The sequence below is a fragment of the Streptomyces sp. NPDC056480 genome, from assembly GCF_042795405.1.
GTDB lineage: Bacteria > Actinomycetota > Actinomycetes > Streptomycetales > Streptomycetaceae > Streptomyces.
Map to the genome: position 1 here is coordinate 1 of NZ_JBHTSA010000010.1, position 57,671 is coordinate 57,671.

The 57,671-nt window shown below is 72.8% G+C and carries 47 protein-coding genes, 1 tRNA gene and 1 pseudogene (1 of these 49 running past the window's edge); 18 read left to right on the top strand and 31 right to left on the bottom strand.

Going from position 1 to position 57,671, the window contains the following annotated elements; all coding sequences use genetic code 11:
- Window positions 1–125: 125 nt before the first annotated feature.
- From ACFQ79_RS07370 to ACFQ79_RS07430, 13 genes are all read right to left on the bottom strand, one after another.
- Window positions 126–3,944, bottom strand: a complete 3,819-nt coding sequence (locus tag ACFQ79_RS07370) for a multifunctional oxoglutarate decarboxylase/oxoglutarate dehydrogenase thiamine pyrophosphate-binding subunit/dihydrolipoyllysine-residue succinyltransferase subunit (protein ID WP_383579984.1) — start codon at window positions 3,942–3,944, stop codon at window positions 126–128.
- Between the two features lie 290 nt (window positions 3,945–4,234).
- Window positions 4,235–5,326, bottom strand: coding sequence for an ATP-binding protein (locus tag ACFQ79_RS07375; RefSeq protein ID WP_383580074.1), 1,092 nt, complete (start codon window positions 5,324–5,326; stop codon window positions 4,235–4,237).
- Window positions 5,327–5,355: 29 nt separating this feature from the next.
- On the bottom strand, window positions 5,356–6,093 hold the full coding sequence (locus ACFQ79_RS07380) for a response regulator transcription factor (protein ID WP_030207163.1): 738 nt from the start codon (window positions 6,091–6,093) through the stop codon (window positions 5,356–5,358).
- A 71-nt stretch (window positions 6,094–6,164) separates the two neighbouring features.
- The gene (locus ACFQ79_RS07385) at window positions 6,165–6,836 is read right to left on the bottom strand and encodes a spermidine synthase (RefSeq protein ID WP_383579985.1); all 672 of its coding nucleotides are present in this window, start codon (window positions 6,834–6,836) and stop codon (window positions 6,165–6,167) included.
- A 142-nt stretch (window positions 6,837–6,978) separates the two neighbouring features.
- Window positions 6,979–7,467 carry a pyridoxamine 5'-phosphate oxidase family protein gene (locus tag ACFQ79_RS07390; RefSeq protein WP_383579986.1) on the bottom strand — a complete coding sequence of 163 codons (489 nt, stop codon included), beginning with the start codon at window positions 7,465–7,467 and terminating at the stop codon, window positions 6,979–6,981.
- A gap of 115 nt (window positions 7,468–7,582) precedes the next feature.
- On the bottom strand, window positions 7,583–9,019 hold the full coding sequence (locus tag ACFQ79_RS07395) for an MFS transporter (protein ID WP_383579987.1): 1,437 nt from the start codon (window positions 9,017–9,019) through the stop codon (window positions 7,583–7,585).
- Between the two features lie 435 nt (window positions 9,020–9,454).
- Entirely contained in the window at window positions 9,455–10,066 is a 612-nt protein-coding gene (locus ACFQ79_RS07400) for a hypothetical protein (RefSeq protein ID WP_383579988.1), read from the bottom strand.
- Complete coding sequence (locus tag ACFQ79_RS07405) at window positions 10,063–11,391, bottom strand: hypothetical protein (protein ID WP_383579989.1); 1,329 nt, start codon at window positions 11,389–11,391, stop codon at window positions 10,063–10,065. The genes ACFQ79_RS07400 and ACFQ79_RS07405 overlap by 4 nt, the downstream gene beginning before the upstream one ends.
- Window positions 11,388–12,185: an ABC transporter ATP-binding protein gene (locus ACFQ79_RS07410; protein WP_383579990.1), complete on the bottom strand. Its 798-nt coding sequence runs from the start codon at window positions 12,183–12,185 to the stop codon at window positions 11,388–11,390. The genes ACFQ79_RS07405 and ACFQ79_RS07410 overlap by 4 nt, the downstream gene beginning before the upstream one ends.
- Window positions 12,182–13,273, bottom strand: coding sequence for a zf-HC2 domain-containing protein (locus tag ACFQ79_RS07415; protein ID WP_383579991.1), 1,092 nt, complete (start codon window positions 13,271–13,273; stop codon window positions 12,182–12,184). Before ACFQ79_RS07415 ends, ACFQ79_RS07410 begins: the two co-directional genes overlap by 4 nt.
- Window positions 13,270–13,905, bottom strand: a complete 636-nt coding sequence (locus ACFQ79_RS07420) for an RNA polymerase sigma factor (protein ID WP_383579992.1) — start codon at window positions 13,903–13,905, stop codon at window positions 13,270–13,272. The genes ACFQ79_RS07415 and ACFQ79_RS07420 overlap by 4 nt, the downstream gene beginning before the upstream one ends.
- Before the next feature lie 127 nt (window positions 13,906–14,032).
- A complete protein-coding gene (locus tag ACFQ79_RS07425; protein WP_383579993.1) occupies window positions 14,033–14,641 on the bottom strand; it encodes a hypothetical protein in 609 nt (202 codons plus the stop codon).
- A gap of 159 nt (window positions 14,642–14,800) precedes the next feature.
- Window positions 14,801–15,454: a GNAT family N-acetyltransferase gene (locus tag ACFQ79_RS07430; protein WP_383579994.1), complete on the bottom strand. Its 654-nt coding sequence runs from the start codon at window positions 15,452–15,454 to the stop codon at window positions 14,801–14,803.
- 130 nt (window positions 15,455–15,584) lie between these two features.
- Here ACFQ79_RS07430 and lon point away from each other — a divergent pair, with 130 nt between their 5' ends.
- Both lon and ACFQ79_RS07440 read left to right on the top strand, forming a co-directional pair.
- The gene (gene lon, locus ACFQ79_RS07435; protein WP_383579995.1) at window positions 15,585–17,999 is read left to right on the top strand and encodes an endopeptidase La; all 2,415 of its coding nucleotides are present in this window, start codon (window positions 15,585–15,587) and stop codon (window positions 17,997–17,999) included.
- A 144-nt stretch (window positions 18,000–18,143) separates the two neighbouring features.
- On the top strand, window positions 18,144–18,749 hold the full coding sequence (locus tag ACFQ79_RS07440) for a DUF4240 domain-containing protein (RefSeq protein ID WP_383579996.1): 606 nt from the start codon (window positions 18,144–18,146) through the stop codon (window positions 18,747–18,749).
- 45 nt (window positions 18,750–18,794) lie between these two features.
- Here ACFQ79_RS07440 and ACFQ79_RS07445 read toward each other — a convergent pair whose 3' ends face one another.
- Window positions 18,795–19,679 carry a lytic polysaccharide monooxygenase gene (locus ACFQ79_RS07445; RefSeq protein ID WP_383579997.1) on the bottom strand — a complete coding sequence of 295 codons (885 nt, stop codon included), beginning with the start codon at window positions 19,677–19,679 and terminating at the stop codon, window positions 18,795–18,797.
- A gap of 189 nt (window positions 19,680–19,868) precedes the next feature.
- On the bottom strand, window positions 19,869–20,699 hold the full coding sequence (locus ACFQ79_RS07450) for a lysozyme (RefSeq protein ID WP_383579998.1): 831 nt from the start codon (window positions 20,697–20,699) through the stop codon (window positions 19,869–19,871).
- A gap of 266 nt (window positions 20,700–20,965) precedes the next feature.
- Between ACFQ79_RS07450 and ACFQ79_RS07455 the strand changes: the two genes are divergently transcribed.
- Complete coding sequence (locus ACFQ79_RS07455) at window positions 20,966–21,475, top strand: MarR family winged helix-turn-helix transcriptional regulator (RefSeq protein WP_383579999.1); 510 nt, start codon at window positions 20,966–20,968, stop codon at window positions 21,473–21,475.
- Between the two features lie 97 nt (window positions 21,476–21,572).
- Here the strand turns inward: ACFQ79_RS07455 and ACFQ79_RS07460 are convergent, their stop codons facing one another.
- Window positions 21,573–22,364 (bottom strand): hypothetical protein, encoded by a 792-nt coding sequence (locus tag ACFQ79_RS07460; RefSeq protein ID WP_383580000.1) that lies wholly within the window; start codon window positions 22,362–22,364, stop codon window positions 21,573–21,575.
- A 372-nt stretch (window positions 22,365–22,736) separates the two neighbouring features.
- Here ACFQ79_RS07460 and ACFQ79_RS07465 point away from each other — a divergent pair, with 372 nt between their 5' ends.
- The 6 genes from ACFQ79_RS07465 (at window position 22,737) to ACFQ79_RS07490 (ending at window position 29,466) form a co-directional block, all read left to right on the top strand.
- On the top strand, window positions 22,737–25,823 hold the full coding sequence (locus ACFQ79_RS07465) for a nitrate- and nitrite sensing domain-containing protein (RefSeq protein WP_383580001.1): 3,087 nt from the start codon (window positions 22,737–22,739) through the stop codon (window positions 25,821–25,823).
- Window positions 25,820–26,311: a roadblock/LC7 domain-containing protein gene (locus tag ACFQ79_RS07470; protein ID WP_383580003.1), complete on the top strand. Its 492-nt coding sequence runs from the start codon at window positions 25,820–25,822 to the stop codon at window positions 26,309–26,311. Before ACFQ79_RS07465 ends, ACFQ79_RS07470 begins: the two co-directional genes overlap by 4 nt.
- Window positions 26,308–26,730 (top strand): DUF742 domain-containing protein, encoded by a 423-nt coding sequence (locus tag ACFQ79_RS07475; protein ID WP_266969239.1) that lies wholly within the window; start codon window positions 26,308–26,310, stop codon window positions 26,728–26,730. The genes ACFQ79_RS07470 and ACFQ79_RS07475 overlap by 4 nt, the downstream gene beginning before the upstream one ends.
- Window positions 26,711–27,460, top strand: coding sequence for an ATP/GTP-binding protein (locus tag ACFQ79_RS07480; protein WP_383580005.1), 750 nt, complete (start codon window positions 26,711–26,713; stop codon window positions 27,458–27,460). Before ACFQ79_RS07475 ends, ACFQ79_RS07480 begins: the two co-directional genes overlap by 20 nt.
- Window positions 27,461–27,498: 38 nt before the next feature.
- Window positions 27,499–28,734: a styrene monooxygenase/indole monooxygenase family protein gene (locus ACFQ79_RS07485; protein WP_383580007.1), complete on the top strand. Its 1,236-nt coding sequence runs from the start codon at window positions 27,499–27,501 to the stop codon at window positions 28,732–28,734.
- A gap of 201 nt (window positions 28,735–28,935) precedes the next feature.
- Complete coding sequence (locus ACFQ79_RS07490; RefSeq protein ID WP_383580008.1) at window positions 28,936–29,466, top strand: DUF6584 family protein; 531 nt, start codon at window positions 28,936–28,938, stop codon at window positions 29,464–29,466.
- 326 nt (window positions 29,467–29,792) lie between these two features.
- On the opposite strand, the pseudogene ACFQ79_RS07495 reads toward ACFQ79_RS07490, so the two are convergent.
- From ACFQ79_RS07495 to ACFQ79_RS07515, 5 genes and pseudogenes are all read right to left on the bottom strand, one after another.
- Window positions 29,793–30,716 (bottom strand): annotated as a pseudogene (locus ACFQ79_RS07495) (MFS transporter); the annotation flags it as partial.
- 45 nt (window positions 30,717–30,761) lie between these two features.
- Complete coding sequence (locus tag ACFQ79_RS07500) at window positions 30,762–32,213, bottom strand: NlpC/P60 family protein (protein ID WP_383580009.1); 1,452 nt, start codon at window positions 32,211–32,213, stop codon at window positions 30,762–30,764.
- 74 nt (window positions 32,214–32,287) lie between these two features.
- Complete coding sequence (locus ACFQ79_RS07505) at window positions 32,288–32,596, bottom strand: hypothetical protein (RefSeq protein WP_383580010.1); 309 nt, start codon at window positions 32,594–32,596, stop codon at window positions 32,288–32,290.
- 33 nt (window positions 32,597–32,629) lie between these two features.
- Window positions 32,630–33,352 (bottom strand): TetR/AcrR family transcriptional regulator, encoded by a 723-nt coding sequence (locus tag ACFQ79_RS07510; RefSeq protein WP_383580011.1) that lies wholly within the window; start codon window positions 33,350–33,352, stop codon window positions 32,630–32,632.
- A gap of 168 nt (window positions 33,353–33,520) precedes the next feature.
- On the bottom strand, window positions 33,521–34,483 hold the full coding sequence (locus tag ACFQ79_RS07515) for a diiron oxygenase (RefSeq protein ID WP_383580012.1): 963 nt from the start codon (window positions 34,481–34,483) through the stop codon (window positions 33,521–33,523).
- Window positions 34,484–34,675: 192 nt separating this feature from the next.
- Here ACFQ79_RS07515 and ACFQ79_RS07520 point away from each other — a divergent pair, with 192 nt between their 5' ends.
- A complete protein-coding gene (locus ACFQ79_RS07520; protein WP_383580013.1) occupies window positions 34,676–35,785 on the top strand; it encodes a ferritin-like domain-containing protein in 1,110 nt (369 codons plus the stop codon).
- A gap of 161 nt (window positions 35,786–35,946) precedes the next feature.
- Window positions 35,947–36,807, top strand: coding sequence for a hypothetical protein (locus ACFQ79_RS07525; protein WP_383580014.1), 861 nt, complete (start codon window positions 35,947–35,949; stop codon window positions 36,805–36,807).
- A gap of 214 nt (window positions 36,808–37,021) precedes the next feature.
- Here the strand turns inward: ACFQ79_RS07525 and ACFQ79_RS07530 are convergent, their stop codons facing one another.
- The 7 genes from ACFQ79_RS07530 to ligD form a co-directional block, all read right to left on the bottom strand.
- Window positions 37,022–38,497 carry a penicillin-binding transpeptidase domain-containing protein gene (locus tag ACFQ79_RS07530; protein ID WP_383580015.1) on the bottom strand — a complete coding sequence of 492 codons (1,476 nt, stop codon included), beginning with the start codon at window positions 38,495–38,497 and terminating at the stop codon, window positions 37,022–37,024.
- Window positions 38,498–38,555: 58 nt separating this feature from the next.
- Window positions 38,556–39,935, bottom strand: a complete 1,380-nt coding sequence (locus ACFQ79_RS07535; protein ID WP_383580016.1) for an FtsW/RodA/SpoVE family cell cycle protein — start codon at window positions 39,933–39,935, stop codon at window positions 38,556–38,558.
- A 136-nt stretch (window positions 39,936–40,071) separates the two neighbouring features.
- On the bottom strand, window positions 40,072–41,346 hold the full coding sequence (locus tag ACFQ79_RS07540; RefSeq protein ID WP_383580017.1) for an ATP-binding protein: 1,275 nt from the start codon (window positions 41,344–41,346) through the stop codon (window positions 40,072–40,074).
- Window positions 41,343–42,140 carry a hypothetical protein gene (locus ACFQ79_RS07545; protein ID WP_383580018.1) on the bottom strand — a complete coding sequence of 266 codons (798 nt, stop codon included), beginning with the start codon at window positions 42,138–42,140 and terminating at the stop codon, window positions 41,343–41,345. Before ACFQ79_RS07545 ends, ACFQ79_RS07540 begins: the two co-directional genes overlap by 4 nt.
- A 408-nt stretch (window positions 42,141–42,548) precedes the next feature.
- Entirely contained in the window at window positions 42,549–44,765 is a 2,217-nt protein-coding gene (locus tag ACFQ79_RS07550; protein WP_383580019.1) for a PBS lyase, read from the bottom strand.
- Window positions 44,766–44,952: 187 nt separating this feature from the next.
- Entirely contained in the window at window positions 44,953–46,368 is a 1,416-nt protein-coding gene (locus tag ACFQ79_RS07555) for a DNA ligase (protein WP_383580020.1), read from the bottom strand.
- 19 nt (window positions 46,369–46,387) lie between these two features.
- A complete protein-coding gene (gene ligD, locus ACFQ79_RS07560) occupies window positions 46,388–47,284 on the bottom strand; it encodes a non-homologous end-joining DNA ligase (RefSeq protein WP_383580021.1) in 897 nt (298 codons plus the stop codon).
- Between the two features lie 73 nt (window positions 47,285–47,357).
- Here ligD and ACFQ79_RS07565 point away from each other — a divergent pair, with 73 nt between their 5' ends.
- On the top strand, window positions 47,358–48,407 hold the full coding sequence (locus tag ACFQ79_RS07565; protein WP_383580022.1) for a Ku protein: 1,050 nt from the start codon (window positions 47,358–47,360) through the stop codon (window positions 48,405–48,407).
- 182 nt (window positions 48,408–48,589) lie between these two features.
- Here the strand turns inward: ACFQ79_RS07565 and ACFQ79_RS07570 are convergent, their stop codons facing one another.
- The 3 genes from ACFQ79_RS07570 to ACFQ79_RS07580 form a co-directional block, all read right to left on the bottom strand.
- Window positions 48,590–50,281 (bottom strand): AAA family ATPase, encoded by a 1,692-nt coding sequence (locus tag ACFQ79_RS07570; protein ID WP_383580023.1) that lies wholly within the window; start codon window positions 50,279–50,281, stop codon window positions 48,590–48,592.
- 314 nt (window positions 50,282–50,595) lie between these two features.
- The gene (locus tag ACFQ79_RS07575) at window positions 50,596–51,231 is read right to left on the bottom strand and encodes a hypothetical protein (protein WP_383580024.1); all 636 of its coding nucleotides are present in this window, start codon (window positions 51,229–51,231) and stop codon (window positions 50,596–50,598) included.
- A gap of 191 nt (window positions 51,232–51,422) precedes the next feature.
- A tRNA-Arg gene (locus ACFQ79_RS07580) sits at window positions 51,423–51,494 on the bottom strand.
- Window positions 51,495–51,654: 160 nt separating this feature from the next.
- Here ACFQ79_RS07580 and ACFQ79_RS07585 point away from each other — a divergent pair.
- The 6 genes from ACFQ79_RS07585 to thrB all read left to right on the top strand — a co-directional run.
- On the top strand, window positions 51,655–52,137 hold the full coding sequence (locus ACFQ79_RS07585; RefSeq protein ID WP_383580025.1) for a response regulator: 483 nt from the start codon (window positions 51,655–51,657) through the stop codon (window positions 52,135–52,137).
- A gap of 101 nt (window positions 52,138–52,238) precedes the next feature.
- The gene (gene nrtL / locus ACFQ79_RS07590) at window positions 52,239–53,315 is read left to right on the top strand and encodes an ArgS-related anticodon-binding protein NrtL (protein WP_383580026.1); all 1,077 of its coding nucleotides are present in this window, start codon (window positions 52,239–52,241) and stop codon (window positions 53,313–53,315) included.
- Window positions 53,316–53,327: 12 nt separating this feature from the next.
- On the top strand, window positions 53,328–54,719 hold the full coding sequence (gene lysA / locus ACFQ79_RS07595; RefSeq protein WP_383580027.1) for a diaminopimelate decarboxylase: 1,392 nt from the start codon (window positions 53,328–53,330) through the stop codon (window positions 54,717–54,719).
- Between the two features lie 143 nt (window positions 54,720–54,862).
- A complete protein-coding gene (locus tag ACFQ79_RS07600) occupies window positions 54,863–56,155 on the top strand; it encodes a homoserine dehydrogenase (protein WP_383580028.1) in 1,293 nt (430 codons plus the stop codon).
- Between the two features lie 6 nt (window positions 56,156–56,161).
- Window positions 56,162–57,232, top strand: a complete 1,071-nt coding sequence (thrC, locus tag ACFQ79_RS07605; RefSeq protein ID WP_383580029.1) for a threonine synthase — start codon at window positions 56,162–56,164, stop codon at window positions 57,230–57,232.
- Window positions 57,233–57,565: 333 nt separating this feature from the next.
- Window positions 57,566–57,671, top strand: partial view of a homoserine kinase gene (thrB, locus tag ACFQ79_RS07610; RefSeq protein ID WP_383580030.1) — the start only. Its footprint extends 812 nt past the window's final position; the window shows 106 of its 918 coding nt (coding positions 1–106); its start codon is at window positions 57,566–57,568; its stop codon lies off the right edge, out of view.

Below are 57,671 nucleotides of genomic sequence, written 5' to 3' on the forward strand. Positions count from 1 at the left end.
CCCGTCGTTAGTGGGACTTCGCGGCCAACCTCTTAACCCACCCGCACACCCTACCCCCCACCCGCCGGCGCCCCGGCACCCCCAAGCGGGGTGCCGGGCCTCCGTACGTGCTCCGAGGGCGACGATCAGGCGTCGAAGACCTCGTTGACCAGCTGCTGCTGCTCGGCCTGGTGGCGCTTGGCCGAGCCGACCGCCGGGGACGAGGAGTGCGGACGCGAGATCCGGCGCAGGCGCTCGCCCGCCGGGATGTCCGCGCCGACCGCCAGGTCCAGGTGGTCGATCAGGTTGAGGGCGATGAACGGCCACGCACCCTGGTTCGCCGGCTCCTCCTGCGCCCAGATGTACTTCGCGGCGTTCGGGTACTTGGCGATCTCGGCCTGGAGCTCGGCACCCGGCAGCGGGTACAGACGCTCGAGGCGGATGATCGCGGTCTCCGTGTCGCCGCGCTTCTGACGCTCGGCCTCCAGGTCGTAGTAGACCTTGCCGGCGCAGAAGACGACCTTGCGGACGTCGGCCGGGTTCGCCGTCGTGTCACCGATCACCGGGCGGAAGCCGCCGGTGGTGAACTCCTCCGCCTTGGACGCCGCGGCCTTCAGACGCAGCATCGACTTCGGGGTGAAGACGATGAGCGGCTTGTGGTGCGGGTTGTGGACCTGCCAGCGCAGGAGGTGGAAGTAGTTCGACGGCAGCGTCGGCATGGCGACCGTCATGTTGTCCTGGGCGCACATCTGGAGGAAGCGCTCCGGGCGGGCGGACGAGTGGTCCGGGCCCTGGCCCTCGTAGCCGTGCGGCAGGAGCAGCGTGACGCCGGAGGTCTGGCCCCACTTCTGCTCGGCCGAGGAGATGAACTCGTCGACGACGGTCTGCGCGCCGTTGACGAAGTCACCGAACTGGGCCTCCCAGATGACCAGGGCGTCCGGGCGCTCCAGCGAGTAGCCGTACTCGAAGCCCATCGCCGCGTACTCGCTGAGCAGCGAGTCGTAGACGTTGTAGTGGGCCTGGTCCTCGGCCAGGTAGAGCAGCGGGGTGTAGTCCTCGCCGGTCTCCTGGTCCACCAGGACCGCGTGGCGCTGGCCGAAGGTGCCGCGGCGGGAGTCCTGGCCGGACAGCCGGACCGGGGTGCCCTCCATGAGCAGCGAGCCGATGGCGAGGGTCTCGCCCATGCCCCAGTCGATCGTGCCGTCCTCGACGGAGGCGGCGCGGCGCTGCATCTGCGGCATCAGACGCGGGTGGACCGTGATCCGCTCCGGGATGCTGACCTGCGACTCGGCGATCCGCTTCACGACCTCGGAGGAGACCGCGGTGGTGACGCCGACCGGGAAGGCCGCCTTGGCGTCCGGGACGGTCGCCGACGCCGGGGCGTTGGTGGCCTCGCGGACCTCCGCGAACACCTTCTCCAGCTGGCCCTGGAAGTCCTGGAGCGCCTGCTCCGCCTCTTCGAGGGTGATGTCGCCGCGACCGATGAGCGACTCGGTGTACAGCTTGCGCACCGAACGCTTCTTGTCGATCAGGTTGTACATCTGCGGGTTGGTGAACTGCGGGTTGTCGCCCTCGTTGTGACCGCGGCGGCGGTAGCAGATGAGGTCGATCACGACGTCCTTGTTGAACGTCTGGCGGAACTCGAAGGCGAGCCGCGCGACGCGGACCACGGCCTCCGGGTCGTCGCCGTTCACGTGGAAGATCGGCGCCTCGATCATGCGGGCCACGTCGGTCGCGTACATCGAGGAACGCGAGGACTCCGGGGCGGCGGTGAAGCCGACCTGGTTGTTGATGACGATGTGGACCGTGCCGCCGGTGCGGTAGCCGCGCAGCTGCGACATGTTCAGGGTCTCGGCGACGACGCCCTGGCCGGCGAAGGCCGCGTCACCGTGCAGGGCGACGGGCAGGACGGTGAAGTCCGTGCCGCCCTTGTTGATGACGTCCTGCTTGGCGCGGACGATGCCTTCCAGGACCGGGTCGACCGCCTCCAGGTGCGAGGGGTTGGCGGCCAGGGAGACCTTGATCTCCTCGCCGTCGAGACCGACGAAGGTGCCCTCGGCGCCCAGGTGGTACTTGACGTCGCCGGAGCCGTGCATCGACTTCGGGTCGAGGTTGCCCTCGAACTCGCGGAAGATCTGCGCGTACGACTTGCCGACGATGTTCGCCAGGACGTTCAGCCGGCCGCGGTGGGCCATGCCGATGACGACCTCGTCGAGGCGCGACTCGGCGGCCGAGTCGATGACCGCGTCGAGCAGCGGGATGACGGACTCGCCGCCCTCCAGGGAGAACCGCTTCTGGCCGACGTACTTCGTCTGCAGGAAGGTCTCGAAGGCCTCGGCGGCGTTCAGCCGGCGCAGGATCCGCAGCTGCTCCTCGCGCTCCACGCGGGAGTGCGGGCGCTCGACGCGGTCCTGGATCCACTTGCGCTGCTTCGGGTCCTGGATGTGCATGAACTCGACGCCGGTGGTGCGGCAGTACGAGTCGCGCAGCACGCCGAGGATGTCACGGAGCTTCATCATCGACTTGCCGGCGAAGCCGCCGACCGCGAACTCCCGCTCCAGGTCCCACAGGGTGAGGCCGTGCTCGGTGATGTCCAGGTCGGGGTGCTTGCGCTGCTTGTACTCCAGCGGGTCGGTGTCGGCCATGACGTGGCCGCGGACCCGGTAGGAGTGGATGAGCTCGAAGACGCGCGCGGCCTTGGTGACGTCGTCGTCGTGCGACGCGTCGATGTCCTTGAGCCAGCGGACCGGCTCGTAGGGGATGCGCAGGGCCTTGAAGATGTCGTCGTAGAAGCCCGCCTCGCCGAGGAGGAAGTTGGCGACGACGCGCAGGAACTCGCCGGAGGCGGCGCCCTGGATGACGCGGTGGTCGTACGTCGAGGTCAGGGTCATGACCTTCGAGATGCCCAGCTTGTTCAGGGTGTCCTGCGACGTGCCCTGGAACTCGGCCGGGTAGTCCATCGAGCCGACGCCCATGATGACCGACTGTCCGGGCATCAGACGCGGGACGGAGTGGACGGTGCCGAGGCCGCCGGGGTTGGTCAGGGAGACCGTGACGCCGGTGAAGTCCTCCATCGTCAGCTTGCCCACGCGGGCCCGCTTGACGATGTCCTCGTACGCCTGCCAGAACTCGAAGAAGTTGAGCGTCTCGGCCTTCTTGATGCCCGCGACGACGAGCTGGCGGTCGCCGTTGGGCTTCACCAGGTCGATCGCGAGACCGAAGTTCACGTGCTCCGGCTTGACCAGGGTCGGCTTGCCGTCCTTCTCCGCGAAGGAGTAGTTCATCGACGGCATGGCCTTGATCGCCTGCACCATCGCGTAGCCGATCAGGTGCGTGAAGGAGATCTTCCCGCCCCGGGCGCGCTTCAGGTGGTTGTTGATCACGATCCGGTTGTCGAAGAGCAGCTTCACCGGGACGGCGCGGACGGACGTGGCCGTCGGCACCTCCAGCGAGGCGTTCATGTTCTTCGCGACCGCGGCGGCGGGGCCGCGCAGCGTGATCAGCTCGGGGCCGGCGGGGGCCTCGGCCGCGGGCTTGGCGGCGGCCGCGGCGGGCTTGGCCGGGGCGGGCGCGGCGGCGGGCTTCGCGGCGACCGGCGCGGCAGGAGCCGCGGCGGCCTTCACGGGCGCCGGAGCGGCCACGGGGGCCGGAGCCGCGACCGGAGCGGGCGCGGGGGCCGGAACGGCCGCAGGAGCGGCAGGCGAGGCCTGTGCGGGGCCCGCCTGCTGCGCCGCAGGGGCGCTCGGAGTGGTGGAAGCCGGGGCGGTCGGGGTCTCCGACGCTCCCGGCTTGTAGTCGGCGAAGAAGTCCCACCAGGCACGATCGACCGAATTCGGGTCCTGGAGGTACTGCTGGTAGATCTCGTCGACGAGCCACTCATTGGCACCGAAGGCGACTGCGGGGCTCTTGCCCTGCCCGTCCTGGTCGGTCGGGGAGCTCGGGGTACTGGGGGACTGAGACGACACGGCGGCAACCGCCCTCTTCCGCTTCACAAGGTGATGGACAGCGGAAATAAAGGCTACGCCTGTCCGGCCGAGAGGTGCAGGCGGGGAGCGCCAACGTCGCGCAAGTCACACTTGACGGGGTGTTTCGGGGCCGTGAATGGCGGGAAACAAGCGTGGTTCCGCATGTGTGAGGGTAGGGGGAAGCGCAGGCACGGCCGCCTTCGACCGCACCTCTGACCAGTCCCCGCTCACGTGCGCGGAGGTCTCCCTCGCCTACACGCAGAACGGGCTGCTCCGGTTCGAACCCTACGTCAATCTCTCGGCGGAAGGCTGCCCGGAAGAGTGACCCTGATCCGGCAGCCACGTGCTGATTCGGCCACCCCGATCCCGCCGCCGTGCAGATCCACCGCCCAGCGGGCGATCGCGAGGCCGAGTCCCGTGCCGCCGTCGCTCCCGGGGCCCTGCCGGTGCGGGGCCGTGCCCCGGTTGAACCGCTCGAAGACCCTGTGCCGCTCCGACTCCGGGATGCCGGGACCCTCGTCCTCGACCTCCAGCTCCAGGGAGTCCGGGTACGGGCCGCGCCGGGCCCGGACCGTGACGCGGCCGTGCGGCGGCGAGTGCTTCACCGCGTTGTCGATCAGGTTCGCCATGACCTGGTGCAGCCGCTCCGCGTCCGCGTGCGCCACCAGCTCGGGCGGCGACACGTCCAGATGCAGATGCACATCCGTGCGGTTGTGCAGGCCCGAGGTGGACGAGAGACCACGCTGCGAGGCGGCCAGGTTCGCTTCGCGCAGAACCCCGGACAGATACGGCCAGACCTCGAAGCGGCTCGCCCTCAGCGCCACGACACCGTTGTCAAGGCGTGACAGGTCGAGCAGCGTCTCCACCAGCCGGCCCAGCCGCTCGGTCTGCTTCAGCGCCGACCGCATCGTCTCCGGATCCGCCTCGGAGACCCCGTCCACGACGTTCTCCAGTACGGCCCTGAGCGCGGCGATCGGGGTCCGCAGCTCGTGCGACACATTGGCGACCAGCTCCTTGCGGTGCCGGTCCACCGCCTCCAGGTCGTCGGCCATGCGGTTGATCGTCGACGCCAGGTCGCCCAGCTCGTCGCGCCGGTCCGCGCCCCGCACCCGCCGGGTGAAGTCCCCGCGGGAGATCGTCCCGGCCACCGTGGTCATCTCGTCCAGCGGCGCCGTCAGGGACTGCGCCACGAACTGGGTGATCAGCAGGGTCGCGATCATCGCGAAGATCGTGATGTACCGGAACTCCGTGGAGGTGCGGATCGCCACCAGCGCGAGCCCGGAGGTCAGCAGGACCGCCCCGACCACCAGCGTGCCCAGCTTGGTCTTGATCGAGATCGCGATCCGGCGCGGCCGACGTACCCCGCCGTCCGGTCCCCGCAGCTCCCTCGGCCACCCGGGCCTCCGCCGGCTCACAGCGCCGGGGTCTCCAACGCGTAACCGACGCCATGCACCGTGCGGATCCGCTCGGCCCCGATCTTCCGGCGCAGCGCCTTGATGTGGCTGTCCACGGTCCGGGTGCCCGAGGCGTCCGCCCAGTCCCACACCTCCGCGAGCAGCTGCTCGCGGGAGAGGACCGCCCGCGGCGTGCTCGCCAGGCAGACCAGCAGGTCGAACTCGGTCGGGGTCAGGTGCACGTCCTCGGACCGCACGCGGACCCGGCGCTGCGCGTGGTCGATCTCCAGTTCGCCGAGCCGCAGGATGCCGCTGCGCGGGGTCACGGCCGCCAGCGCGGCCCGCTCCACCCGCCGGAGCAGCACGTGCACCCGGGCGGCCAGCTCCCGCATCGAGAACGGCTTGGTCATGTAGTCGTCCGCGCCCACCCCGAGGCCGACCAGCATGTCGGTCTCGTCGTCCCGGGCGGTCAGCATGAGGACCGGGACGGGGCGCTGGGCCTGGACCCGCCGGCACACCTCAAGGCCGTCGAATCCGGGCAGCATCACGTCGAGGACCATCAGGTCCGGCTGCCATGCCTCGGCCGCGTCGACGGCCGCGGGGCCGTCGGTCGCGGTCTGGACGAGAAACCCCTCGGCGCGCAGCCGAGCGGAGATCGCCTCGACGATCGTGGCGTCGTCCTCGACCACGAGCACCCGGCGCTGGGCCCCCGGAGTGGCCGCCGCACCGTGGTGAGTGGTGTGTGTCTGCTCCATTGCCCCGCCTCGCGTCGCCGATGTCGGCTCTGCAGCCTAGAGGTACCGGCGGCGTCCCGGCTATCCAGGACTTACTCGGGCCGGATGCCGAGGTGAACCACGTCGGGGACGCCCCGGGCAACGGGGATCTCTTCCGTCCGTACCCCGCTGAATCCGGCATTCCGCAAGGACCCTTCGAAATCGACGGAGGGCCGGGCGGACCAGACGGCGAGCACTCCGCCGGGGTTCAGACGGGCCGCGCAGGCCGCCAAACCCTCGGCCGCGTACAGGGATTCGTTGTCCTCGGTGACCGTCCAGTCGGGCCCGTTGTCGATGTCCAGGCAGAGGGCGTCGTAGGTGTCCGAGGAGGTGCGGAGGTGGTCCACCAGGTCCGTGTGCAGGATCACGGTCCGGGAATCGGCGAGCGCGGCCCCGGAGATCGCGGCGAGGGGCCCCTGGCGGTGCCACTCGATGATCGCCTCCTCCCGCTCGACGACCGCGATCCGGCCCCAGCGGGGATCGGCGGCGGCGTGCGCGAGGGAGAAGCCGACGCCGAGACCGCCGACGAGGACGGCCGCACCGGAGCGGGACCGCTCGGGGAGCGCGGCCTGTGCCGCGTCGATCAGGAGCCGCTCGGAGCGCCCGTCGGAGGTGTCCATCAGGAAGGTGCCGTTGGCGATGATCTCGTAGTGCTCGTCGCGACGGCGGAGGACGACCTCTCCGTACGGTCCTTCTCGGCGGTCGAGGGTGACGGTTCCTGACATGGTCGGTCGCTCCGCTCTCGGCTCGGCAGTGGGTCCCCGGCCATCCTCGCGGGACGGCGGCGGTGGGGACAAACCCGTTTCGGGGAAGGGGAGATGGGGTCGCACGGCCGTGCGAGAATCCCCACCTCCCGCCGCGCCGCGTTCAGCGCCGGTTCCCGTCCGTCCAGATGCGGCTGCTGAGGTCCGAGCCGCGGAGCACCTGCACCCGCCACGGTTCGATGCGCAGGACGTGGTACCCGGGGTCCTCGGGGCCGCCGCGCCAGTAGCCCACGGGGTCGTACCCGACGCCCGCGGGGCTTCCCTTGCGGTAGAGGTCCCACGCGTACTCCCTGCTCTCCCGGTCCTCCGCCCAGGTCGAGACGCTGTCGATGAAGACGGCGTTCTGGCGGGGGCTCCAGTACGAGTAGGTGGTGTGCGGGTTGTTGGCCAGATGCGCCACCTTGACGGGCGTCTTGTAGGCCGCGAGCCAGCCGACCGGTCTTCCGTCGACCACTTCCCAGACGGGCATCAGCACGCGGGCCCTGGGGCGCGACGCGCTGTCCACGGTGATCATGGTGGCGTAGCCGATGTCCTGGATGTAGGCATTGAACTTGTCCTCGATCTCCGAGAAGGATTCCACGCGGGTGGCCATATCGATTCCTTTCGGCATTCGTCATGCGGTGGTCGTCGTTCGTCGTGCGGTGGTCGGCATTCGGAATTCGGCGGTCGTCATCCGGAGGCCGTCATCCGGCGGTCGCCGGGAGGAGCTACCTCGACGCGTCGGCGGGCTCGGCCGTACGGGGAATGTCGGCGGGCACGGGTCCGGCGTCGGTGTCCGCCGCCCCCGCCCGGCCGCGGAGACCGAAGGCGCTGACGAGGGCGGCGACGAGGGCGGCGACGAGCGGCACGACCAGGGCGGCCCGGTAGCCGTCGAGGAGCGCCGCGGGCGAGCCGCCGTCCGTGGCCGCGATGTTCACCGCGGCGACCGTGGACAGGCCCAGAGCCGCGCCGAACTGGAAGGACGTGTACAGCAGACCGCCGGCGACGCCCTGCTCCTCCTCGGCGATGCCGTCGGTGGCGACGATGGTCAGCGGCCCGTACGCCAGGGAGAAGGCCAGACCCAGGACGATCAGGCTCGGGAACATCGCCAGGTACGTCCAGTCGGCGCCGACCGGCAGGAACAGCGCGTACGCCAGCGCGGCGAGGAGCAGACCCCCGAAGATCACCCGGGCGTTGCCGAACCTGGCCACGAGCCGGGGGGTGAGGGTGGGGGAGAGGATCGCGTCCACACCGATGACGATGAGGGCGAAACTGGTCTGCAGGGTCGACCAGCCGCGCAGCTCCTGCAGGTAGAGCACCGCGATGAACTGGAAGCCGAAGAAGCCCGCGGCGAAGAGCAGCCCCGCCACATTGGCGCGGACCAGCGAGGCGTTGCGGAAGATGCCCAGGCGCACCAGCGGCGAGGACGACCTGCGCTCGACGGCGACGAAGACCAGGAACAGCAGCAGGCTCGCCGCGACGGTGCCGATCGTCGTGGCCACCGAGACGTGCGCGGCACGCTCGACGCCGAAGACGAGGAGCAGGATGCCGCCGGTGACGCTGACCGAGCCGGCCAGGTCGACGCCCTGGCCCGTGCGGTCCGGGCGCGGCGACCTGGGGATGAGGGCGATCGCCGCGATCAGGATGACCAGGCTGAGGACGACCGGCGCGAAGAACACCCAGCGCCAGTCGACGGCGGTCAGCAGGCCACCCACGACGAGGCCGATCGAGAAGCCGCCTGCCGCGGTGCCGGAGTAGACGAGCAGGGCCTTGTTGCGCTGAGGGCCCTCTTCGAAGCTCGTGGTGATGATGGACAGACCCGCCGGGGTCATGAACGCGGCGGCGACACCGGTCACGAAGCGGGCGACGATCAGCATCCAGCCCTCGGTGGCGAACCCGCCGAGGCCGGAGAAGAGCAGGAAGACCACGAGCCAGAAGACGAACATCCGGCGGCGTCCGAACAGGTCGGCGGCCCGGCCGCCCAGCAGCATGAACCCGCCGTAGCCGAGTACGTAGGCGCTCATCACCCACTGGAGCATGCCCGTCGACATGTCCAGGTCCTCACGGATCGACGGCAGGGCGACGTTGAGCATGGCCACGTCGATGCCCTCGAGGAAGATCGCGCCGCACAGCACGAACAGCACGCCCCAGGCACGTCCGCTCATGCGGTCCGCACTGCTTCTCGACGGGGATTTCTGAAGGGACACGGAATCTCTCCTTGGGCGCGAAGGAATGGTCGCGGGGAATCGGCCGCATTCCGGCGGCGGGCACCTGGCGTTCCCTTGCAGTCCGCGTGAGAAGCCGCCCCGGAAAGGGCGCGAAACAAGGAGAAAGCCGTGCCGCGGGATTCCCCCGCTTCGATGGGGAAATCCTGCGGCACGGCGGAGAATCGGGGAAGAAGGCACTTCGAAGTCACCCGGTCACTTCACGGGTACCGACCTCACTTCACGGGTACCGACCTCGCGTTACGGGTACCGGCCTCGTGTCACAGGTACCGGCCTCGTGTCACAGGTACCGGCCTCGTGTCTCAGGTACCGGCCTCGCGGCGCGCGGTCCTCGGGATCAGGACTCGCCCGTCGCCTGCCGCGCGGTCCTCGGGATCAGGACTCGCCCGTCACCCGCCGCGCGCCCCGCCACGCGTACAGGCCCGTGCCGGCCACGAGCGTGGCGACCGCCACCGTCCACGCCCCCGCCTGGGCGCCCGGCTGCATCACCCAGGCCCACCACTGCGCCCCTCCGCCCGGGGCGGCCGGGGCCGCGAGATAGACCGTACCCACGAAGAAGGCCGACGGCAGCCAGCTCAGCCGGCCGCCGACGACAGCGGCGGCGGCCGCCGTCAGGCCCACGAGCCCCAGGGTGTTGCGTACGGCGGCGAGCGCGCCGAACTCCTCCGCGTGCCCCGGCACCGCCAGGGCGAGCAGCGTGACGGCGAGGGCGGCCGGGGCGAGCACATGGGCGAGACGGCGGGGCCACCACGCGCGTACCGCCGTACGGTCCAGCTCGTCGCTCGGTGTGTGGAGGCTGGTGCCGATCGCGGCGGCCGCGAGCAGCGGGCCGAGGACGACGACCGGCAGCCGGGCCGTGTGGTCGAAGCCGGGCAGCGACTCCAGCCACCAGGCCGCCCAGGCGGCGGCCACCGCCGTTCCGGCGAGGGCGGCCAGGGCGCCGGGCAGGGCGCGGGAGCGCAGATAGAGCAGGGCGGCAGGCCTCATGGCACCGGCACCTCGTCGGGGTGGCAGGTGTTCGCCGCCAGATAGCGGGCCAGGTAATCGCGCTGGGCGGCCGGGGACTTGGCGTGGAGCCGGTCGATGTACGGCTGGGCGGCGGTCGGATCGGGTCCGTAGCCCTCGGGCGTCGGCGCCAGCCACTCGATGACGGCGAGGTTGATGATGCTCGCCCGCTCCGCGTTCGGACCGGTGTTGTCACCCGGCCGGCACGTGTCCGAGAACAGCCAGGAGACCGCCGAGTTCAGATACAGATCCTTGCGCGGGAGCCGGCCGCGCACCGCGTCCGCCGCCACGTTGGGCAGTTCGACGTCTCCGGGGCGCGGGGCCCCGAACGGGCCGCCGACCCAGCGGACCGGGGCGCCGGGCAGCCCCTTGAGGCGGGTGTTGAGCGGGGCGAGCGCCGCCGACACCTCGGGCAGCAGGCGTTCGTCCACGGCCGTGAGGCAGATCTGCGGCGTGCCGTCGTCGCAGAGCGGGCGCGCCAGGGCCGGGTCCGGACGCCACGGGCCCTCGTCCATCGGCAGGCGCAGGATCAGCGCGGCGGCGGCGACCGCCACGGCCAGCGGGACCAGGGCGAGCGCCCGCAGCCGCGCCCGGCGGAGCCCGTACGCCAGGAGGGCGGTGAGCGCGAGCCCGGCCGTCCACGCCATCGACACCGGACCGAACCACCACACCGGCCGGTCCCAGAGGAACTGGTGCTCGGCGGCGGGGTCCAGCCAGCGGACGGTTCGGTGGCTGTACGCGCCGATGCCCAGTGCCACATAGCCGACGATGCCCAGGAGCGGGGCCGTCAGCCGCCAGCGGACCGTACGTCCGGCCGCATGGCCGAGCGCGCCCAGGGAGGCGACGGCGACCGCGTCGGCGGCGAGGAGTTCGAGGAAGGGGCGGCCGCCGGAGGCGTACGGCCAGGTCGCGAGGAGGCAGACCGCGTCGGCGAGGAGCACGCCCGCGGCCGGCCAGAGCGCGGACGGTGCGACCGCGACGAACAGGCGGCGGAGCGGGGAGCGGGGCACGGACTCCCAGAGGTCCAGCGTTCCGCGCCGCCGGTCCCGGCCGCCCTGCCAGCAGCCCGCCGCGAGCGCGAGCGGTCCGGCGAGCAGCCCGGCGGCCACGTGCAGCAGGTTCGTGGCATCGGCCCAACGTCCCTGCCAGCCCGGCGCCTTGCCGTACATCGTCACGAGCACCGTGAGGAGGACGGCGACGCCGGTCCAGGGGCCGAGCCCACGGCGCAGCTCGATGAGGACGGGCCTCGGCGCGCGGGTGGTCCGTCCGGTGGTACGCGGCGGGGGAGGGGTGAGGGTGGCGGTCACCGGAGTGCTCCCTTCGCGGCGTCCGCGGGGGCCCGGTGGGCGCGCAGGGCGGCCGTGTAGCCGCGCTCGACGGCATGCGTCGTGGAGTCGTTCCCGTCGGCGGACTCGCCGCCGAGCGCGGTGAGTTCGGCCGTCGAGCCCTGGAAGGCGAGGCGGCCCGACTCGATGAGGGCGACCTGGGTGCAGGCCGCCGCCACGTCCTCCACCAGGTGCGTGGAGACCACCACCGTCGCCTCCGTCCCCAACTCCCTCAGGAGCGCGCGGAAATCGACGCGCTGCTCCGGATCGAGGCCCGCGGTCGGCTCGTCGAGCAGCAGCAGCTCCGGTTCGTTCACGATGGCCTGGGCGATTCCGGCGCGCCTGACCATGCCGCCCGACAGCGTCTTCATCCGCGCGTCGATCCGGTCGCCGAGCCCGACCCGTGCCACCGCCTGCTCCACGGCCGCCGGGACGCGCTCGGCCGGCACCTCCTTGAGCCAGGCGACGTAGGCCACGAACTCCCGCACGGTGAAGGCCGGGTAGTAGCCGAAGTCCTGCGGCAGATAGCCGAGCCGGCGCCGGATGCCGGTGCGTTCACGATGGCTGGTCGCGTCCCCGCCGAGCAGCTCCACCCGGCCGGAGGAGGGGGCGGCGACGGTCGCGAGGACCCGGATGAGAGAGGTCTTTCCGGCGCCGTTCGGGCCGAGCAGGCCGTGGACGCCGGGACCGAGGGACAGGTCGAGCCGGTCGAGGGCGACGGTACGGCGGTGGCGGACGGTCAGTCCGCTCACCGCGACGGCGGTCGAGGCGTTCACCGGGACTCCAGGTGGTCGAAGGAACGGCGCCGCAGCGCGAGCAGGGCGGCGCAGGCCAGCGCGGCGGCGGCCCACCCCCCTTGGGCGGCGGGGCCGGAGAAGTACGGGGCGAGTGCGGTGGCCGAGGCGGCCGTGTCCGTGGGGCCGAGCAGCGGGCCCGTGACGGCGAGCAGCCATCCGCCGCCGAGCGTCGCGGCCGCCGGCCGGCAGCCCACGAACGAGCCGAGCGCGAGCGTGGCCAGGGTCAGCGCCAGGCCGGGAAGCAGCCAGGCGGCGGCTCCCGGGAAGCCGGTCACCGGCGGGAGCAGCGCGCCGCCCGCGGTCAGCAGCGGTACGCAGACGGCGAGGACGGCGGCGGTACGGGTGAGCAGCAGCCGCAGTCCGCCGGAAGGGGTGGCGGCGGTGATCTCGTACAGCGGGTCGGCGTGCCGTCCGTACGAGACGGCCACACCGGCGAGCGGCAGGACGGGCGAGAGGGCGAGCAGCAGACCACGGGCCCCCTGGACCCCGGCTCCGTAGGCGAGCCCGAAGGCCCCGCCGACGACCAGCAGGACGGCCACCACCCAGGACCCGCGGAGGGCGGGCCCGACGGCCCACCAGAGCCGGGCCCACCGGCCGAGGGGGGTGGGGGTGCGCGGGGTGGGCGCGACGGAGGCGGGCCGGGTGCCGGGAGAGGCGACGGATCCGGGTCGGCGCCCGGGAGCGTCGGCGTGTTCGGGCCGGCGCCCGAGGAAGCGCCCGAGGAAGGCGGCGGCCGCGAAACGGCGGCCGAGGGGCGCGGCGGGTGCGGTCCCGCGGCCGGGGGACCCCGGGCGTACGGCCCGGGCACTCGACGGAGCCCGGCCGGGGCCGAGGGATGCCAGCAGCTCGGCGCGGACGCTCGCGAGGACCGGGCCGGCCGTTCCGGCCCGTACGGCGGCCGAGACGCGGCCCGCGCAGCCCGCGCAGGACTCGACGTGCTTCTCCAGCGACCAGGCGTCGGTCTCGGCGGCGGACCCGTCGGCGTACCGGCGCGCGAGGGCGTCGGTGACGTGCCAGGGGAGACCGGGGCTCCCCGGGCCGTCCGCAGGGGGGCGTCGGGTCGTCATGCGGTGCCTCCCAAGGCGTGCGGGCCACCGGGGTGGGCCGCTCCGAGCGCGGCGCGCAGTTCGCGGCGGGCGCGCAGGGCGCGGGTCTTGACGGTGCCCTCGGGTATGCCGAGGAGCCGGGCGGTCTCGCGGGTCGTCAGGCCGTCGACGACGGTCGCCCGCAGGACCTCGGCGAGTTCGGGCGAGATCCGGTCGAGGGCCGCGCCCACCTCTCCGTACTCCAGTCCGGCGAGCACCCGGTCCTCGGCGGAGGACGCGGCGACGGACGGCTCCGCGGGCACGGCGGCGTGCTCGGCCGCCCGTTCCGCGACGCGTTCCGCGCGGGCCCGGGCCCGCTGCGCGTCCACCAGACGCCGGGCCGCGATCACCCAGATCCAGCCGCCGGCCTCGCCCCGGCCCCGGTGGCCGCCGGCCGAGCGCCAGACCGTGACGAAGGTGTCCTGGAGGACCTCCCGTACGGTCTCCTCGTCCGTGCAGCGCCGGGCGAGGCGGGCGTGCAGCCAGCCTGCGTGCCGGTCGTACAGCACGGCGAGCGCCTCGGAGTCCCCCCGGGCGACCGCGCGCAGCAGCGCCGAGTCGTCGTCCTCGTCGCCCCCGGAGGGGCCTCCCCCTGCGGGGCGCAACAGTCTCACGCCTTCTCTATCGCGCGCGTGCCCCGGTTCGGTTCTCGGCGCGGGTACGGGCGCGGGCGCCGGCGCGGGTGCGGTTCCCGACGCGGGGGCGCGGCGGGTCGGCCCAGGCGGTCTTCCGCGGGCTGGCTCAGGGGTTCGTCGGCGGGCCGCCCTCCGGGAGGGCGGCGAAGACCCGCTGGAGCGCGGCCGGGCGCTCGCCGTCGCCCGAGACGACGAGGCGGTGGCGGTACGTCACGTAGTACTGGAAGCCGTCGAAGACCGGGTCGCCCGTCGGCCGTTCCGGGACCCGGGCGTACGCGGGGTCCGCCAGGGCGGCGCGGAGCTCGGCGGCCTCGGCGGGGGTCTGCCGGCCGGTGCGGGGCTCCTCGGTGCCGGAGCGGCTGGTCCAGGAGCCGTCGTAGTGGACGACGAGCTTGTTGCGGACACCGGCGAGGCCGCCGTTGACGACGACCTCGACGAGGACCTCGGCGGGGTGGGGGTCCGCCGTGCGGGTGCCGGGAGCCGTGGTGGCGCCCGGCGCCGTCGTGGCTGCCGGGGTCGTCGTGGCTCCCGGCACCGCCGTCGTCCCCGGGGCCGTGGCCGTCGACGTGGCGCCCGGCTCGGCCGGTCCGCTCGTCCCCGACGGCGGACCGCCCGGCGCGGGCGGCGTCTCCGGCCCGCATCCGCTCGTAACGCCGGTCAGGGCCCCCACCAGGAGCAGGGTCCCGCACCACGTTCCCCGTACGCCTCTCACCATGGACCGAGCATGCCGGGTGGCGGGCACCGCGCGCAGCCGGACGGCCAGGTTCGGTCCCGGCCGGCCCCCGGATCCCTGCCTCGGATCCCGGCCCGGGGCCGCGGATCCCTGCCCCGACCCCGGCCCCTGCCCCAGGCCCTCCGATCCAGGGCCCGGCCGTCAGCCGGTCCGCGTCGCGCCGCCGTCCCGGACGATGCCCGTGAGCGGCCCCCGGTAGCGCCAGTCGAGGGAGTCGTACAGCGCGAGGCCGTCCGTGGTCGCGGCGAGCACCCCGGTCTCGGCGCCGGCCTGGGCGGCGGCCGCCTCCAGGGTGCGCATGACGTTGGCGCCGAGCCCGCGCCGCCGGTGCGCGGGGTCGGTCTCGATCTGGTCGGCGACGGCCGTGGAACCGGTCGGGGCGATCTGGCCGCGGGCGGCGAGGGTGCCGTCGGGCGCCAGGACGCGGACCCGGATGACACCGTCCTTGACCTCGGTGGTCCGTGCGTATCCCTCGGGCGGGGCCGGCCTGGCGCCGGGGTCCAGCGGCTTGACCATCATGAAGCCGGGGTCGTCGGGGACCGTCCAGCCCTCCGTGATCCACGCCTGCGCGTCCTCGGGCCCCGCCATGATCTTGAGCCAGCTGTACGGGGTGGTCAGCCGGGCGCAGAGCGCGCCGACCGTGGCGGCGTCGGGGGCGGGCAGCACGTGCCGTACGACGTGCCGGGGCAGCCCCACCTCGATCCGGTGGCCCCAGGGCTCGTGGACGGCGGCCGGGGTCCCCCGGGAGACGGTCCAGCCCGCCACCCACGCCGATGTAAGCGCTGCAATATCCATGCAGTCATTACATCGGCCGGAAGTGGCCGGTGCGAGGGTGATCGCTCAGGGCGAACAGGCGTCCGGGAACATTCATGGGCTCACATGCATTGAGTCGGCATAGCTCAACTTGACTGCCGAAGGGGAGATCATGGCTTCCGACTCCAAGCCGTCCGTGCCGCTCACTCTGCCCGTACTGCCGCTTGACGACGAGGTCGTGCTGCCCGGCATGGTGGTGCCGCTCGACCTGTCCGACAACGACGTGCGCGCCGCCGTGGAGGCCGCCCAGGCCGCCGCGCGGCCCGGTGCGGGCAAGCCGCGGGTGCTGCTCGTGCCCCGCGTCGACGGGACCTACGCCGGCACCGGCGTCCTGGGCACCGTCGAGCAGGTCGGGCGACTGTCCGACGGCGACCCCGGCGCCCTGATCCGCGGTCTCGGCCGCGTGCGCATCGGCGCCGGCACGACCGGACCCGGCGCGGCCCTGTGGGTCGAGGGCAGCACCGTCGAGGAGACCCTGCCCGAGCCGCTGCCCGGTCAGGTCACCGACCTGATCAAGGAGTACAAGGCGCTCGCCACCAGCTGGCTCAAGAAGCGCGGTGCCTGGCAGGTCGTCGACCGCGTCCAGCAGATCGACGGCGTCGGCGCCCTCGCCGACAACTCCGGGTACTCGCCCTTCCTCACCGTCGAGCAGAAGGTCGCGCTCCTGGAGACCGCCGACCCGGTCGCCCGCCTCAGGCTCGCCACCGCCCAGCTCCGCGAGCACCTCGCCGAGCAGGACGTCGCCGAGACCATCGCCAAGGACGTCCAGGAGGGCGTCGACAAGCAGCAGCGCGAGTTCCTCCTCCGCCGCCAGCTCGAAGCCGTCCGCAAGGAGCTCCGTGACCTCAACGGCGAGGCCGAGGGCGACGAGTCCGACGACTACCGCGCCCGCGTGGAGGCCGCCGACCTGCCCGAGAAGGTCCGCGAGGCCGCCCTCAAGGAGGTCGAGAAGCTGGAGCGGTCCAGCGACCAGTCCCCCGAGGGCTCCTGGATCCGCACCTGGCTGGACACCGTCCTCGAACTCCCCTGGAACGAGCGGACCGAGGACCGGTACGACATCCGCGGTGCCCGCGCCGTCCTCGACGCCGAGCACGCCGGTCTCGACGACGTGAAGGAGCGGATCACCGAGTACCTCGCGGTGCGCAAGCGCCGTGCCGAGCGCGGCCTCGGCGTGGTCGGCGGCCGCCGCGGCGGAGCCGTACTCGCCCTCGTCGGCCCGCCCGGCGTCGGCAAGACCTCGCTCGGCGAGTCCGTCGCGCACGCGATGGGACGCGAGTTCGTCCGGGTCGCCCTCGGCGGCGTCCGGGACGAGGCGGAGATCCGCGGCCACCGCAGGACGTACGTCGGCGCCCTGCCCGGCCGGATCGTGCGGGCGATCAAGGAGGCCGGGTCCATGAACCCGGTGGTCCTGCTCGACGAGATCGACAAGGTCGGCTCCGACTTCCGCGGCGACCCCGCGGCGGCCCTCCTCGAAGTCCTCGACCCGGCGCAGAACCACACCTTCCGCGACCACTACCTGGAGGTCGAGCTCGACCTCTCGGACGTCGTCTTCCTGGCCACGGCCAACGTCCTCGAAGCCATTCCGGAGGCCCTGCTCGACCGCATGGAGCTCGTCAGGCTCGACGGCTACACGGAGGACGAGAAGGTCGTCATCGCCCGGGACCACCTGCTGCCCCGGCAGCTGGAGCGCGCGGGTCTGGAGCCCGGCGAGGTCGTCCTGGAGGACGCGAGCCTGCGCAGGCTGGCCGGCGAGTACACCCGCGAGGCGGGCGTACGCACCCTGGAGCGGGCCGTCTCCCGGCTGCTCCGCAAGATCGCGGCCCAGCACGAACTGGGCGACCGCGAACTGCCGTTCACGGTCGGTCCCGACGACCTGCGCGAGCTGATCGGACGGCCGCACCACGTGCCGGAGTCGGCCCAGGACCCGGCGGAGCGCCGTACCGCCGTGCCGGGTGTCGCCACCGGGCTCGCCGTGACCGGCGCGGGCGGTGACGTCCTCTTCGTCGAGGCGTCCCTGGCCGACCCGGAGACCGGCGCCGCCGGACTGACCCTGACCGGTCAGCTGGGCGACGTGATGAAGGAGTCGGCGCAGATCGCGCTCTCCTTCCTCCGCTCGCACGGCGCGGAACTGGAACTGCCCGTCACGGGCCTGAAGGACCGGGGCGTGCACATCCACTTCCCCGCGGGCGCGGTCCCCAAGGACGGCCCGAGCGCGGGCGTCACCATGACGACCGCCCTGGCCTCCCTCCTGAGCGGACGCCTGGTCCGCACGGACGTGGCCATGACCGGCGAGGTCTCCCTCACCGGCCGGGTCCTCCCGATCGGCGGCGTGAAGCAGAAGCTCCTCGCCGCGCACCGGGCGGGCATCACCACGGTCGTGATCCCCAAGCGGAACGAGGCCGACCTGGACGACGTCCCGGCCGAGATCCTGGAGAGGCTGGAGGTCCACCCGGTGACGGACGTCCGTCAGGTCCTGGAGATCGCCCTGGCTCCGGCGGCTGTGCCGGTGGGAGTGGCGGCGGCGTAACTCCCGCGCGAAGCCCGTACGACGGAGAGACGGAGCGGGGTGTCCCCGACACGGGGGCACCCCGCTCCGTCATGTCCCGCGCGTGCGCATACTCGCAGGTAAATCGTCACCCGGATGTCAGCCGGGGGTGTCATGCTCGTACGCATGAACGAAGACGCCTTCTGGGCTCTCATCGACGAGTTGAGCCGCCGTACCGGGAACCTGGATGAGCGGACGGAGTGGCTGCGCGCGGAGCTGCTCCGGCGCCCGGCCGCCGAGAGCGTGGAGTTCCAGGTGCGCCTCGACGACGCGTGCGAGGTCGCGGGCACGCGCGCGCTGTGGCGGGCGGCGAACCGGATCGAGAGCGGAGCCTGCACGGACGACGGCTTCCACTACTTCACCCTCTGGCTGGTCGGGCAGGGACGGAAGGTGTACGACTCGGTCGTCGCCGACCCGGACGCGCTGGCCGACGTGGCGGGCGTACGGGCCCTGGTGGGCCGGCACCGGGACGAGTGGGACGACGACGAGTGGCCGGAGTGGGAGGGGCTGGACTACGTCGCTCAGGACGCGTACGACGAGCTGACTGGCCAGGAGGACGACTGCGGCGAGGAGTTCGACGACGCCGTGGACGAGCGTGCCGAGGAGCTCGCTGACGAGCTCTCCGACCCCGAGGAGTGGGAAGAGGGCGACGAGCCCCGGGGGTCTCGTCCGGAGGGGGTGGCGATACCCCGGCTGGTCGCCCTCTTCCCGCTCGGTGCGTCCGGCTCCTAGGACTCACGGGACGGTGCCCCCGGAGCCGGACGGTTCCGGAGGGCCCTAGGAGGCCGACGAGTTCCGGCGGCGGCCCAGGAGCAGGCTGCCCGCGCCGAAGGCGGCGAGGGCGCCCGCGCCCGCGAGGGCCATGGGCAGCGGCGAGGTGGGGGTCTCGGCCGTCTCGGCGGAGAGCGCCGGGGCCTGCTCGTCGCCGCCGTGGCCCGCGTGGCTCACGGTGGAGAGGGACGCGCCCGCCGCGATCTTCGCCTCGCTCGGGGCCTGCGCCTTCGCCGCGGCCGGCTGCGCGGCCGCACCGCCGAAGGTGACGTCCGAGCAGCTGTAGAAGGCCTCGGGGCTGTCGTTGCGCTGCCACACCTTGTAGACGATGTGGCGGCCGGTGCGGGCGGGGAGGTCGCCCGTGAAGTTGTAGTAGCCGTCGGTGGCCGTGCGGGTGGTGTTGTAGACGGCGACGGGGGTCGCGTCCAGGTCCGACCACTTCAGCGGCTGCGTGGGGTCGAAGCCCGGCTTGGTGATGTAGACGGTCATGGTGCCGGAGTGGGCGGCCGTCACCCGGACCTTGAAGGCGAAGCTGCCCGCCGCGACCGCCGTCGCCGGCCAGTCGGTGCGCGCCCAGTCGAGCGCCCGGTACTTCGCGCGGTTCGCCGAGCAGAGCTTGCCGTCCGGGATGAGGGCCTGGTGCTGACCGGCGGCGTTGGCGATGTTGACCTCGTTCCAGTCGTAGAGCGGCTGGGTGCCGGAGTCGGCGACGAGGTCCTTGCACACCTGCGACTTGGGGGTCTCGGGTCCCTCCGCGTAACAGGCGGCGACGCGGCTCACGGGGTTGAAGACGGCTCCGTGGGCGCTGGCGGTGGTGGGGGTGAGGGTGACGAGTGCTGCGGCGGCGGACAGGGCGGCGACACCGGCGGCGGTGCGTCGGGTGGACTGCATGCGGGGGCTCTCTCTCGTGCGTGGGGGAGGACGGACGAGCAACGCGCGCTGACCGCACGGAAGTTGAATCCCGGGCGATCGGCGTAGAGCCTCGCATTGGTCCATACCAATAGGCAAGAGGGAGGGCCGGAAAAGCCGGAGCGGCCCCCGGGGTGCCGCACGCCCGGGGGCCGCCGTACGCGGGAGACGTCAGCCGTTGGCCAGTGCCTGCACCCGCGAGAGGTCGCCGTTGAAGTGGTTGTGGTCGCCGACCGTCGGGCCGGACGAGGTGTACTGCCACATCGTGTAGTACTGCCAGCCGGCCGGGAGTTCGCCCACGGACGCGGCGTACCGCGCGATCCACAGCGGGTTGGTCGCGGCGAAGGCGGAGGAGTTGCCGGTGCACTGCGTCCACCAGCTGGTCGCCGTGTAGATGACGGCGTCCCGGCCGGTCCTCGCCTTGTACCGGTTCACGAAGTCGCGGATCCAGGTCACCATCCCGGCCTGGCTCTTGCCGTAGCAGGTCGCGCCGTACGGGTTCCACTCGATGTCGAGCACGCCCGGCAGCGTCCTGCCGTCCTTCGACCAGCCGCCGCCGTTGTCGACGAAGTAGTCGGCCTGGGCCGCGCCCGTCGTCGTGTCGGGGGTCGCGAAGTGGTACGTGCCCCGGATCATGCCGACGTTGTACGAGCCGGTGTACTGCTGGTTGAAGGAGGTGTTCTTGTAGTAGGTGCCCTCCGTCGCCTTGACGTAGGCCCACTTGACGCCGCTGTTCCACAGGGTGGACCAGGCGACGTTGCCCTGGTGGCTGGAGACGTCCACGCCTTCGGTCTGGACGGCCTGGGCGGAGGCGCCGCCGGGAGCGCTGCCGCGCCCGTCGTGCGCGAGGACGCCCATGCCCATGCTGGCGGAGCCGCGCGGGGGCGCCTGGCGGACGCCCGGGTCCTGGGCGGCTCCGGCGGACGCGGCGAGGGGGAGGAGGAGGGTCAGGGCCGCGAGCGCGGCGCCGGCGAGGGTCGTTCCGGATCTGTGCACACGCATTGCGTGCCTCCGAAAGGATCGGTGGGGGGAGCGATGTCGACGGTCCTGGACGCCCGTCGGGCAGGTCCTGGTGTGGACATGTCAGAAGGGTGTCGTGGACGACGCTACGCACGTAGACCCGGCCCATGGAAGGGGTCCCGGATACCGCCGTTGGTCTACGCCTGCGAAATACTGGAAGAGCTGCGGCGATGGCCTCGGCCGAAAGAAACTTTCAGCGGCCGGAAAGCCGTCGGCGGGTCGCCGGAGAACGTGTGAGGGGTGCTGACGTGCACGGAAGCGGTACGGGAAATGAAGGCGGGGTCCCGCCGACCGCCGGCGGCGAACCCCACGCCCCGTCCGGCGGGGTCGACCCGGTGTTCCTCGCACTCGAACGCGAACTCGCGGTCTTCCTGCGCCGCGCCCGTGCCCAGTCCGGCGAGATGGCCCGCGAGGTCCACCCCGAACTCGAGCCCGCCGCCTACGGCCTGTTCGTACGGCTCGACGACGCCGGCCCCCAGCGGGCCACCGAACTCGCCGGGTACTTCGGGGTCGGCAAGGCGACCATGAGCCGTCAGCTCCGGGCCCTCGAAGACCTCGGGCTCGTCGCCCGCGACCCCGACCCCGCCGACGGACGCGCCTCCCTCGTCCGGCTCACCGAGGAGGGCCGGGACCGCTTCCGGCACGTCCGGGACGCGCGGCGCGAGCGCTACGTCCGCAAGCTCGCCGACTGGGACCGCGCCGAGGTCTCCGAACTCGCCCGCCTCCTGAACCACTTCAACGTCAGATCCGAGGGCTGAGCGGCCCCACACGGGCCGCGGCCGCCCCACGGCTCCCCGCCGCCTTCGGGACGGCCACCGCTCGGTCGGCCCCCGGCTCCGCCGGTACCGCCGCCGCTCAGCCCGCCCCCAGGTCCACCAGGACCGCCGTCGCGTCGTCGTGCAGCTTCCAGCGGCGCGTCCCGCCGGCCGTCCCGTCCGCCGCCTCCAGGGCGCGCACGCGGTGGAGCAGCCCGAGCGTGCCCTCCTTGCGCAGCACGCCGAAGCAGTCCGTCCAGTCGCCCTCGCCGAACAGTTCCACCCAGCGGCTCGCCCCGTCCGTGAGCGCCGCCAGGGCCCGTACGTCCGCGCGCGGGCTCGTCCCCGTCACCGCCCGCCCGGCGACCGCCGGGTCGGCCGCCGCCGTGAAGAAGCCGCCCTCCCGGTTCCGCAGCCGGTCCGTCGCCGCCAGGGACCGCAGGATCTCGTCGGGGACGCGGTCGAGCCGGTCGTCCAGCACGGCCCGTACGGCCCCGTCCGGCGACTCCAGCAGGAGCACGGAGTCGGAGAGCACGAGGTGTTCGACCGAGGTCTCGTCCCAGCGGACGAGCACCACGGTCGCCTGGGGCGTACGGACGTGAGAAAGGTCACAGGTGTCCCGATGGGCGTCCGCGGTGCGCCGGATTGCCAGCGACAGGATCTCGGCCAGGGACATGTCCCTGCGGGAAGCGGACAGTTCGGTCAAAGAACCGCCGAGGCGCGCGGTGAACCACGGCACCGTGTGCACACAACCGTCATCACCGGCCGGTGGCGTGACACCGTCGAGGAGGACGACGGTTCCCCCGCCGCCCGAGGCGGGCAGCGCGGCGGCCACCCAGTCCTCGTTGGGGCGTTCGGGGCTGCCGGGGAGGGTGGCGACGTCGCTGCGCATGACGACCAGTGTGCCCGGAGCGGCGTGCGTTCCCGGTCCGCGTCTTCACCGGACCTGCAAAAGTGCGGAAATGGCCTGTACCAACCCGGCGGAGGTCCCCGGGGAGCCGGAGCCGCAGGCTCCGGGAAGCTGCGGGCGGGCATCCTGCCAAAGCCCGCGCGGAAGATCCAACCGGGGGTCCTTCGGGGCCTCCTCGGCCCGCCCGGAGAAGTTGTTCGCCAACTCAGGAGTGTTGTTCACTCGTTCGGGTGGCGGAGCGGCCGATGCGCGCCCCCTTCCCAGAAGCGCTGGAATGGTCGGAAGCCGTACCAGGGGTGGGGGCGCTCCATGTGACCGGCCGTCACCTCTGCTTTGTGGGCGGACGAATCAAGAATGCGAGCACCGGTGCAGATGAAGCGGCCTCGGAGCAAGAACGGCACGCGGAGCCAGACCCCCGGTGCGGTGCCGACCCCGGACGGCGCCGCGGCGCCCACCGGCAGCGTCCCCGACGGCAGCACCTTCGCCGGCAGCGCCCCCGCCGGCCGCCCCAAGCGCGTCCGCAACCGTCTCGTCGCCGGTGTCGCCCTCGTCGGCATCACGGTCCTCGTCGCCGGAGCGCCCGCGGTCCTCGCCGCCTCCACCGAGCTCAACGACACCCAGAGCCTGGTCACCCTCGCCGAACTCGACCGGCAGGCCGTCACCCTGGCCCACTCGCTCGCCGACGAGCGCGACGAGGTCGTCGCCTACATCGCCGCCGGCCGCGACGCCCAGAGCGGCGAGGCCAAGCGCAAGCGCCAGATCACTTCCACCCGTTCCACCCGTGTCGACCGCCAGATCGACGAGATCCGCCCCGCCGCCTCGGCCGAGCTCCGCCGTGACCTCGCCGGCGTCCCCTCCGTCCGCCGGTCCGCCCTCACCGGCAAGGGCACGGCCCTGGAGGCCCACCGGGCGTACTCGGAGGTCATCACCAAGCTCCAGGCCCTCGCCGACGAACTGGCCGACAGGACCCCGGCCCGCGCCTCCGACACCGCGCTCACCGAGGCCACCCGCGCCCCCGCCGCCCTCAGCCGCGCCGTCGAACAGGCCTCCGCCACTCGCGGCCTGCTCCTCGCCGCGCTCTCCGTGCCGCAGCCCGAGCCCACCGGCGAGGTCCACTACGACGCCGAGACCGGCACCTACGTCCCCGACGAGCCCGAGGGCGCCGCCGAGGCCGACCGCGCCCGCGACACCCTCACCGCCGCCGCCCAGCAGGCCCGGGTCCGCGAACTCGCCGCCCTCGGCGACTTCGACCAGGCCGCCGGCACCGCCGCCCGCGACGCGATCGCCACGACGGTCACCGGTCCCGACGTCAAGAGCGCCGAGCGCTCCCTCGCCTCCCTCACCGACCAGCCCCGGCTGACCGAGACCGAGCGCGAGGCCGACCCGGCCGGTCTGGAGGCCGCGCTGTCCTCCCGCATCGAGCAGATGCGCGGCGTCGAGTCCCGGCTCGCCGCCGAACGGGTCGAGCACTTCGCCGCCCTCCGCGACGACGACGTCACCGCCCTCGAACTGCGCATCGCCTTCCTCGGCGGCTGTCTGCTCGTCGCGATCGGCATCTCCACGTACGTCGCCCGCACCCTCACCCGGCCGCTCGCCGTCCTCCGGATCGGCGCCGCCCGGCTCGCCGCCGCCCCCGAGCCCGGCGCCGAGGAGCTGGTCCGCTTCACCGGCCGCAACGACGAGTTCGCGCAGGTCGTCCGCTCCCTCAACACCCTGCACGGCAAGCTCGCCGGCCTCGCGGCGCAGACCGAGCGGCTCACCGACGACCGGACCGACCTGGCCGCCGCCAAGGAGTCCCTGGGCGCCGAGCTCGCCACCCAGCGCGCCGAACTCCAGGGGCAGGTCGCGCTCCTCACCGCCGACCTCGAACGGTTCAGGAGCACCGTCCACCACACCTTCGTCAACCTCTCGCTGCGGAGCCTGGGGCTCGTCGAACGACAGCTCGGCGTCATCGAGAAGCTGGAGGAGCGCGAGCAGGACCCGGACCGCCTCGCGACCCTCTTCAAGCTCGACCACATGGCGACCGTCATGCGCCGCCACAGCGAGAACCTCCTCGTCCTCGCCGGGCACGAGCACGTCCACGGCCACGCCGGGCCCGTCCCGCTGGTCGACGTGCTGCGCGCCGCCGTCAGCGAGATCGAGCGGTACGAGCGGGTCACCATCCAGTCCCTGCCGCCGCACGCCCAGGTCGCCGGCTTCGCCGCGGACGACCTGAGCCACCTCGTCGCCGAACTCCTGGAGAACGCCACCTCCTTCTCGCCGCCCGACGCCGAGGTCCAGCTCTCCGGCTGGCTCCTGGAGTCCGGCGAGGTGATGCTCTCCGTGCAGGACGCGGGCATCGGCATGACCGCCTCCCGGCTCGCCGAGCTCAACGCGCGCCTGGCCGAGGCCGACCCCGCCGCCTTCGAGGGCGAGGGCCTCGGCATGCGGGTCATCGCCCTGCTCGCCGCCCGCCACGGCGTCCGCGTCGAGCTGCGCGAGCAGCAGCCGGGCGGCACGGCGGCCGTCGTGGTCCTGCCGCAGCCCCTGCTCCCCACCGCCCTGCCGACCACCGTGACGGAGCCGGTACGGGTGGCGGGCGCGGCGCCCACGCTGCACCTGCCCGGCTCGGCCGCGGAGGCCAACTCCAACACGCTGCCGTCCCGGAACCGCGACCCCCTCGTCGAGGCGGCGGAGCGGGCGTTCCTCGCGGCCGAGGTGACGGCGGGGCGGGAACAGCGGGACCAGGAGCAGGACCGGGCCCCGGAGCGGGAGCCGGCGGGGGAGCCGGAGCCGCAGTACGACCCGGCGGCGCAGGCTCCGTACGAGCCGGAGCCGCAGGAGCCGTCGTACGAGCCGGAGCCGCAGGAGCCGTCGTACGAGCCGGAGCCGCAGGAGCCGTCGTACGAGCCCGAGCCTCAGCAGTCGTACGAGCCCGCTCACGCCGAGCCCGCGCCCCACGCCGAGCCCGGGCTCACCCACCACGAGCCCGAGCTCACCCGCGACGAGCCCGCCGTCCTCGGCGAGAGCGTCTCCGAGACCACGCTCCAGGTCCGGCTGCCCGACCCGCCGCCGGAGCCGGACGCCCACGAGCGCGCGGCGGACGTCACCGCTCCCGCCCGTCACGAGGAGCTCCTGGCTCCGCGGACTCCCGTCGCCCCCGAGCCGGTCACCGACCAGCCGGTTCCCGGGCCGCGTACCCCGCAGGGGGAGCGCCTCACCGACAAGGGCCTGCCCAAGCGCACCCCGCAGGTGGTCCGGCCCGCCGGCGCCGCCGCGCCCCCCCGGCAGGGCGGCGTGGACGCGGAAGCCCTGCGCCGTCGGCTCGGCGGCTTCCACCAGGGCGCCAAGGCCGGGCGCCGCGACGTGGAGGCGGAGATGGAGACGGCGCGGATAGATGACGTAAAGACTGCACGTACAGAGGAGATGACGGGGGACACAGTCGAGGAGGCACGCAGTTGACTGCGACGGGAACGTTCGGACTGAGCACGGAAGCCCGCAACCTGCAATGGCTGCTGGGGAATCTGGTGGAGGAGGTGCCCGGGGTCCACTCGGTCGCCGTCGTCTCCTCCGACGGCCTGATGCTGCTCTCGTCCGACCCGGCCGCCCAGCAGAGCACGACGGTCGCCGCCGAAGCCGGCCGTCCGAACGGGCCGCGCGGCTCCAGCGCCGACCTGGCCACCATCGTCTCCGGCATCGGCAGCCTGACCATCGGCGCCGCGCGCCTGATGGACGGCGGCGGGGTCAAGCAGACCATGGTGGCGATGGAGGAGGGCAGCGTCTTCGTCATGTCGATCAGCGACGGCTCGCTGCTCGGCGTCCACGCCACGCCCGACTGCGACATGAGCGTGGTGGCCTACCACATGGCGCTCTTCGTGGGCCGCGCCGGTCACGTACTCACCCCCGAAGTCCGCAGCGAGCTGCGCAAATCGATGGAGAGCACCCAGTGACGTCACTTTCTTCGGGGTTCCACGCCCACCGGCTGCCCGTACGAGGAGATGGACGCCGCCCCGCGCGCGTACGCCCGTACTCGCTGACCGGCGGGCGTACCCGCTTCGGCCATGTCCTGCTCGTCGAGACCTTCGTGGCGGCGCTCGAAGCGCCCGCCGTGCGCAAGCTCCTGACGGACGGCGGGCCGGGCGCCCGCGGTCTGATGCCGGAGATGCGGGCCATCGTCGAGATCTGCCGTCGGATGCGGACGGTCGCGGAGATCTCGGCGCTTCTGAAGATGCCGTTGGGGGTCGTCCGGGTGCTCCTGAGCGACCTGGCCGACCAGGGAAAGATCCGTGTGTACGGGACCGGTCACGGCACCGGGCAGCCCGACCGCGCGCTCCTCGAAAGGGTGCTGAGTGGACTCCGTCGTCTCTGACGCCTCCGCCGTCTCCGATGCCGACACCGGATCACCGACGGTGACGGGCATACCCGCGCAGCCCCAGGCCCCCGCGGCCGACCTGTTCCGGCGAGATGCGACCGCATCCGCCGCGACCGCGTCGGCCACCGCCGGGCCCGACGCCGAGGACGGCGCGCAGGACTGGCAGCTCGATCACACCCGTGCCCCGATCGCGACGAAGATCGTCGTCGCGGGCGGCTTCGGCGTCGGCAAGACCACCTTCGTGCGCGCGGTCTCGGAGATCACCCCGCTCCAGACCGAGGCGCTGATGACCCGGGCGAGCGAGGAGACCGACGACCTCACCGCCACGCCGGACAAGCTCACCACCACGGTGGCGATGGACTTCGGCCGGATCACCCTCGACAACGACCTGGTGCTGTACGTCTTCGGTACGCCGGGACAGCAGCGCTTCTGGTTCATGTGGGACGACCTGGTGCGCGGGGCGATCGGTGCGATCGTGCTGGCCGACACACGGCGGCTCACGGACTGCTTCCCGGCCCTCGACTACTTCGAGAGCTGCGGGCTGCCGTACATCGTGGCCGTCAACCACTTCGAGGGGACCGAGCTGTTCGAGGCGGACGACGTCCGTGAGGCGCTGACCGTGCCCGCGGACGTCCCCGTGGTGATCATGGACGCGCGCAAGCGGTACAGCGTCGTCGAGAGCCTGCTCGCGATGGTCGCCCACGCGCTGGAACACACCCCCGAATAGATCGCCCAGCTCTCCCCGTCACGCCAGGAGCACCACCCATGCGGAAGATACTCATAGTCGGCGCCGGCCAGTCCGGTCTGCAGCTCGCCCTCGGACTCCAGTCGTCGGGGTACGAGGTCACCCTCATGTCGAACCGGACGGCGGACGAGATCCGGGCCGGTCGGGTCATGTCCACCCAGTGCATGTTCCACACCGCGCTCCAGCACGAGCGGGACCTCGGCCTCAACTTCTGGGAGACCCAGGCTCCGCGCATCGAGGGCCTCGGCGTCTCGGTCGCCGCCCCCGACTCCACCCGGGCGATCGACTGGGTCGGCCGGCTCGACGGGTTCGCGCAGTCGGTCGACCAGCGGGTGAAGATGGCCGGCTGGATGGAGACCTTCGCCCAGCGCGGCGGCCAGCTGGTGATACACGGCGCGGCCGTGAGCGACCTGGACTACTTCTCGCGCAGCTACGACCTGGTGCTGGTCGCGGCGGGCAAGGGCGAGCTGGTCTCGATGTTCGGCCGGGACGCGTCCCGTTCGCCGTACGTCGAGCCGCAGCGCGCGCTGGCCGTCGCGTACGTCCACGGTCTCGGTCCGCGTCCGGAGCACCCGGAGTTCGACGCGGTGCGGTGCAACGTGGTCCCGGGCGTGGGCGAGCTGTTCGTCATGCCGACGCTGACGATGGGCGGCCGCGCGGACATCCTCTTCTGGGAGGGCGTCCCCGGCGGTCCGCTCGACGCCTTCAAGGGCGTCAAGGACCCGGCGGAGCACCTGTCGCTGACCCTGGAGCTGATGGAGAAGTTCACGCCCTGGGAGTACGCGCGGGCCACCAAGGTCGAACTGACCGATGCGGGCGGCACCCTCGCCGGCCGGTACGCGCCGACGGTCCGCAACCCGATCGGCCGGCTTCCCGGCGGCGGCCTGGTCCTCGGCGTGGCCGACGTGGTCGTGGCCAACGACCCGATCACCGGCCAGGGTTCGAACTCGGCGTCGAAGTGCGCGGCCGCGTACCTGGCCGCGATCTTCGAGCAGGGCGACAAGCCCTTCGACGAGGAGTGGATGCGGTCGGCCTTCGACCGCTACTGGCAGACGGCCCAGCACGTCACCAAGTGGACGAACGCGATGCTGGCGCCGCCGCCGGAGCACGTCCTGAACCTCCTGGGCGCGGCGGGCCAGCTCCAGCCGGTCGCCGACCGCTTCGCGAACGGCTTCAACGACCCGTCGGACTTCGAGAACTTCTTCTTCGACCCGGAGAAGACGTCCGCGTACCTGGCGGAGGTCGCGGGCGGCTGACCCGCGGACGGCGTCCTTCGACGGCCGGCACCCGGGCTCGAAGCCCGGGGCGCCGGCCGTCGGCCCTCCCGTGACCGGCCTTCCCGTGGCCGGTCGCCCAGGGATCGGTCGTCCAAGGGGATCGGTCGCCCAGGGATCGGCCGTCCGGTGGCCGTCGGAAAACGGATCGAGTTGTCCCGCCCCGTGCCCGATCATGTGTCCATGTCTCAGACGAACACCCTGGCCCGTGTGGACACCGACCTCGACGCCGGGCGGATCCCCATGGCGCGGCAGCGGCTGCGTGGTCTGGTCTCGTCGTTCCCGTACGACCTGTCGTTGCGGCGCCGGCTCGCCGAGGTGTACCGGCTGTACGGGGACGCGGCCCAGGCAGGGCGCTGGATGTACCTCGAAGAGGACCGGGACGCGGAGGAGACCGCCGCCTTCGAGAAGCGCTACGGAACTCCCGGCTGGCGGATGAAGGCCCTCGCCTGGCGCGGGCCCGAGGCGCTGGCGGAGACCTCCTTCGCCGCCGGGCAGCTCGCCGCGGTGCGGACCGCCTGCGCCGGGCGGCTCGGACACCCCGTCGACTGGGACGACCCGGACTCCTACGCGGCGGACCGGGGCGAGGAGGCCGACGCGCCGGAACCCGGAGGCTGGACCCTCTCCGGAGTGGTCGCGGGCGCCGGTGCCCTCGCGGGCACCGTCGTCATGGTGGGCGTCTGGGTGTACGGGCTCATCTCGCTCTTCTCGTAGCGCCGGGCGGCCTCCGCCCGGCGGACCGCCCACGGCGTCAGCAGACCCGTCAGGGCGAAGAGCACGCCGACGACGTACCAGCCGGGGCGGCCCCAGCCGATGCACAGCGCGATGAGCAGGCCGGGCCCCACCGCCTCGGAGAGGCCCGCGCCGAGACCGAAGACACCCAGGTACTGGCCGGTCGCGCGGGGCGGGGCGAGGGCGTACGACACCTCGAAGCCGCCCGCGGAGTGCCACAGTTCGCCGATCGTGTGGACGACGACGGCCGTGAGGAGCAGGCCGATCGCCACCGCCGCCGGCGCGCCCGCCGAGAGCGGGACCAGCGCGCAGGAGACGAGGAACGCCGCTCCGGCGCGACGGTAGGCGTGACCGCCCGCGCGCGGCGAGTCGATGCCCCGGCTCGCCCGCACCTGGAGTCCCACGACGATCACGGTGTTGGCGAGCATCGTGCCCGAGACGAGCCAGTGCGGGGCGCCGGTGGACCCCACCAGCCACAGCGGGATCGCCACCGTCAGCACCTTGAACTGCATCGCCATCACCCCGTCGAGCGCGGTGAGCGCGAGGTACGGCCGGTCCCGCAGCGCGATCCACCGAGGCCCCCGGGCGACGGGCGCGGGCGCCACCGGCGGCAGCAGGGCCAGCACGACGGCCGAGGCCCCGAAGGCCAGCGCGTTTCCCAGTACCAGGAGTTGGTACGCGCCGAGCGTGCCGACCTGGACCGCCCAGCCCGCGAGGAGAGCGCCCAGGGAGATGCCGACGTTGGTCACGGCCCGCAGATAGGCCCGGAACTCCTGCGGCCGCTCCCCTCCGTAGTGCCGGACGAGGGGCGCACGCGCGGCCAGCCCGGCGGCCTTCGCCCCGGTGGCCGTCGCGACCGCGAGCACGAACGGCCAGAAGCTGTCCGCGAACACGAAGGCCGCGGTCGCCGCCGCCTGTACGGCCAGCGTCGCCACGTACACGCCCCGCGCCCCGCAGCGGTCGGCGAGATGGCCGACCCCGATCCCCACGGCGAGGGAGAGGGCCCCGGCGATGCCGAGCCCGAGTCCGACCGTGCCGGCCGGCAGGTGCACGGCCTGGGTGAAGTACAGGACTCCGGCGGTCAGGAAGAGTCCACTGCCGACGGTGTTCACGAAGTTGGACGCGGCGAGGGTGCGTTGGGGTCCGGTGGAGGGCAGCAGTCCGGGCATGACGGGGCTCCGCGTCCGTTCGGGCAAGAAGCGGCGAGTAAGGACCCGTATAGCTTGTTGCATATTACGTGCGCGAGCAAGAGGGTTGCTGTGGAGGGCAGTTGACGCTCAGCCGTGGTCGTACCCCTCGTCCCCGCCGTCCCTCGCCCCGGCCGGCAGCACCGGCGGGGCGTACGCGGCCAGGGCCTCCCCGTCCGGATCCGGGCGCACCGCCCCGAGCAGCGGGTTCGCCGCGATCGGGGAGACCTTCACCTTCCCGCCGGGCCGCGGCGCCTGCACCACCAGGCCCTCGCCCAGATAGACCGCCACATGGGTCGCGCCGGGGAAGTACACCACCAGGTCCCCGGGACGGAGCCGCGCGAGCGGCACCCGGGGCAGCGTCGCCCACTGCTCCTGGCTCGTCCGCGGCACCTCCAGGCCCGCCGCCGCCCAGGCCTGCTGCGTGAGCCCCGAGCAGTCGTACGCCTCCGGGCCCTCCGCGCCCCACTCGTACGGCTTGCCGATCTGGCCCACCGCGAACCGCAGCGCCTCCGCACCCGCCCCGGACGGGGTGCGCCGCCCGTCCAGGACACCCGAGTCGAGCAGCTCGCGCTGTGCGCCCGCCGTCTGGACCCGCTCCAGCTCGGTGAGCCGGGCCAGCTGCTCGGGGGAGAGCGCGGCGAGCAGCTTCTCGACCTCCGCGAGCCGGGCCCGCACCTCGTCGCGCCGGGTGCGCCGCGCGGCCGCGAGGGTCTGCTGACGGTCGAGGGCCTTGCGCGAGGCGCTCGCCAGGCTGCCGGCCTGCCGCTCGGCCTTCTCGAGCCGCGGCACCGCCGAGGCCCGGTCCCGGGAGGCCCGCGCCATCAGATGCCCCTGGTCGAGCGCCGACTGGGGATCCGGCGCGAACAGCAGCCGCAGGTAGGAGGAGAACTCGGACCCGCCCCGGTACTGGTCCCGGGCGATCCGCCCGGCCGCGGCCCGCCCCTGAGCCAGCGCGGTACGGGCGGAGGTGAGCCGGGCCGTGACCCGCTTGGTGTCGGCGGTCTGGAGCTTCAGCGCCTCCTCGGCGGCGTTGAACCGCTCGGTCGCCTCCTCGGCCTGCTGGTAGAGCGTCCGCATCCGCGCGAGCAGCGCGGTGACGGAGTCGCCGCCGGGGGGAGGGAGGGCGGAGGCGTCGTCGTCGGTGGCGGGAGGGTCGGATTCGGGTGGGGCGGTGGGGGCGTCGGGGGCGACCGGCGTGACGGGATCGGCAGGGTCCTGCGAGGTCGCCGCCGCGGCAGCGGGTGACGCGGTCGCGTCCGGTGCAAAGGGTTTCGGGCCGACCGGCTCCGCGTCCGGGTCGACCGTCTTCGGGCCTTCGGGTTCCGCGTCCGGGTCGACCGCCTTGGGGCCGTCCGGTTCCGCGTCCGGGTCGACCGGTCCGACCGGTTCCGCGGCCGGGTCCGCCCAGGCGATCGGTGCCTCGACCGGAGGATCGGCGGGCGGTTCCGGGGCCGCGGCGCTCACCGGGAGGACTCCGGTGAGGGCGGTCGCGGCGGCCAGGGCCCCCGTGCAGACCGTACGCAGCAGTCTTCGCGACACGTCACCACCTCCATGGGGATGATGACGTGTCACATCATGCGATTACCGTACGAATGGGGGTGAGTCCGGCGTCCTCACTCGTTCGGCGCAGCGCCGTCCCGGGGAGGGGCCGTGCCGGTGTTCGGCTTCGACCACGGCCACTTCAGCTCGCGACGCTCACGGCCCTCGGGGGCGTACGCGTAGACCCAGCCGCGCTGGAGGCCCAGTCGCTTCGTGTAACCCGCCGGCTCGCGGCGGTAGGTGTGGAGGGTAGGGGGGTTCCCGTCGTGGGCCGGGACCGGGATCTCGTACCACTTCGGCGGATGACCGGTCGGGCCCAGCAGGATCGGCAGGACCCGGCCGTCGAGGGGGCCGCCACGGAAGGAGGTGTTCTGGCTTCTCACCCCTCCAGTGTCCCCTCCGGCCCCGCTTCCGGCTCAGAGCAGACGGGCGGCCTCGCCGACCACCGGGATCACCCGGCGGGCCAGCCGGCCCACGGGTCCCTCGGGCGTCTCCTCGGCGAGGAGACGTCCGACGACCCGCGCGGTCTCCTCGTCGCTGGCCGTGCTCGCGGCGAGGAGGGCGATGAGATGGTCCACCAGCCACTCCCGCAGCTCACCGGCCGGGGGTCGCTTGTCCTCGTCGAGCCAGATGAGGGAGGCGGCCTCCACGGCGGCGATCCAGGTGCGGACCAGCATGCTGAGGCGGGGGCCTGGGCGGTCCACGCCGAGGTGGACGAGGATCTGCTCGGCGGCGGCGCGGCGGACCTCGTCGACGATCGCGGTGGTACGGGAGGTCTCGGCGACGCTGCCCCCGCGGAGGAGGGCGCTGAAACCGGCGTCGTGCTCGTCGACGAAGGCCAGATAGCGGTCGAGCACCCGGCCGAGCCGCTCGGTGGGCGGCCCGACCGGGGGCTCGGTGAAGCAGTGGTTCAGGGCGTCGGCGGAGGAACGGAGGGCGGCCTCGTAGAGCTGCTGCTTGCCGCCGGGGAAGTAGCGGTAGACGAGGGGCCGGGAGACGCCGGCCGCCTCGGCGACGTCGTCGAGGGAGACGTCCTCGGGGGTGCGGTGGGCGAAGAGCTCCTGGGCGGCCTCGAGGAGCTGGCCGCGACGCTCCTCGACGCTGAGCCTGCGGTACGCGGGGGTGGCGGCGGCAGTCATGCTCCGCAGCGTAGCCGGACCCCTCCGGGCCCCCGGCCCCGCAGGCGAAAGGGGACCCCTCCGAGCCCTCGCCCCGCAGGCGACGGGGGACCCCTCCGAGCGCCCCGCCCCCGCAGGCGAAAAGGGACCCCTCCGAGCCCCCGCCCCCGCAGCGCGACGGCGGACGCCTCAGGCCAGCAGGCCCGACGACCTCCACAACCGTCGTCCCACCCCCCGCAACACCCCGATGTCGTCCAGGAAGTCCGTCAGGCGCCGCGCCCCGGACTGCATGACCTCGCGGCGGTGCCCGCTCGCCCTCACCTGGGCGACCGCCTCCCGCCGGTCCAGGCCCACCGCCTCGTACACCTGCGGGTTCACGAAGCAGGTCGAGAAGACCCGCGCCGCCTCTCCGCAGCTCACCCGCGTGAACTCCTGCTCCCAGCGCGGCGCGGTCACCATCTGGCGGCGCAGTTCCTCGCGGGCGTACCGCACATGCCGTGCCTCCTCGACCACGTGGATGCGGGTCACCCCGCGCACCAGCGTCTGCACCCGCTCGTCCGGGAACGTCAGCCGCTGCATCCAGTCGAGGATCTCCTCGCCGAGCAGCGTCGAGGCGAACGAGCCCGGGGTCGTGGACACGGTCTTCAGCAGGCGCGCGAGGTTGTGGTAGAGCCGGGGCACCGGGTACGCGGGCGTCCCGCCCTGCTGGATCAGCCGCGCGAACATCATCGAGTGACGGCACTCGTCCGCTATCTCGGTCAGCGCGTACCGCACGTGATGGCTGGTCAGCGACTTGTCGTAGATGTGCCGGACGAGCAGCTGCATCAGGATGATCTCGAACCAGACGCCGAGCGACGCGAGCGACGCCGCCTCGTGGCGCGAGAGCGCGATCCGCTGCTCCTCGGACATCGTGCGCCACAGCGGCGTGTCGTACAGGGAGAGCAGCTCGGGCGGCCAGAACCACTTGCCGTCCTCGAACGGCGCGTCCCAGTCGAGTTCGACGTCCGGGTCGTAGGAGTGCTTGCGGGAGGACTCCAGGAGTCGTTCGGCGACCTGCTCGCGGTCGCGCAGCGGCCCCAGGGCGTCCCTGAGGAGGCTGAAGTCCGGTTCCGCGGACTTCGTGGTCGCCGGGGACTCGGTGAAGGGGGTCATGGGGGCGCACCTCGCTGTGCTCGTCGCGACGGCGTGACGTTACCGATGGTCACCACTTATCAGACTGCCCGTCAGTAGCGTCGTCAATCCCTTGTGCGCGACTTGTTGACGATCCGTCTACCAACGTGTGAGCCTGGCCTGGCCACAGGACTCGCACCACGGGAAAAGGCCCGACCCCCCAAGGAGGCGTCAGTGTCGACGCGCGACCTCTACACCACGGCCCCGTCCACCCCGAGCTGGCAGGTCCCCGCCACCGGCGCCGCCCGCTTCTCCTGGGAGTACGAGGAAGGCCGCGAACGCCTCCTCGCGCTCTACCAGAAGGGCAAGGACAAGCAGTGGGACGGCGCCACCCGGATCGACTGGGACCTGGAGGTCGACCCGTACGACCCCCTCGGCACCCCCGACGAGGTCCTGACCCTCCACGGCACCCGCCACTGGGCGAAGATGACCGAGAAGGACAAGGGCGACCTGCGCCGGCACTACTCCTCCTGGCAGTTCAGCCAGTTCCTCCACGGCGAGCAGGGCGCCATGATCTGCGCCGCCCGGATCGTCGAGTCCGTCCCCGACCTGGACGCCAAGTTCTACTCGGCCACGCAGACCATGGACGAGGCCCGGCACGCCGAGATCTACGGCCGCTTCCTCCACGACAAGATCGGCATGCTCTACCCGATCAACGACAACCTGCAGAGCCTCCTCGACGACACCCTGCGCGACTCCCGCTGGGACATGCCGTACCTCGGCATGCAGGTCCTCATCGAGGGCCTCGCCCTCGCCGCCTTCGGCATGATCCGCGACACCACCGACAAGCCCCTGCCCAAGCAGATCCTCGCGTACGTGATGCAGGACGAGGCCCGGCACGTCGCGTTCGGACGGATGGCCCTGCGCGACTACTACGGGCAGTTGTCCGATGCCGAACTCCGCGAACGCGAGGAGTTCGTCATCGAGGGCTGCTACCTGATGCGCGACCGGCTGCGCGGCGTCGAGGTCCTGGAGAACTTCGGCATCCCGCGCAAGGAGGCGGAGGAGCTGACCGAGCAGAGCGAGTTCCTCCACCTCTTCCGCAAGCTGCTGTTCAGCCGGATCGTCCCCTGCGTCAAGGACATCGGCCTCTGGGGCGAACGCCTCCAGAAGGCCTACCTCGACATGGGCGTCTTCGACCTCGGCGACTCCAACCTCGACCTCCTCATGACCCAGGACGAGGAGATCGCGGAACAGCTCGACGCGGAGCGCTTCGCCAAGGAGGAGCAGGCCCGGGTGGCGGAGGTCGCGGACGCGATCGCGGACGGGGCGGCGCAGGGCTGACCGGGCCCCGCGGCGCTGACCGAGTCCCGTGGCGCTCACCGGGCCCCGTGGCGCTCACCGGGCCCCGCGGCGTTGACCGGGCCCCGTGGCGCTCACCGGGCCCCGGCACCCGTCGCACTCGGAAGAACGGGTTGTCGTACGGGTGACGTAGCGTGCTCGTCATGACCATGCCGCCACCGCCGAACCAGCCGCCCCATAACCCGTACGGCGGGCCGGTGCCGCCCCCGCAGCAGCCCGGCCCGTACGGCGCCCCGCAGGGCTTCCCTCCGCCGGGCCACCCCCAACAGGCCCACCCCCGGCCCGGTGTTCCGCCGCAGTACCCGGGAGCCCCGGGGCCCGGCCCCGGCGGCTGGGGGCAGCCGCCGATGGGACTGCCGCCGATGGGACCGCCGAAGAAGAAGCTGGGGGCCGGCGCGATCGTCGCCATCGTCGTCGGTTCCCTGGTCGTGGTCGGCGGCATCGGTTACGGCGTCAAGGCCGGTCTCGACAGCGTCACCGGTCCCTTCCCCGAGGCGACGCACAAGCTGGTCGTCCCGCAGACCGTCCTCGACGGCGAGTTCACCCTCGTCTCCGACCTCTCCGACACCCAGGGCAAGGAGATCGAGGACACCCCCGACTTCACCGTGAAGGACGCGACGGCGGCGGTCGGGCAGTACAGCGGCAAGGACGAGTCCGTCCTCGTCCTCTCCGGGCTGTACGGGCAGATCAAGAGCCCCGGTACCACCCGCTCGTCCATCCTCAAGGGGGCCGCCACGGAAAAGGGCTCCAAGCTGGTCGTCAGGCCCAGGGACTTCACCCCCGCCGGGTACGGCGTGACCGTCAGCTGCCAGGTCACCACGTCGAAGGACGGACTCGGCTCGACGACGCTTCCCATGTGCGCCTGGGGCGACGAGAACACCGCCGCCGCCATCGCCCTCGTCGGCGCCGGGGAGGCCACGGCCGACCCGAAGGGCATCGACCTGGCCGACCTCGCGGAGAAGACGGCCAAGATCCGCGCGGAGATCCGCAAGCCGATCGGCTGACGCGGCCGGGGCGGGTCGGCCGGTCGGAGGCGCGGACCGCTGACGCGGCCGGAGGGCGGGGCGGCCCGGCGGATGGCGGAGGTGCGGCGCGTGCCCTGGCACCGGGCCTCCGGGACGCGGCCCCGAGGGCCTCCCCTCGCGCCTCCTCCGCCTCCCCTCGCGCCTCCTCCGCCTCCCCTCGCGCCTCCTCCGCCTCCCCTCGCGCCTCCTCCGCCTACCCCCGCGCCTCCTTCTCCAGCCGCAGCGCCTCCTCCATCACCGCCCGCGCGATCGGCGCCGCGCTGCCGCCCCCGCTGATGTCCGTGCGGGACGCCTCCGCGTCCTCGACGACCACCGCCACCGCGACCGCCGGCTGGGCCGCGTCCTCCGCCTGCGCCCAGGCGATGAACCAGGCGTACGGGGTGCCGGTGTTGCCGAAGCCGTGCTGGGCCGTGCCGGTCTTGCCGCCGACCCGCGCCCCGGGGATCGCCGCGTTCGTCCCCGTCCCCTCCGTCACCGCCTTCACCATCAGCCGCTGGAGCTGCATCGCCGTCGCGGGGTTCATCGCCTGCCGGTAACTGCGGCGGACCGTACGGTCGATCGTCGACCCGCCCGAGGTCGTCGTGCGGTCGACGAGGTACGGCTGGGCGATCTCGCCGTTGTTGGCGACCGCCGACGCCACCATCGCCATCTGGAGCGGCGTCGCCGTCGTGTCGAACTGTCCGATCGACGACAGCGCGAGCTGGTCCGGGCTCATCTCCCGGTCGAAGTTGGACTTGGCCACCCAGGACGGCACCCGCAGCCCCGTGTCGTTGAAGCCGAACATCCCCACCGCGTCGACCATCCCCTCCAGGCCCACCTCCACCCCGAGCCCGGCCATCACCGTGTTGCACGACCACTGGATCGCGTACGCGAGGGACGCGTCGCCGCAGCCCTTCGCCTCGTTCGGCAGCACCTGCCGGGTGCCGGGCAGGACGAAGGGGTCCGGGGTGTCCGTCGGTGCGTCCACGTCCCGTACCACCCCCGCGTCGAGCGCCGCCGCGGCCGTCACGATCTTGAACGTGGAGCCCGGCGGGTACGTCTGCCGCAGCGCCCGGTTCAGCATCGGCTGGTTCGGCGAGGTGGTGAGCCGCCTCCAGGCGTCCTTGACCCCCTTCCCCGTGCCGGAGAGGACACCGGGGTCGTACGAGGGCGAGCTGACCAGCGCGAGGATGCGGCCGCTGTGCGGCTCGACCGCGACGACCGCGCCGCGCTTCCCGTCGAGTCCCCGGAACGCCGCCTCCTGCATGGAGCTGCGGATCGTCGTCACGACGTCGCCGCCGGGCTGGCGGCCCCGGGTGAGGTCGTTCCAGAGCGGCAGCGGCGCCAGCAGGGGATCGGTGCCGGCCAGGATCGCGTCCTCGGCGTGCTCGACGAGGGTCGTGCCGTACGTCTGTGAGGAGTAGCCGGTGAGCGGCGCGTACAACGGGCCCTGGCGGTAGGTCCGTTCCCAGCGCAGCTGCTGTCCGCTGTCCCGGGAGCCGGTGACCGGCTTCCCGTCGACGACGATCTCGCCGCGCGGCTGCGCGTAGCGGTTGATCGCGATGCGCCGGTTGGCCGGGTTGTCGTCGAGCGACTCGGCCTCGAAGACCATCACGCGCGCGGAGTTGACGAGGAGTGCCACGAGAAGGACGAGGCAGAGCGCGGCGGCCCGCCGGGCGTAACGGATCACGTGGTTCCCCCCAGGGCGTGCGGCCGGATCACGAGGTGCACCGGTGTGTGCGGTCTGCTCACGAGGCCCCCTCCCTCACCGGTGCGAGCGTCCCCGTGTCGGCGTCGTCCGGCTGTGGTGCGCGCGCCGAGTCGCTGACCCGGATGAGGAGCGCCACGATCACCCAGTTCGTGACGACCGACGACCCTCCCTGGGCCAGGAACGGCATCGCCATCCCGGTCAGCGGGATCAGGCCCATCACCCCGCCCGCGATCACGAACACCTGGAGCGCCACGATCGAGGCGAGCCCGATCGCGAGGAGCCGTCCGAAGGGGTCCCGCAGCGAGAGGCCGGCGCGGTAGCCGCGGGCGACGAGCAGTGCGTACAGCAGGAAGAGCGCGGTGAGGCCGACCAGCCCCAGCTCCTCGCCGGCCGTGGCCAGGATGAAGTCGGACTTGGTGGCGAAGCCGATGAGGACGGAGTGGCCGAGTCCGAGCCCCGAGCCGAGCATCCCGCCGGCCGCGAACGCGAAGAGGGACTGGGCGAGCTGTCCGGGCCCGTCCCCGGCCCGGATCGAGGCGAACGGGTCGAGCCAGTCCTGCACCCGGCTGTGCACGTGCGGTTCGAGCGAGCCGACGAGGAAGGCGCCGGCGGCGGCGAGGACGAGGCCGACCGCGATCCAGCCGGTCCGGCCGGTCGCCACGTACAGCATGATCACGAAGAGGCCGAAGAAGAGCAGTGAGGTGCCCAGGTCCCGTTCGAGGACGAGCACGCCGACGCTCAGCAGCCAGATCGCCACGATCGGCCCCAGCACGCGCCCGGTCGGGAACTGGAACTTCCAGATCCGGCGGCCGGTGTACGCGAGCGCGTTGTGGTTGGCGGCGAGATAGGCGGCGAAGAAGACGGCGAGCAGGATCTTGGCGAACTCGCCCGGCTGGAAGGAGAGACCGCCGAGCCGGATCCAGATCTTGGCGCCGTTCACCGCCGGGAAGAAGATCGGCAGGATCATCAGGGCCAGCGCCGCGGCCACCGACACGTACGCGTACCCCTGGAGCGCGCGATGGTCGCGGAGCAGCAGCACGACCACGATGAAGAGCGTGACGCCGAGCGTCGACCAGACCAGCTGCGTCGTCGCCGCCTGGTCCTTCGGCGTCTCCAGGTCGAGCCGGTAGATCAGCACCAGGCCGAGGCCGTTGAGCAGGACCGCGATCGGCAGGAGCAGCGGATCGGCGTACGGGGCGCGGAACCGGACCGCGAGATGGGCGACGAGCGCGAGCAGGCCGAGCCCGGCCCCGTAGCGCGCGGCGTCCGGCGGTACCGCCCCGCTGCGGGCGAGGCCGACCTCGGCGTACCCGAAGACGCAGATGAGGACGGCGCAGACGAGGAGGGAGAGTTCCACGCCGCGGCGCTTCGGCGTGCGTACCCCGGGCGGGGGAGCGTCCGTGCGCGGTGCGGTCATGGCCGCAACGTAGCAAGCGGTATGCCCTATGTCCCTTTTGTGTGACGGTGTGCCGTGTGGCGCGGTTCTGTTCCGCGTGTTCCGCGCCGCTCCGGCCGCGGGAGGAGGCCCCTCCCGGAGGCGTCGGGGCCGGCCCTCAGTCCTCCTGCGTGGGGTCCACGAGGTTCACGTACTCGGGCAGCCGCAGCCGGGCCTCGGCGCCCTCGCCGTCGGCGGCGCGGGCGAAGGCGAGCTCGGCGCCGATCACCTCCGCCTGCCCCGCCGCGATCGTCAGACCGAGGCCGTGCCCCTTGCCCCCGCTCTCGGTACGGAACCGCTGCGGCCCCGACTCCAGCAGATAGGCGGGGTAACCGGGCCCGTGGTCCCGCACGGACACCACGGGGCCGTCCACCGTCAGGACCACCGGCGGGGCCCCGTGCTTGTGCGCGTTGGCGATCAGATTGCCGAGCACCCGCTCCAGCCGGCGCCGGTCCGTCTCCACCGTCGTGTCCCGTACGACCCGCACCTCGGTCTCCGTGCCCGACGCGCGCACCACCCGCTCGGCGAGCGGGCCCAGTTCGTGCACGGCCAGGTCGACGGTCTCGTTGCGGGCGTCGAGCCGCGAGATCTCCAGGAGGTCCTCGGTCAGCCCGCGCATCGCCCGCACCCTGTCCCGTACGAGCTCCGACGGCCGCCCCTCCGGCAGCAGCTCGGCCGCCGCCGAGAGCCCGGTGAGCGGGGTGCGCAGCTCGTGCGCCACGTCGGCGGTGAACCGCTGCTCGCTCTGCAGCTTGCTCTGGAGCGAGGAGGCCATCGTGTCGAGCGCCCCGGACACGGTCGCCACCTCGTCCTGGGGGCGCGAGGAGTCCTTCGTACGGGGGTCGTCGACGCGCGCGTCGAGATCGCCCGCACTGATCCGGCGCGCCACCTGCGCGGTGAGGTGCAGCCGCCGGGTGACCCGGGTGACCGCGAAGGCGCCCACGAGCAGCGTCGCCCCGATCGCGAGGACGGAGGAGCCGAGGATCGAGCGGTCGAGCGCGTCGATCGTCTCGGCGCTCTGGGTGTAGTCGAGGCGTACGGCGAGGGCGCGGCCGTCCGCCGGACCCGCCGCCCACATCGTCGGCCGGCCCCGGTCGTCGGCGACCACCGTGCCGCGCTCGCCCCGGACGGCGAGCGCGTGGAGCGAGGGCGGGAGTCCGGGCGGGTCGACGCCGGCGAACCGGGGGAGCGGCTCGCCGGCCTCGTAGAGCCGGGTGACGTCGGTGAGCCGCGCGAGGGCCTTCTCCCGGGAGTCGTTCACGGTCTGACCGGTCACCGACACATGGACGAGGGTGCCGAGCAGTGCGGCCAGGGCGCAGCACATGACCGCGATGAAGACCGCGGCCTTCCAGGTCAGGGTCGCGGTCCAGGCGGGCAGCCGGGGCGCCCTCACGGGCTCGGCTCGGCGGGAACGGCCACGTCCGGTGGGAGCGGGAGGGGCGTCGAGGTCGCCCCCGGGGCCGGTGTCGGGCTGACCAGCCGGGGTGCGGGGAGGACGGTCGGGGGCGCGGTGCGGCCGGGCTTCACCCGGACGATCTCGTCGCGGGTGGGCAGCATGCTGTGCTGCTGCTCGTCCCAGGACCAGGCGGTGCGGTACTCGTACCCGGGGATGCCCGCCGAACTGACCCGCATGATCAGGTCCCGGCCGGCCAGCTCCACGCTGATGACCTGGTCGACGGTGGCCATGATGCGGGTGAGCCCGCCGTTCTCGGCGAGGTAGACGCGCACGCCGACCTGCTGGTCCGGCATGCGGATCCCGACGATCAGCTCGTCCCGGCCGTTGCCGGTGAGGTCGCGGTAGTACGGCCGCATGACCGGACAGGCGGCCGGCGCTGTGCCGCAGGCCTTGATCGCGCGGGCGGTCTCCTCGTAGAGCCCGTCGCCGCCGCTGTACGTGTCGGGGTGCGCGCGCACCTCGGCGTCGACCACCGCGACGGCGTCGACGGCGTGGACGTCGTTGTCGGCGACCTTGATGCCGGGGACGCGCTCGGTGTCGGACTCCCCGTAGTCGATGGGCGGGTCCGTGGCGGGCGGCAGATCGGGCCAGAGCCGTACCGGCCCGACGGCGGTGGGGGTGGACCCGGCGCTCTGGAGCCCGCCCTCGTTGCGTCCGCAGCCTGCGGTGCCGCCGAGTACGAGGGCACACAGGACACCGGCGGCGGCGAGCTGCACTCCGCGCGGACTCACACTGCTCCTCGTACGGGTCGATCGGTGGGGCGGCCGGGGCGGCCGGGCGGCGGAACCGGTCCGGGCCTGCTTCCAGTAGACCCTATTCGGAGGGAAGTCCTTTTTGTCTCTGCGCAGGCTCGGTCGGCTCGACAGCGCTCACTGTCCCAGACGGCCGGGCTCCAGGGCCCGGGCGGGCGGTCGGGTTCTGGGCCCGGGGGGCTGGGGGCTGGGCGGACGGTCGGGTCCAAGGCCCGGGCTGGCGTCCGTCCGACTCCACGGCCCGGGCGGGCGTCCGGCTCCGCGGCCCGGGCGGACGGTCGGTTCCAAGGCCCGGGCTGGCCGGGCGGCTCCAGGTCCCGGGAGGCCGGGGTCCCGGGAGCCGAGGGCCGGGCGGCTCCGCAGGCCGGGCGGGACCGGCCCCGCAGCCTAGAACGCGCCCCGCTCCATCCTCGCGAGGGCCGCCCGGCACACGGTCAGGAGCTTCTCGTCGACGTGGATGTCATGGCTCCCCGATGCGCCCTCGCGGGCGTTGTGACGACGCCGGCGGGTCAGCTCGGTGAGGATCACCAGCTGGGCCTCCGAGGCCGCCGGGCCCATCTCCGCCAGGCACTCGGCCACGTCCACGCGCGCGTGCCGGTTCTCCTCCCAGGCCGCGAGCAGCACCGGCAGCGCCTCCGCCGCGTCCCCGGACACCCGCCACAGGGCCGCGGCGCTGCGGACCCGCACCCACAGGTCCCGCGCGGCCAGGCCCGGTCTGAGGGCGGGGGCCGTCGAGGCGGCGGCCGGGCCGATCTCGCCGAGGGCCTGCGCCGCGGAGCACCAGTCCGCGCCCGAGGCGCCCGGCCGGAGCCACCGCTCCAGAGCGGTCAGGACCTCACCCAGATCACCCTCCGCCGCCCACAGGGCGCGCGCCGCCGTCGTCGCGACGGTGGCCGAGTCGGCGGCGAGGAGCCCGCGCATGTCGGGTACGGCCTCCTGGGCCGCGGGCCCGAAGGCCGCCAGGGTCCGCAGCGCGGACTCGCGCACCCAGTCGCGCCGGTTCGCGGGCGCGCCCCGCAGGACCCGCAGGACCTCCGGCACGGCCTGGGAGCCCCGTACCGCCGCGAGGGCGTAGAGCAGGGGCGCCGCCCGGTCGTACAGCCGCTCGTCCAGCTCGACCTCGGCGAGCCGGCGCCGCAGCAGCGGGGCCAGCATGGCGGCGGAGGGCCCGAGGCCGTCCATCGCGTACAGCAGCTCGCGGCGCACCTCGCGCTCCTCCAGGGCGCGGGCGAGCAGCGGGACGGCGCGGGTGTCGCCGGCGCGGGCGAGCGCGAGGAGGGCGCCGTCGCGCCCGGACCGCCCGACGAAGCCGTTCTGGGGGCTGCCGCCGAGACCACTGCCGCTCCCGGTGCCGCCGAGACCGCTGCCGCTCCCGGTGCCGCCGACACCGCTCCCGCTCCCGCTGCCCTGGGCGGTGCCGCCGCTCAGGGCGGCGCCCGTGCCCGTGCCCGTACCGGAGCCCACGGCGAGGCGGGCGGCGAGCGCGTCGGCGGCGGGCGCGCCCAGCTCGAAGAGACGTTCCAGGAACGAGGTCGCGGCCTCCCTGAGCCGCGGCTCGGGGTCGTTGAGCTGGGCGCCGACGAGCCGGACGACCTCCTCGTACCGCCCCCGCCAGATCCGTATCAACCCGCCGCACAGCCAGATCGCGTCCGAACGCTGCCCCCAGTCCGGACTGCGCAGCTGCGCCAGGATGAGCGCGATGCGGTCGTCCACGCGGTCGTCGAGCGCCGCGTGCAGGGTCCGGAGCAGCTCCTCCGTCCAGGGAGCGGGCCGGCCGGCGGCGTGCTCCTCCAGGAGCTCGCGGACCTGCCCGATGAGGGTCGGTGTCGCGGCGCGCTCGGTCCCGGGTGCGGCCGGTCCCAGCGCCGAGGTCCTGATCTCCTCCAGGAGCCCCGTCACCCACGGCACGATGTCGTCCGGGATGTCGCCGGGCGCGCAGCGCGCCCGCTGGGCGAGGGCCGCGAGCCGGAGGCCGGGGTCCTGGGCGGCGCGGGCGAGCCACCCCAGCCAGTCGACGGTCTCGGTGCGCAGCGACGCGTGGCGCAGGGCGATCCGCCCGACGGCGGCGACCAGGGCGAGCCGTACCTCGGTGTCCCGCTCGACGGTGAGCCGCTCCCGCAGCAGGGTCAGCACCCGCGCGGGCTCGGGGTGCAGCGAGGCGAGCGCGCAGGGCGCGGCGAGCCGCACCTCCGGGTCGGGGTCGGAGACGAGCCCCAGGAAGACGTCGGCGCCGGCGGCGATCGCCGCGGCGGCCATCGCGTAGTTCGCGGCGGGGATGAACTCCTCGTCGTCGGCGTCGAGTTCGTCCAGTTCCTCGTCGTCGTCGAGCTCGATCCCGCCGATGCTGGTGAGCAGCTCGACGATGCTGCCGCGGTCCTGGACGGCGGGGTCGGCGACGAGTTCGAGGAGGAAGGGGATGCAGGCGAGGGTGGAGTCGTAGACGTCGCCCTGGTGGTGCACGGCCCCGTACATCCCGTCGAGGGCCGTCTCCCGCTCGGCGGGATCGGCGGAGGCGAGTCCGCGGAGCAGCTCCGGCACGTCGTCCGCGGGGCCGTACGCGTGCCCCAGTGAGGCCCAGTCGACCTCCTCGATCCCCGTCAGCATTTGCCAGGCCGCCTTCCCCGTGAGCCCTGTACCAGGCAGCAAGTGTGCACCACGGGACGGGCAGCAAGGCCTTACCGGCGACACCGGGCGCGCGTAGACCCCCAGTTGCGGTCTCTTTGCGCCATGTGCGGTACGCAGCGGGGCAGTTGCACTCCGTGCCTGCCCGGGAACGGCGCCCGCCGGCGGGCTAGCCCTCGGACCGTACGCGGACGAAGGTCGCGTTCTCCTGTCGCTGCCGCACGGCGAGCTGTCGCAGTTCGACGGGGAGCGGCGGGTCGATCCACCGCACCGGCCCGTGCTCGGGGTCCTGGGCGAGCGGCCCCGCGCGGTCCCCGGCCAGGGCGCCGACCTCGCGCGCCTGCGCCGGGGTGAGCCGGGGCGAGGTGGAGACCGTACGACCGTCCGCGAGCCGTACGACCAGGGCACGGGGCCGGTCGGGCGGGCCGACGACACCGAGCAGCACGCCGTCGCTCGTCTCCATGTGCCGGATCTTCCGCCAGGCCCAGGTGGAGCCGGCCCGATAGGTGGAGGTCAGGGACTTCGCGACGATCCCCTCGACCCCCGCGTCCCGCAGATCGCGGAACCAGCCGCGCGCGATCTCCTCGTCCTGGGTGGCGAGCACCCGCTGGAGCGGCGGCTCGGCGTCGAGCAGGGCCGTACCGAGCAGCTCCCACCGGTCGCGGAGCGGCAGCGCGCGCACGTCGCGCCCCGGGACGGCGAGCAGGTCGAAGGCGATGTACGAGACCGGAACACCGGCCCGTGCCCGGTCGGCGGGGGAACGCAGCAGGTCGGTGAAGCTCAGCCGCCCGTCCCGGTACGCGCACAGCTCGCCGTCGAGGACGATCCCTGGCGGCAGCTGGTCCCGCAGGTGCGCGGCGATCCCGGGGAACTCGGGGGCGAGGTCGCGACGGGAACGCGACTGGAGGACGACCTTCCCGTCGCCGAGGACGAAGGCGAGGGCACGGAAACCGTCGAGCTTGAGCGAGTACTGGAGCTCCCGGGGCGGCTTTCCCTGAGCGGGGATCTCGTCGGCGGAACGGGGCCGCATGACGTCGACGGGAGGGAGAAGCACGAGGTCGTGGGCGCGGGGGCCGGGGCGAGGCCGGGGGCGGGGGCCCGATCCGGAGGCGGAGGCGGAGACGGGAACAGGGGCAGCGGCAGGGCCGAGGTCAGGTCCGGGGCCGGTGTCGGTGCTGGTCTCGGTGCCGGTGCCGGTGCCGGTGCCGGTGCCGGTGTCGGGGTCGCTGTCGGCGGCGGACCCGGAGGCGCGGCCGGAGGCGGAGGCGGGATCGGGATCAGGGGGCCGGTCGGAGCGGGCGCCGGCGCCGGAGCCGGAGCCGGCGGGGAAGAGGGAGAGGGAGCCGGAGAGGGAGGGGGATCCGGCGCCCGGGGTGCGGGGCGCGGTGCGCCCGTGACCCGGAGTGCCACCGGCCGCGGACGCACCCCGGCCGTCGGCCCCGCCGGGCGCGCCAGGCCCGCCAGGCCCGCCCGGAGTGGTGCCTCCGGCCCCGCCCTGGGCCCCGTCGGGCCCGCCACGAGCGCCGACGCCGGGGCTCGTGGCGTCGTCACCCGCGCCCCGGGCGTGCGCTCCGGCCCCGTTCACGACGCGCCCCAGGGCCGGTTCACGGCACGTCCCCCGCCCGTTCGGGCGCGAAAAGTGGCGCAAGGAGATCCCCGTACCGCTCAAGACGTGGCGCGATGTCATCCATGAGGAGGACGAGGGACTCGGGGTTCCCGGCGGCGCCGGCGCACTCCTCGACCTCTTCCCACGTGACGGGCGCGGAGACCATGGGGAGAGGCCGTGCCCGCAGGGTGTAGGGCGTGGCGGTGGTCTTCGCGGCGGCGTTCTGGCTGTGGTCGACGAAGACCTTCCCGGGCCGCAGCGCCCGGGCCATCCGGTGCACGACGAGCCGTGGCAGCGCGGCCTCCGCCTCGACGGCGAGCGTGCGCGCGTACGCCGAGACGAGCGGGGACGGCGTGGGCACCACCGGGACGAGGAGGTGCAGCCCCTTGGAGCCGGAGGTCTTGGCGAAGGCTTCGAGACCGTCGGCGGTGAGCCGTTCGCGCAGGTGGAGGGCGACGCGGCAGCAGTCGACGACCGTCGCGGGCGGCCCGGGGTCGAGATCGAACACGAGCCGGTCGGCGACCGCGGGGGAGGAGGCCCGCCACTGCGGTGTGTGGAACTCCACGACGAGGTTCGCCGCCCACATCAGCGAGGCCAGGTCCTCGACGACCACCTGCCGGGCCCGGGGGTCCTCGGAGCGGGGCACGGGGGTGGTCCTCACCCAGGAGGGTGTGCCGGGCGGCGGATTCTTCGTGAAGAAGAGCTGGCCGTCGGGACCGTCCGGATAGCGCAGGAAGGACACCGGGCGATCGCGCAGATGCGGCAGGATCGCGGCCCCGACGGTCGCGTAGTAGTGGAGCAGCTCGCCCTTGGTGGTGCCGGTGACCGGGTGGAGCACCTTGTCCAGGTTGCTGAGCGCCAGGCGCCGCCCCTCCACCTCTGTGAGAGGCGTCATACGATGAGAATCCCACGATTACGGACAAATCGGGAACGGCGAAACGTCCTGATCCGACCCGAAGGGAACGTCTGTGCGATCCATCTGGAACGGCGCCATATCCTTCGGCCTGGTCAGCATCCCGATCAAGCTGGTGAACGCCACCGAGAGCCGGTCCGTCTCCTTCCGGCAGATCCACACCGAGGACGGCGGCCGCGTCCGCTACAAGAAGGTGTGCGAGCTCGACGGCGAGGAGGTCCCGCAGGCGGAGATCGGCAAGGCGTACGAGGACGCCGACGGGACCATGATCCCGATCACCGAGGAGGACCTGGCCTCGCTGCCGCTCCCCACGGCGAAGACGATCGAGATCGTCGCCTTCGTACCGGCCGGTGACATCGACCCGCTGCAGATGGACGCCGCGTACTACCTCTCGGCGAACGGCGTCCCGGCGGCCAAGCCGTACACCCTGCTCCGCGAGGCGCTGAAGCGCAGCGAGAAGGTGGCCGTGGCCAAGTACGCCCTCAGGGGACGGGAACGCCTCGGAATGCTCCGGGTCGTGGACGACGTGATCGCCATGCACGGCCTGCTCTGGCCGGACGAGATCCGCGCGCCGGAGGGCGTGGCCCCGGAGAACCCGGTGAGCGTACGGGACGCCGAACTCGACCTGGCGGACGCCCTGATGGCCACTCTGGGCGAGGTCGACATGAGCACCCTGCACGACGACTACCGCACGGCGGTCGAGGAGATGATCGCGGCGAAGGCGGAGGGCGGCGAGGGAGTCGCACCCCCGACCACGGGCGAGGAGCCGGGCGGCGGCCAGGTCATCGACCTGATGGCGGCCCTGGAGAACAGCGTGCGGGCGGCGAAGGAGGCCAGGGGCGAACAGGAGGAGGGGAAGGGGGAGGCGGAGGTCACGCCGCTGAAGCCACGGGCGGCGCGTGCGCCGAAGGCGACGGACGCGAAGAAGTCCACGTCGAAGACGGCGGCGAAGAAGACGGCGGCACCGGCGCGCAAGTCGACGGCGAAGACGGCGACGAAGAAGACGACGGCGAAGGGCACGGCGACGAAGAGCACGGCGACGAAGAAGACGGCGGCGAAGAAGACCACGGCGAAGAAGGCGACGCCGCGCAAGCGCACGGCGTAGGGCGGCCAACGGACGTGGAGGAACCGCCGACACCGACAGGCACCCACCCCACTCGCCCCCACTCGCCCATCCCCACTCACCCCACTCGCCCCCCACTCCACACCCGCCCACCCCCACCCCACACCCGCCCACCCCCCACCCCACACCCGCCCACCCGGTGGGCGTGTGTGGGGTGGGGGGTCTCACCGGGAAGGAGGACCGCCGGCGGAACGCAACTCCTCGTACGCGGTGTTGATGTCGGCGACGCGCACGGTGACGAGGTCGTCCCGGCTGGGGGTGGCGTTCCCGCCGTGGGTGTCGTAGAGGCGCAGGTCGCGGGAGGAGGCGGCCTTGCGGCAGAGCTCGCGGGCGAGCCGCCCGTTGCCCAACCGGTCGGCGAGCCCGTCCCGTACGACGGACCGGAAGTGGGAGTGGAGGACGGCGGCCGCGTCCTCGTCCACGACGTCGCCCTGCGCCTCCAGCACGCCGTGGGCGATCTCGAGGAGTTCCGCCGCCGAGTACGAGGGGAAGTCGATCCGCGTACTGAAACGGGAGGTGAGTCCGGGGTTCGTGGAGAGGAGTTCGGCCATCTCGTCCGGGTATCCGGCCAGGATGACGACGAGCCGGTCGCGGTCGTCCTCGGCCCGCTTGAGCAGCACCTGAAGGGCTTCCTTGCCGAAGGCGTCGCCGCCGGAGTAGCCGGTGTTGTGGAGCGCGTAGGCCTCGTCGACGAAGAGGACACCACCGAGGGCGGAGTCGATGACGGCCTTCGTCTTCATGGCCGAGGAGCCGAGGTGCTCGCCCACGAGGTCGACCCGCGAGGTCTCGACGAGCGTCCCCGTCTCCAGCATGCCGAGCCCGGCGAAGATGTCGCCGATGATGCGGGCCACCGTCGTCTTGCCGGTGCCCGGAGGACCGGCGAAGACGAAGTGCTGCGGCCCGGCGGTCGTCGGCAGACCCTGCTCCCTGCGGACGGTGGCCATCCGCAGCTGGGCGACGAGGGTCCGCACCTGCCGCTTGACCGGTTCGAGCCCGATCATCCGATCGAGCCGCGCGAGCGCCTCGTCGAGCCGCCGGTCCGCGGCGGTGGTGCCCTCCTCGGAGGGGGCGGCGGAGGGGGTGGCCGCCCCTTCCGATGCGGGAACGGGAACCTGCACGGGAACATGGACCTGCGCACGCCGGGCGACGTCGGCGAGACCGGGGAAGCAGCGGAAGGCGTACTGGAACTGGCGCAGCGCCTCCCGGCCGTCCCCGACGCCCTCGTGGGCGAGCCCGCGCAGGTAGGCGACCTCGCCGTCGAACCGTCCGCCCCGGCCCAGCACGCGGGGGAGCGGGGCCATGGTGTTGAGGACCTCGTGGAAGACACGCTGACGGGCGAGCGCGTACCCGACGTACAACTGGGCCTCGTCGCGCAGGAAGGGAGCCTCGATGCCCCGCGAGTACTCCAGGACCAGCGGCCAGTTCTGCTTGAGGTAGGCGTAACGCGTGCAGAGGAACCGCGTCTCGTCACAGTCGAGGACGGCGGTGAGGAGCGCGGGCTCGACCTCGTCGACCCGCCCCGCGGACAGCTGCTGCGCCATGCCGGCGAGCCACAGATCGCGCGAGGTCTCCAGCCGGAAGGTGACGTAGACGCCGAGATCGAACCGGGAACGCACGGTCAGCGCGCACTTGTTCCGCAGCGCGCCGAAGGAATGCCGGTACCGCCCCATGGCGTCGACGGCCTCGGCCTGCGACCGCCCGGTGGCGTGCAGCCCCAACCAGGCGTCGGCGGCGGTGGGGTCGTACTCCAGCACCTCGGTGAACCGGACGGCGGCGGCATCGAACTGCCCCAGCCGAAGCAGCGCGACCCCTTCGCGCCACACCCGCTCGCACTTCTTGGCGGTACGCCTGGACACGGACTCTCCCGCCACAGTTCCCCCCGACCTAGGCGACCAGTCAAAGGGTAATGCCGCCGAGCGCAGGCGAAGGAGCACCTCGGCCGCACGCGCGGAACCATGCCGCTGCACCCGAAGAGACCCCGGCGACTAGGCGCCCGTCTGGTAGTCGAGTCCGGGATCGGGCGGACCGCAGCGCAGGATCGCGTCCACGGCCGGCCACATCTCGATGGGCACGTTGGAGTGAGCTTCGCCTGGCACCTCCGATCCCAGTGCCCCTGGACCTGGCCGGGGGCCTCGGGCGTTCGGCGGCTGCGATCCCGTAGATACGACGTCTAGAACGGGGGAGTCCACCCCGGCGGCCAATTCGTCGCGTATCCAGGCCGGGGCCAGACGTCCGAGCCCTCGAATACGTGCCACTGACGGCCCAGCCACTCGCACTCCGGCACGGAACCTTCCCAGTCGTCGGTGCAGCGGTCGGCCCATTCGCGGCCCACCAGCACCGGCCGGGTCAGCACCCCGCCCGCGGTGTCCTGAATACGGAGGACCATGCCGATGTCGTTGATCCCCGGGTTGCCCCGCGGCCCGTACGACACCCTGCGAGCACCCGAGGAATGAAGGTCCAGGACCGTCTCTTCGAGCACGGCCGGCACGCGGCCGGTCAGTTCCAGTCCTTCCAGGGTCACGCGTGGACCGTGGGCGGCGTCGGCAGCCACGCAGAAGAGCCGGCCGGTGCCCTCGAAGTACGCGTAGACAGCCGGCGCTCCTGGATGGAAGCCGAGCTGGAGGCCGTAGATCTCCGGGTAGAAGGGCTCGGCGGAGAAACGGCTCAACTCAACGACTTCCGGAAGCGCGGCCCTGACCTCGTCGGCAGACATCCCGAAGCGCAGCGGACCAACGCTCTCCAGCGGGGTCAGCACCCACACCGGTCGAACCGGCTCCTCCGTGGTCTCCCCAGCTCCCGAACCCATCCGCTGTTTCCCCTTGTTCGACAGCCCGACCTTCGGCCCTGACCTGCTCCGACGCCGCGCATCCCCGGCCGCGACTAGGCCGCGACCCCTGTCACACGGCCGCTCCGAACGGCACCCGCCCGCACATACAACAAGACCCCGTCCTCAGCGTTTCCGCTGTTGACGGGGTCTGTGTGGCACTTCCTGCGAAGTGCCCCCGGCAGGATTCGAACCTGCGCACACGGCTCCGGAGGCCGTTGCTCTATCCCCTGAGCTACGGGGGCGTCCGCCGCGTTCGGCGGCGACGGGTAGAACCCTACCAGCTCTGCGGGAGTGGCTGTGAACAGGTATTTCCGGGGTGTCACCAGGGGCTGGGTCCCCCGCACGGGTCAGAAGTGGGCAAAACCCGGACGCGGCCGTTCGGGGCGCCCTACTCTCGTTCGTGTGTCAGGCGTGTCCGGTCGGGTGCTCGTTGTCGACGACAACAAGGTGATCCGGCAGTTGATCAGGGTCAATCTCGAACTCGAGGGGTTCGAGGTCGTGACCGCGGCCGATGGTGCCGAGTGTCTGGATGTCGTACATCAGGTCTGTCCTGATGTCGTCACCCTGGACGTCGTCATGCCCCGCTTGGACGGGATCAAGACGGCGGAGCGGCTGCGAGCCGATCCCCGGACCAGTCATCTCCCCGTCGCGATCATCAGTGCCTGCGGCGAGCACGAGGTGTCCGGTGGGGTCGCCTCCGGCGTCGACGCCTTCCTCGCCAAGCCCTTCGAGCCCGCCGAGCTCGTCCGCGTCGTGCGTCAGCTGATGCACCGCGAGCGGCGCGAGCGGCCCGAGGGGGCCGGGCCCGACGGGGGAGAGGAACCGGCCGCAGTCGACGGCTGCCAGGACTCCCGACGCGCCGGGAGCACCCACCGTCCCCACTGAGCGCCGTCCGTCGTCCGGCCACCGGACCCGTCCCCGCCCAGGGTGACCGCATGGCGAAACCGGTTCGCGTTCCGCCCCCCCTCCTCCCCTACGCTTGTCCCGTGACCCCCGCGGACCTCTCCCTCACCGTGCTGCACGCCGTGCGCCGTGCGGTCGACGACGGTGCGCTGCGGGTCGACGTACCCCCGACGGTCAAGGTCGAGCGGGCTCGTCCCGGTGGCGTCGGCGACTACGCCAGCAACGTCGCCCTCACCCTCGCCCGGTCCGCCGGACGCGCCGCCCTCGATGTCGCCGGGATCCTGGAAGAACGTCTCCGTGACACCCCCGGACTCCAGGCCGTCGCCATCACGGGGCCCGGCTTCCTCAACTTCACCCTCCGGCCCGACGCCGACGCCGGCGGCGAGCTCGTACGGGCCGTCCGCGAGGCCGGGGGCGCGTACGGAAGCGGCACCGCCCTCGCCGGGCTCACCGTCCGCTTCGCCGACCTGACAGAGTCGCGCGCGCTGCTCGTCACCGAGACCGTCGTCCGGCTCCTCCGGAGCCAGGGCGCCGACGCCGCGTTCCGCCGGGACGAGGGGATGCGAGACGAGGGGACGCAGGGCGAGGGCACGCAGGGCGAGGGGAGGGGCGAGCCGGTCGTCACCCCGTCCCTCCGTCAGCCCCCCACCCCCCACCCCCACGAGCGCATCCACGTCCACCCCGGCGCCTATGACCCCCGCACCCTCGGTGTCGACGCCGCCCGCTGGGCCCTTCTCCGGGCCGCTCCCCAGGACCGGCCCCTCGACGGGCCTCCCCTGCTCGTCCAGCACGAGCGCAACTCCCTCTTCCGGGTGCGGTACGCCCACTCCCGGGTCCGGCGGCTGCTCGTCAACGCCGCTCAGCTCGGCTTCGAGCCCGCGTACGAGACTCCCGTCCACGCTCCCGAACTTCTCGGCGTCCTCGGCGACCACCCCGTCGCCCTCCTCACCGCCGCCCGCCACCGCGCCCCCGACCGGGTCGCCCGGCACCTGGAAGCCATCGCCGACGCGCTGCTCGCGTTCCAGCACACCGTTCTGCCGCTCGGCGACGAGAAACCCTCGGCCGCCCATCGTTCCCGGCTCGCGCTCGCCGAAGCCGCCGGGACGGTGCTCGCCGGTGGCCTCTCCGTGCTCGGCATCAGCGCACCCGAACGGATTTGAAAGAGTTCAGACATGAGTCGTTCCGCCCATCCCGCAGGCCCTCGCCACGCCGACGTCCTTCCCGAGGGCCACTACACCGCGCCCCCCGCCGACCTCAACGTCCTCGACCCCAAGGTGTGGTCCCGGACCGTCGAGCGGAACGAGCGCGGTGTCGCCACCGTCGGAGGGCTGAGCGTGACCGACCTCGCCGAGGAGTTCGGGACCCCCGCCTACTTCCTCGACGAGAGCGACTTCCGCGCCCGCTGCCGCGCCTGGGCCGAGGCCTTCGGCAAGGACGCCGACGTCTTCTACGCCGGGAAGGCCTTCCTCTCCCGGGCCATCGTGCGGTGGCTCAAGGAAGAGGGGCTGAACCTCGACGTGTGCTCCGGTGGGGAGCTCACCACCGCCCTCTCCGCCGGGATGCCCGCCGAGCGCATCGCCTTCCACGGCAACAACAAGAGCGAGAGCGAGATCCGTACGGCCGTCGAAGCCGGTGTGGGGCGGATCGTCCTCGACTCCTTCCAGGAGATCGTGCGGGTCTCGCACATCGCGCAGTCCCTCGGCAGGCGCCAGCGCGTGCAGATCCGCGTGACCGTCGGCGTCGAGGCCCACACGCACGAGTTCATCGCCACCGCGCACGAGGACCAGAAGTTCGGCATCGCGCTCGCCGGCGGCCAGGCCGCCGAGGCCGTTCGGCGCGCGCTGAAGCTGGACGGGCTCGAGCTCATCGGCATCCACTCGCACATCGGCTCGCAGATCTTCGACATGGCCGGCTTCGAGGTCTCGGCGCGGCGGGTCGTCCAGCTGCTCGCCGAGGTGCGGGACGAGCACGGTGTCGAGCTGCCCGAGATCGACCTCGGCGGCGGCCTCGGCATCGCGTACACCTCCGAGGACGACCCGCGCGAGCCGCACGAGATCGCCAAGGCGCTGAACGAGATCGTGACGCGGGAGTGCGAGGCCGCGGGGCTCCGTACGCCTCGGATCTCCGTCGAGCCCGGCCGCGCCATCGTCGGGCCCACCGCCTTCACGCTGTACGAGGTCGGCACCGTCAAGCCGCTCGAAGGGCTGCGGACGTACGTGAGTGTCGACGGCGGCATGTCGGACAACATCCGCACCGCGCTGTACGACGCCGAGTACAGCGTCAACCTCGTCTCGCGGACCAGCGACGCCGCGCCCATGCTCTCCCGGGTCGTCGGCAAGCACTGCGAGAGCGGCGACATCGTCGTACGGGACGCCTTCCTGCCCGCGGACCTGGCGCCCGGCGACCTCATCGCCGTGCCGGCCACCGGTGCGTACTGCCGCTCCATGGCCAGCAACTACAACCACGCACTCCGGCCGCCCGTCGTCGCCGTCCGCGACGGCGAGGCGCGGGTCATCGTGCGGCGCGAGACGGAGGAAGATCTCCTGCGTCTCGACGTCGGGTGATGAAATAGTCGAGTGATGAAATAGATGTCTCAGGATCCGGACGAGGGGCTGAAACCCCCGTCCGGTGAGTGAGACTGGTTCCACCGTTGAGAACCGCAGAGACTCGAACGTAGAGATACGAAGTAGGACGGGAAAGAGGTCGGATGATGCGTACGCGTCCGCTGAAGGTGGCGCTGCTGGGCTGTGGAGTGGTCGGCTCAGAGGTGGCGCGCATCATGACGACGCACGCCGACGACCTCGCCGCGCGCATCGGCGCCCCGGTCGAGCTCGCCGGCGTGGCGGTCCGCCGCCCGGACAAGGTCCGCGAGGGCATCCCCGCGGAGCTGATCACCACCGATGCCACCGCCCTCGTGAAACGGGGCGACATCGACGTGATCGTCGAGGTCATCGGCGGGGTCGAGCCGGCCCGCACCCTCATCACCACCGCCTTCGAGCACGGCGCCTCCGTCGTCTCGGCGAACAAGGCGCTGCTCGCCCAGGACGGCGCGAACCTCTACGCCGCCGCCCAGGAGCACGGCCAGGACCTCTACTACGAGGCCGCCGTCGCCGGCGCCATCCCGCTGATCCGCCCGCTCCGCGAGTCCCTCGCCGGCGACAAGATCAACCGTGTGATGGGCATCGTCAACGGCACGACGAACTTCATCCTCGACAAGATGGACACCTCCGGGGCCGGCTACTCCGAGGCGCTCGACGAGGCCACCGCCCTCGGGTACGCCGAGGCCGACCCGACCGCCGACGTCGAGGGCTTCGACGCCGCCGCCAAGGCCGCCATCCTCGCCGGGATCGCCTTCCACACGCGCGTGCGTCTCGACGACGTCTACCGCGAGGGCATGACCGAGGTCACCGCCGCCGACTTCGCCTCCGCCAAGCAGATGGGCTGCACCATCAAGCTGCTCGCCATCTGCGAGCGCGCCGCCGACGGCGAGTCCGTCACCGCGCGCGTGCACCCGGCGATGATCCCGCTCAGCCACCCGCTGGCCTCCGTCCGCGAGGCGTACAACGCGGTCTTCGTCGAGGCCGACGCCGCCGGGCAGCTCATGTTCTACGGCCCCGGTGCCGGCGGCGCCCCGACGGCGTCGGCCGTCCTCGGCGACCTCGTCGCCGTGTGCCGCAACAAGCTCAACGGGGCCAACGGCCCCGGCGAGTCCGCGTACACCCAGCTGCCCGTGAGCCCCATGGGCGACGTGGTGACGCGGTACCACATCAGCCTCGACGTGGCCGACAAGCCGGGCGTCCTCGCCCAGGTCGCGACGGTCTTCGCCGAGCACGGCGTATCCATCGATACGGTGCGCCAGCAGGGCAAGGACGGCGAGGCCTCCCTCGTCGTCGTCACCCACCGCGCGCCCGACGCCGCCCTTTCGGGGACCGTCGAGGCGCTGCGCAAGCTCGACACCGTGCGCGGTGTCGCCAGCATCATGCGTGTTGAAGGGGAGTAAGGACCCATGACCCACAAGGGCACCCACCAGTGGCGCGGCATCATCGAGGAGTACCGGGACCGCCTTCCGGTCACGGACAAGACGCCGGTCGTCACACTCCGTGAGGGCGGCACGCCGCTCGTACCCGCTCAGGTCCTCTCCGAGCGCACGGGCTGCGAGGTGCACCTCAAGGTCGAGGGCGCCAACCCCACCGGCTCCTTCAAGGACCGGGGCATGACCATGGCCATCACCAAGGCCAAGGAGGAGGGGGCGCAGGCCGTCATCTGCGCCTCCACCGGCAACACCTCCGCGTCGGCCGCGGCCTACGCGGTGCGCGCCGGCATGGTCTCGGCCGTCCTCGTGCCGCAGGGCAAGATCGCGCTCGGCAAGATGGGCCAGGCCCTCGTGCACGGCGCGAAGATCCTCCAGGTCGACGGCAACTTCGACGACTGCCTGACCCTGGCCCGCAGCCTCTCCGAGAACTACCCGGTGGCGCTGGTCAATTCGGTCAACCCGGTCCGCATCGAGGGCCAGAAGACCGCCGCCTTCGAGATCGTGGACATGCTGGGCGACGCGCCCGACATCCACGTCCTGCCCGTGGGCAACGCCGGCAACATCACGGCGTACTGGAAGGGGTACCGCGAGTACGCGGCGGACGGTCTCGCGACGCACCGCCCTCGCATGTGGGGCTTCCAGGCCTCCGGTTCCGCCCCGCTGGTGCGCGGCGAGATCGTCAAGGACCCGTCGACGATCGCCACCGCGATCCGCATCGGCAACCCGGCCTCGTGGGACTACGCGATCGCCGCGCGCGACGAGTCGGGCGGCTTCATCGACGAGGTGACGGACCGTGAGATCCTGCAGGCCTACCGCCTGTTGGCCGCGCAGGAGGGCGTCTTCGTCGAGCCCGCATCGGCCGCCTCGGTCGCCGGTCTGCTGAAGGCCGCCGCCCAGGGCAAGGTCGACCCGGGGCAGCGGATCGTCTGCACGGTCACCGGCAACGGGCTCAAGGACCCGGACTGGGCCGTCGCCGGCGCGCCGCAGCCGGTCACCGTTCCGGTCGACGCGGTCGCCGCCGCCGAACGCCTCGGTCTGGCCTGATCCTCACCCCTCCGCGCGGGGAAACGAGCTGATCGAAACCCGATCAGGAACGTACATAGGCGCACAGGTTGGCTCGCGACACGCATCGTGCGCCTCCTGTGCGCCCTATGTCGCGGCAGAACCTTCCTTCGATAGGCTGTACCGAACCCGCCCCGACGCATATGCGCGGTGTTGTTGCCGTTGTCGCCTCCGTGGCTGAAACGGCCCCCGGGTTCCCCGTACTTCTCTTGGAACACCCGCCGAAACACCTTCTGAAGCACCTTCTGAAACACCCTCTGAAACACCCGCTGTTCCAGAACAACCCGTTGTCGCAATCAAGGAGATCATCGAGCGATGGCCGGTCCAGCGTTCCGCGCCGCCGCCGTACGGGTGCGCGTCCCCGCCACCAGCGCCAATCTCGGTCCGGGCTTCGACGCCTTCGGCCTGTCGCTGGGCCTCT

Coding starts and splice junctions, on each gene's coding strand:
- ACFQ79_RS07380 (WP_030207163.1), bottom strand. CDS start 6,093: ATGGAGCAGACACACACCACTCACCACGGTGCGGCGGCCACTCCGGGG.
- ACFQ79_RS07390 (WP_383579986.1), bottom strand. CDS start 7,467: ATGGCCACCCGCGTGGAATCCTTCTCGGAGATCGAGGACAAGTTCAAT.
- ACFQ79_RS07535 (WP_383580016.1), bottom strand. CDS start 39,935: ATGACCGCACCGCGCACGGACGCTCCCCCGCCCGGGGTACGCACGCCG.
- ACFQ79_RS07425 (WP_383579993.1), bottom strand. CDS start 14,641: ATGGTGAGAGGCGTACGGGGAACGTGGTGCGGGACCCTGCTCCTGGTG.
- ACFQ79_RS07485 (WP_383580007.1), top strand. CDS start 27,499: ATGCGGAAGATACTCATAGTCGGCGCCGGCCAGTCCGGTCTGCAGCTC.
- ACFQ79_RS07415 (WP_383579991.1), bottom strand. CDS start 13,273: ATGACGACCCGACGCCCCCCTGCGGACGGCCCGGGGAGCCCCGGTCTC.
- ACFQ79_RS07385 (WP_383579985.1), bottom strand. CDS start 6,836: ATGTCAGGAACCGTCACCCTCGACCGCCGAGAAGGACCGTACGGAGAG.
- ACFQ79_RS07575 (WP_383580024.1), bottom strand. CDS start 51,231: ATGGGTTCGGGAGCTGGGGAGACCACGGAGGAGCCGGTTCGACCGGTG.
- ACFQ79_RS07450 (WP_383579998.1), bottom strand. CDS start 20,699: ATGCGTGTGCACAGATCCGGAACGACCCTCGCCGGCGCCGCGCTCGCG.
- ACFQ79_RS07440 (WP_383579996.1), top strand. CDS start 18,144: ATGAACGAAGACGCCTTCTGGGCTCTCATCGACGAGTTGAGCCGCCGT.
- ACFQ79_RS07430 (WP_383579994.1), bottom strand. CDS start 15,454: ATGGATATTGCAGCGCTTACATCGGCGTGGGTGGCGGGCTGGACCGTC.
- ACFQ79_RS07460 (WP_383580000.1), bottom strand. CDS start 22,364: ATGCGCAGCGACGTCGCCACCCTCCCCGGCAGCCCCGAACGCCCCAAC.
- ACFQ79_RS07515 (WP_383580012.1), bottom strand. CDS start 34,483: ATGACCCCCTTCACCGAGTCCCCGGCGACCACGAAGTCCGCGGAACCG.
- ACFQ79_RS07490 (WP_383580008.1), top strand. CDS start 28,936: ATGTCTCAGACGAACACCCTGGCCCGTGTGGACACCGACCTCGACGCC.
- lon (WP_383579995.1), top strand. CDS start 15,585: ATGGCTTCCGACTCCAAGCCGTCCGTGCCGCTCACTCTGCCCGTACTG.
- ACFQ79_RS07510 (WP_383580011.1), bottom strand. CDS start 33,352: ATGACTGCCGCCGCCACCCCCGCGTACCGCAGGCTCAGCGTCGAGGAG.
- ACFQ79_RS07465 (WP_383580001.1), top strand. CDS start 22,737: ATGCGAGCACCGGTGCAGATGAAGCGGCCTCGGAGCAAGAACGGCACG.
- lysA (WP_383580027.1), top strand. CDS start 53,328: ATGAGTCGTTCCGCCCATCCCGCAGGCCCTCGCCACGCCGACGTCCTT.
- ligD (WP_383580021.1), bottom strand. CDS start 47,284: ATGACGCCTCTCACAGAGGTGGAGGGGCGGCGCCTGGCGCTCAGCAAC.
- ACFQ79_RS07600 (WP_383580028.1), top strand. CDS start 54,863: ATGATGCGTACGCGTCCGCTGAAGGTGGCGCTGCTGGGCTGTGGAGTG.
- ACFQ79_RS07550 (WP_383580019.1), bottom strand. CDS start 44,765: ATGCTGACGGGGATCGAGGAGGTCGACTGGGCCTCACTGGGGCACGCG.
- thrC (WP_383580029.1), top strand. CDS start 56,162: ATGACCCACAAGGGCACCCACCAGTGGCGCGGCATCATCGAGGAGTAC.
- ACFQ79_RS07400 (WP_383579988.1), bottom strand. CDS start 10,066: ATGAGGCCTGCCGCCCTGCTCTATCTGCGCTCCCGCGCCCTGCCCGGC.
- ACFQ79_RS07445 (WP_383579997.1), bottom strand. CDS start 19,679: ATGCAGTCCACCCGACGCACCGCCGCCGGTGTCGCCGCCCTGTCCGCC.
- ACFQ79_RS07395 (WP_383579987.1), bottom strand. CDS start 9,019: ATGAGCGGACGTGCCTGGGGCGTGCTGTTCGTGCTGTGCGGCGCGATC.
- ACFQ79_RS07525 (WP_383580014.1), top strand. CDS start 35,947: ATGACCATGCCGCCACCGCCGAACCAGCCGCCCCATAACCCGTACGGC.